Here is a 43076-nt window from a genome sequence, read left to right on the forward strand (position 1 = left end):
GTTGCGCAGCCGCGCGTGACGCATGAGGGCCGCCGTCATGTCGAACGCCCTGGCGGACACCGGCAGCGTGCGGTTGACCAGCTTGCGCAGGAACACCGCCTGCTCGTCGGCCGAGATCTTCAGCGAACTGCCCAGCCAGGCATGGGTCAGCCCGTCGTTCTTGCCCGGGTTGCCGGCGGCGTTGCGGTTGCCGTAGTCGAAGCGGTCGAGGTAGGACTGGAAGCGCCCGGCGCCGAGCCGGGTCGTGACCTGCTGGGAATACCACACTACCGAGTGCTTCATCCACCCGGCCGGGTTGGTCGCGGCGCGCCATTCCGGCAGCCAGTCGACGTAGCCTTCGCGGAAGGGCAGCTGCGGCGTGGCCGCATCGACCAGGATGCCGCTGTCGTAGCCCATCAGGCTGATCGCTACCTTGAAGGTCGAGGCGGGCGTCACGCGCTGCTCGCACTGGCCTTCGCGCACCAGGGCCTTGCCGGTGGCGGCATCGACCAGCAGGGTGCAGCGGATCGCCGCCTGGCCTGCGCCCGGCAGCGCCACACCGGCCAGCAGGGCCAGTGCCATCAGGGATTTCATGTTGCTTGAACCTCCATCAAAGTGGGCAGTATAGCAAGCAGGTACAACTTGAACGGGGGACATTTCTGCAGCGCAGGGCCATCACTGGTATACTGGCGGTCTGTCGTTGAAGCAGCGCTTCCGACTTTCTCCCGGCGCCGTATCTGCAACATCGCGCTACGCCGCCGCCCGAGCCTCCGCAGCTGCCGTGTCATTTTGCAGGCTGCGCGCTTTCCTCTCTCCACCCTGGCCCCGGTCTGGCCAGCATCAGCATCAACGCCGCCGCGCTTCGCCGGGTGGTGCGACCGACGTTTCATCGACCCGCGCGCCGCGTGGGCCGTCAACAGCATAAGGAGCTAGCATGGCAAAAGAAGAACTGATCGAAATGAACGGACTGGTGTCCGAAATCCTGCCCGAAATGCGTTTCCGCGTTGAACTCGACAACGGCCACAAACTCATCGCCTACACCTCGGGCCGCATGAAGAAGAACCACATCCGCATCCTGGCGGGTGACCGCGTCACGCTGGAAATGTCGCCGTACGACCTGAACAAGGCGCGGATCACCTTCCGCCACATCGAGAACCGCGGCCCCTCGGGCCCGCGTCCGGCGCCGCGCCGCCGCTGATCCAGGCGTGCGCTTCCCCGGCACGGGAAGCGCGCATACTTCGCTTCCGTAGCCGACACGGGAGCGCGCGATGGATGGTTTCCTGCATTTCCTGGCCGATGGACTGACGGGGGCATCGCCCCTTGCCATCGTCGCCTATACCCTGCTGGCCACGCACGTCACCATCGTGGCCGTCACCGTCTACCTGCACCGCCACCAGGCGCACCGCGCGCTGTCCCTGCATCCCGCGGTGGCCCATTTCTTCCGCTTCTGGCTGTGGCTGACCACCGGCATGGTCACGCGCGAATGGGTGGCCATCCACCGCCGCCACCATGCGCACTGCGAACGCGAGGGCGACCCGCACAGCCCGCGCCAGGCGGGCCTGCGCACCGTGCTGCTGCGCGGCGCCGAACTCTACCGCACCGCCAGCCGGGACCGCGAGGCCATCGCGCGCTACGCGGCCGGCTGCCCGGACGACGCCATCGAGCGCGGCCTGTACAGCCGTTTCACCTGGCAGGGCGTGGGCCTGCTCTTGGTGCTCGACGTGCTGCTGTTCGGCGTCGTCGGCCTGTCGGTGTGGGGCATCCAGATGCTGTGGATCCCGGTGCTGGCGGCGGGCGTGATCAACGGCGCCGGGCACGCCATCGGCTACCGCAATTTCGACTGCCAGGAGGCGGCGACCAACATCGTCCCGTTCGGCCTGCTGATCGGCGGCGAAGAGCTGCACAACAACCACCACACCTTCGCCACCTCCGCCAAGATGTCGGTGAAATGGTACGAGTTCGACATCGGCTGGATGTACATCCGGCTGCTGGAGTGGCTGCGCCTGGCGAAGGCGCGGCCGCTGCCGGCGCCGCCCGGCATCCGCTACCGCCATGCGCAGGTCGACGCCGCGACCCTGCGCGCCGTGCTGGCCAACCGCGCGCGGGTGATGGCGGCGCTCAATGCCAGGCTCAGGCCGGTGTGGCGGCGCGAATTGCGCCATATCGTTCTCGGCGCCGGGCTGGACCGCAAGACGGCGCTGCGTTTGCTGAGCCGTGACCCGGGCTACCTGGATGGCGACGAGCAGGGCCGGCTGGGCCGGTTGCTGGCGGCTAGCGACTACTTGCGCCGGGTGCAGGCCCTGCGCGAGCAGCTGGCACAGCTGTGGCAGCGCTCGCTGGCGAGCGAGGAGCAGCTGATGGAAGCGCTGAGCAGCTGGTGCGCGAAGGCGGCGGCGGACAGCTGCGCGCAGGTGCGCTCGTTTGCGGCCGAGCTACGCGGGTATTCGTAGGGTGGGCGGGTTTCCCGCCCACGCGGTGATAGTTTGCAGCGAGATCATCCGGCGCGATAACGGAGCCGTTAAAAATCACCGCGTGGGCGGACAAGCCGCCCACCCTACAAGTCAGCGGTAATCCAACGGTGCTGGCAACAAGCATGATCGGCCTTACAATGTTTCTATCTAAAAAACAGGCACCCGACGATCCATGGCCCATATCCATCCTGCCGGCTGGCGCGAGATGTCCGTCACCGGGTCCGCCGCGCGTGAAATCGAAACCCTGACGCTCCTCGAGAAGCGGCTCTCGGACACGCCCTACGAGATCTACCACGGGGTCCACTGGACCAACGTCGAGCACGGCTTCTCGGCCTATGGCGACATCGACTTCATCATCGTCGCGCCCAACGGCAGGCTGCTGCTGATCGAGCAGATCGCCGGCTTCCTGAACGAGAGCAAGGACGGCCTGGTCAAGAACTACCAGGGCAAGCCGCGCAAGATCCGCCACCAGATCCTGCACACCATCGAAGGCTTCGCCAAGCGCTACCAGGGCGAGCTGTCGATCGACTACCTGCTGTACTGCCCCGACTACATCGTGAAGGACCCGCAGCAGGCCGGCATCGATCCCAGCCACATCATCGACGCCACCACCAAGGGCCGCCTGGGCGCCAAGATCCGCGAGATCCTGCCGCTCACCGGCCGCACCGAAGACTTCGACCGGGTCACCCGCTACCTGGGCGACACCCTGAGCCTGCGCCCCGACCCGAGCTCGATGATCGGCTGCGCCACCAGCATGGTCACGCGCCTGTCGGGGGGCCTGGCCACCTGGGCGCGCCGGCTCGAGTTCTCCCCGTTCCGCCTGCGCGTGGTGGGCACCGCCGGCAGCGGCAAGACCCAGCTGGCGCTGGCCGAATACACCGCCGCGATCGATGCCGGCCTGCGCCCGCTCTACGTCTGCTTCAACCGCCCGCTGGCCGACCACATCGAGCGGCTGGTCCCGAGCGGCGGACGGGTCGCCAACTTCCACGAGCTGTGCGACGCCTGGCTGCGCGCCCAGGGCAAGACGCCCGACTACGGCGCGCCCACCGTATGGGCGGAAATCGAGGGTTCGCTGGTGGAGGCGGACCTGCCCGAGACCTGGCAGTACGACGTGCTCATCGTCGACGAGGGCCAGGATTTCTCGATCGCCTGGCGCGACATCGTGCTGCGCATGCTCAGGGAGGGCGGCCGCGCCATCTGGCTGGAAGACCCGGACCAGAACCTGTACGGCAAGGAGATGGTGCCGCTGCCGGGCTGGGTGGTGCTGCACTCGAACACCAACTACCGCAGCCCGCGCGAGGTGGTGCAGATGCTGGGGTCGATCGGCGCCGTCAGCCAGCCGGTGGAGGCGGGCAGCCCCTTCAAGGGCGCCGACATCGAGGAGCTCACCTACCCGGAAGGCGACACCGAAGCGATGCTGTCGCAGACCCGGCGCGCCGTGACCTCGTGCCTGGCCGCGGGCTTCGGGCGCCAGGACATCGCGATCTGCTCCTTCCGCGGGCGGGAGCGCTCAAGCATCCTCAAGCTCGATAAACTGAGCGACGCACACACGCTGCGCTCCTTCACCGGCGCCTACGACCTGTTCGGCAACCCGGTATTCCGCGAGGGCGGGCTGCTGGCGGAATCGGTGTACCGCTTCAAGGGCCAGTCGGCGCCGGCGCTGATCTTCACCGAGATCGACTTCGAGGAGATGGACGCACTCACGCTGCGAAAACTGTTCGTCGGCATGACGCGCGCGCGCCTGAAGCTGGTGCTGGTGATGAGCGAGCGTGCCTCGGTGCAGTTCCTTGATCGCATGAGCGGAGGCACGCCGGACGCTTGATTCATGCGGACGGCATGCACATTCGTCGCGTGCCGGCGCAGGCGCCGTGCTAGCATTTTGCTCATCGAATCCTGGAGAAGACGATGAAGCAACCGGCGGTGGCACAGACTGCGCGCATGCGCGTGAAGGTATTCGGCGCATCGGCACTGATGCTCTTGCTGGCCGCCTGCGGCGACCATCCGCCGAAAGACAAGGACGATGACGAGCAGCCGCCCGCGCAGGCCGCCATCAGCATCGTCGCCGGCAGCGCCACGGAATCCGGCAGTACCAACGCCAGCGGCGCCGCGGCGCGTTTCGACAACCCCACCGGCATCGCCGTCGACGCCGCCGGCAACCTGTACGTGGCCGACACCGGCAACGACGCCATCCGCAAGATCACCCCGGCCGGCGCCGTCACCACCCTGGCCGGCGCCCCGGGCACCAGCCAGTATGTCGACGGCCCCGGCGACCGCGCGCGCTTCCTCCAGCCGCTGGCGCTGGCGATCGACAGCAGCGGCACCCTGTTCGTCACGGACGAGATGCGCATCCGCAGCGTGAGCAGCGCGGGCCAGGTGGCGACGGTGGCAACGATCCCGGTGGGCAGCAACGTCGACTCGCGCAGCTTGCAGGCGCTCGTGCCAAGAGCAATTGCAGCCGATGCGCGCGGACACCTGCTGGTGACGAACGGCCTGAGCACGCGGCGGATCGTGGCCGGGGCAACCGGCATGCTGGAAGGTGCCGAGGTGGCCGAGGACCTGTGGGGCACGCGCATTGCCGACGCACGCGGCGTGACGACCGACAGCAGTAACAACGTCTACGTGTTCGATCTGCAGCGCAGGATCAGCCGCACGTTCAATCCCACCACCGTCAACGCGAACGTCCTGAATCCGCTGGCCGGCGCGCCAAATGCGAGCGGCGCGGCCAACGGCACCGGGGCTGCGGCGACATTCGAACAAGTGGTGGCGCTGACGGTCGACCCGCAAGGCAACGTCTACGCGGCCGACGCGGTCAACAACCTGGTGCGGAGAATCACGCCGGAAGGCGTGGTGAGCACGGTCGCCGGCACCGCGCGCAACGGCACGCTGCAGACGGGAAGCCTGCCGGGCAGCCTGGCACCGATCCGGGGCATCGCCAACGACGGCAAGGGCAACCTGTACCTGACCTCGGGCAACGCCGTCATCAAGATCAGGCTGCCATAAGGAGCGCCGCCGCTGGGCGGCGCCGACAAGCCTCAGCGGCCGATGGCCGCGGTGGCCACGCCCTGCGCCACGCTGTTCTTGCTGGTGGTGGTGGTGAGGGCGAACAGCGGCTTGCGCGGCGACTTGTCCGTGCTCCACTCATAGGCGACAGTGCTCTTGACGCCGTCCGGCCCCTTTTCCGAGGTATTGCGCTTGCGCTCGCTGTGGAAAGGCTCGGGCGCCTTGCCCACCGCTTTTTCGAACATCGCCTGGACGGTCGCTGCCGGCACCGTCTTGGCATACAGCGCGCACAGGTTTTTGTCGTCATGGACGACCATGATGAACTGGCCGTGCTGGCTCGGCACCGACCAGGCATTGCCCTTGGCGCCCTGCAGGAACACGGCCGCCGCTTCGGCAGGCAGCTTGGGGAAGTTCGAGAGCTGCTTGCGCAGGCCGTCGAAGTCGTGCAGGTACTTCAGGCAGTGCGTGGAATAGATATTCATGAAGGCCGCGGCCTGCTGTTCAGGCGCGGCGATGGCGATTGAAGAAAGCAAGGTACCTCCGAGGATGATGGCGGCTTTGGGAAGAAGTCGCATTTGGTCGTGCTCCGGCTGATATTTGATACGTCTTACTATAGCAACTCAGCCCTGAAATGCCGGGTTGCCTCAGGCAAACGTACGCGAGGAGGAGGGCATGGCACGCGCCGCCACGAAGCAGGATGTGCCGCTGGAATAGATCCTCCCTTACCTGGAGCCGGGACTGATCGTGCTGGTCGGCTCCAGCTGGGGGAAGGGTAGTCAGCCGGTGCTCGAAGCAGCCCCTGAACAATTTTTGCCAAGTGAAAATTCCTTTCATTGAATCAATATTCGTTGGTAGGATCACGGGATGAACGCATCCCTTTCCTATGGAGTGACGCCTCCACGCATCCGTCGCCGCCAAACCATTGCCCTGGTGCTGCTGGTGGTCACAGGCGTCATCAACTACCTCGACCGCGCCACGCTCGCCGTCGCCAACGAATTCATCCGTGCCGATCTCGGTCTCTCGCTCGGCCAAATGGGCCTGCTCTTGTCGGCCTTCTCCTGGAGCTATGCGCTGTGCCAGCTGCCAGTCGGTGCATTGGTCGACAAGATCGGCCCGCGCTGGCTGCTCGGTGCCGGCCTGGTGGTATGGTCGCTGGCGCAGGCCGCAGGCGGCCTTGTCTCGACCTTCGGTTGGTTCGTGCTCGCGCGCGTCGTGCTCGGTATCGGCGAGGCGCCGCAATTCCCTGCCGCGGCACGTGTCGTAAGCAATTGGTTTCCCATCCGTGCACGCGGTACACCGACGGGTATCTATAACTCGGCATCCCCCTTGGGCTTTGCGCTCGCGCCCTTGTGCCTGTCACCCCTGATTGCCGCCACCAGTTGGCATTGGGCATTCTTCGTCACCGGCGCACTCGGCATCGTGGCGGCGGTGGTGTGGGTGATGCTGTATCGCGACCCGGTACGCGAGGAGATGACCAAGGAGGAGCTGGCCTATCTCGATGAAGGACAGACGGTCGAACAGGCGCCGAAGGCGGGCTTCGCGTCCTGGCGCGCGCTGTTCAGGCACCGTGCCACCTGGGGCATGCTGCTCGGCTTCTTCGGCTCGGTTTACCTGAACTGGGTCTACCTCACCTGGCTGCCGGGCTACCTGCGTGCGGAGCGCAACATGGACGTCGCCTACGTTGGCGTGGCGGCTACCATTCCCTTCCTGTGCGGCTTCGCCGGCGCCCTGACGGCTGGCTGGGCCTCCGACCAGATTACCAAGCGCGCGGCATCGGTCATTTCGGGCCGCCGCACGGCGGTCGTCATGGCCATGCTGGGCATGGTGGCGTTCACGATTCCAGCGGCGCTGGTCGAGAGCAATACTGTCGCCATCGCCTGTATCTCGGTGGTGATCTTCCTCGCCAATGCCGCCTCGGCCTGCTCCTGGTCGCTGGTCACGGTCGTGGCGCCACGCAGCCGTATTGCATCCCTGGGGGCGATCCAGAACTTTGGCGGCTTCGTCGGTGGCGCGCTGGCGCCGATCTTCACCGGCTACATCGCGCAGGCCTGGTCCTTCGTGCCGGCCTTGCTGACCGGCGCCGGCATTGCCTTCCTGAGCGCGATGGCGTACCAGTTTCTGGTTGTACGACCGATTCCAGAGCAGGACTGAGCGTCGAAGCGCGATTAGACGTCAAACATACCGGTTTTGACATGACATGCTGCTCCCGCGTGGCTGTGTTCTAACGCAACATGTTCAGTACAAGACTCAACTCTAATAGTTTGTCTTGTGCGCAGGAGCCAGCATGTCTAATAACCAAAGAGTTGGGTTAAGAGCTAGGGATACGCCAACAGAGAACTTGGAGCCCAGTGGTCGTAACTGGGTTTCTCAGTATCGTGGATCTGAAAAGCTTGAAGATTTGCGCCTGCCATTTCGTGGCTATGTCGAAGCATTCGTTAGTGCCCTGCATGCCGCCGGCGCAACAGTAATTATCAACGCGACCTATCGCCCCCCGAAGCGTGCGTATTTGATGCATTGATCGTGGAAGATCAACAGGAATCGCATCTCCCCGAGAGACGTCCCTGCAATGGATGGAGTGCCCATATCGTGGGAGCACTACGATGCGGATGGAGAGTACTCGGACGCCCGCTCCGTTGCAGCGGCGCGCGATATGGTCCGTGGATTCGAAATGCAGAGGTTGGGTGTCGCCCCGTCGCTCAGGTCGCGCCACACCGTCGGATGCGGCATTGACATGACCATCGGCTGGTCAGGAGACCTTCTGATACGCGACGCATACGGAGAACTTGTGGAGATCGACAGGCTGCCACGTACAGGCATGAACCATCAGCTGCATCGCGTAGGTGCAAGCTATGGCGTCATCAAATATAACCGTAATGGTCGCGACGATCCGCATTGGTCGGACACGGGAGCATAGAGATGCGTGTGATAACGAAAGCGGTACTTGTCGCTTTTTGCTTCAGTTTTGGTTCGGTGGTCGCAGCAGAAGCCAAGCTTCCTCCAGATGTCGCCAAGTATGTCGAGCAGCGTGACGGCTGTGAGCACTTCCGGGGGGAGATTCCAGATCCACCGGACAAGCGGCGCATGAGGGAAGTAGAGCGTGAAATACGGAAGCTCTGCACTGGGACGGACAAGAAGCTTGCGCAGTTGAAGCGGAAGTATGCGAAGAATCAGACAGTGATGAAGCGTCTAGAGGAGTACGAGGAAAACATCGAGTAGATCGTACTGGTGGAGCATGCAAATAAAAACGGCCTCACGAAGAGGCCGTTCAGTTTGAAACGCAGCGCGCTTAGACGTCGATATTCCCCGCCTGCAGCGCATTGGACTCAATGAAATTACGACGCGGCTCCACCTCATCCCCCATCAGCGTGGTAAAGATCTGGTCCGCCGCAATCGCATCCTCGATCTGTACCTTCAGCAGGCGGCGCACGGTCGGATCCATCGTGGTTTCCCACAGCTGCTCCGGATTCATCTCGCCCAGGCCCTTGTAGCGCTGCTTGGTCACGCCGCGTTCCGCCTCGTCGCGCAGCCACAGCATGGCTTCGTGGAAGCCGCGCACCGCGAATTCCTTCATCTTCTCGCCTTCGCCGCGGCGGATGATGGCGCCTTCGCCGATCAGGCCCTGGAAGGTGGCGGCGGCGTTGGCCAGCACGGCGTAGTCGTTGCTCTGCACGAAGTCGGCGTCGATCGAGGTCACCTGCACGTTACCGTGGCGCATGCGCTCGATGCGCAGCGCGTGCTTCTCGGACAACTCGTCCGAACGCACGACCACCTTCACGGCGGGCTCGTTGATCGCCGTTTCCATCGCCCTGGCCGAGGCTTCCGCCTTCTCCAGCGTGCTCATGTCCAGCGTCACGCCGGCCGTGATCGCGGTCAGCGCCGCGCGGTCGATCACGCGGGTCAGGCGCATCATGATGGCGTTCGACAGGTTGTACTGGCGCACCAGCTCGGCCAGCGCCTCGCCGTTGATCGGATCGGCGCCTTCGCGCGGAATCAGGGAGGCGGTGTTCAGCGCAAAGCTCATCATGTAGCTCGCTTCCTCGACGTCGTCCTTCAGGTAGCGCTCGTCGCGGCCGGCCTTCACCTTGTACAGCGGCGGCTGGGCAATGTAGATGTGGCCGCGCTCCACCAATTGCGGCATTTGGCGGTAGAACAGGGTCAGCAGCAGGGTGCGGATGTGGGCGCCGTCGACGTCCGCGTCGGTCATGATGATGATGCGGTGGTAGCGCAGCTTGTCGACGTTGAATTCGTCCGGACCGATCGAGGTGCCCAGGGTCGCGATCAGGGTGGTGATCTGCTCCGACGACAGCATCTTCTCGAAGCGCGCCTTTTCCACGTTCAGCACCTTGCCGCGCAGCGGCAGGATGGCCTGGAACTTGCGGTCGCGGCCCTGCTTGGCGGAGCCGCCTGCCGAGTCACCCTCGACGATGTACAGCTCGGCCAGCGCCGGGTCGCGTTCCTGGCAGTCGGCCAGTTTGGACGATAAGCCCAGCCCGTCCATCACGCCCTTGCGGCGGGTCAGGTCGCGCGCCTTGCGCGCCGCTTCGCGGGCCCTGGCCGCTTCCACGATCTTGCCGCAGATGATCTTGGCGTCGTTCGGCTTCTCCATCAGGAAGTCGGTCAAGGTCTTGGCCACGATCTCTTCGACCGGACCGCGCACTTCCGACGACACCAGTTTATCTTTGGTCTGCGACGAGAACTTCGGCTCCGGGACCTTCACCGACAGCACGCAGGTCAGGCCTTCGCGCATGTCGTCACCCGAGATCTCGACCTTGGCCTTCTTGGCCAGCTCGTTCTCTTCGATGTACTTGTTGATCACGCGCGTCATCGCCGCGCGCAGGCCGGTCAGGTGGGTGCCGCCGTCGCGCTGCGGGATGTTGTTGGTGAAGCACAGCACCTGCTCGTTGTACGAATCGTTCCACTGCATCGACACGTCCACTGCGATGTTGGTGCCGTTGTCCGAGAGGCGCTCGCCGGTCGCCTGGAACACGGTCGGGTGCAGGACGGTCTTGGCCTTGTTGATGTACTCCACGAAGCCGCGGGTGCCGCCCTCGAAGGCGAACACTTCTTCCTTGCCGGTGCGGTGGTCGGAGAGCTTGATGTTGACGCCGTTGTTCAGGAACGAGAGCTCGCGGATGCGCTTGCTCAGGATCTCGTAGTGGAACTCGACGGTGGTGAAGATGGTCTCGTCGGCCCAGAAGTGCACCTCGGTACCGCGCTTGTCGGTGTCGCCCAGGATTTTCATCGGCGAGACTTCCACGCCGTCGACGGTTTCGATGATGCGGTCGACCGGGACGCCGCGCGAGAATTCCAGCTGGTGGACCTTGCCTTTTTGACGCACGGTCACGCGCAGCAGCTTCGAGAGCGCGTTCACGCACGAGACGCCGACGCCGTGCAGGCCGCCCGACACCTTGTACGAGTTCTGGTTGAACTTGCCGCCGGCGTGCAGCTCGGTCAGGGCGATCTCGGTCGCCGAGCGCTTCGGCTCGTGCTTGTCGTCCATCTTGACGCCGGTCGGGATGCCGCGGCCGTTGTCGGTGATCGAGATCGAGTTGTCCGAGTGGATGGTGACGTGGATCTCGGTGCAGTAGCCGGCCAGGGCTTCGTCGATCGAGTTGTCGAGCACCTCGAACACCAGGTGGTGCAGGCCGGTGCCGTCCGAGGTGTCGCCAATGTACATGCCCGGGCGCTTGCGCACCGCTTCCAGGCCTTCCAGGATCTGGATCGAGGACGCGCCGTATTCGTCCGCCTTGGCGGCGGGAGTCATTTCTGGTTGGGTATTCTCGGACATGGACTGCTTTCTAATAAAACGGGTGATTCAGGGGCTGCTGGTCGCCAGCTTGCTTCAAGCTTGACCTGCAAGCCCTGAACCGTCATCCCGGCGCAGGCCGGGAGCCAAGTTTGCGTGAACGCTTGGGTTCCGGCCTGCGCCGGAACGACGGGTTGAGGCTATTCCTATCTCGGTCGTTTCGGCCTGCTTGCTGATTAAATCCGCATCGGCATGACGACGTACTTGAAGTCGCCATTGTCGGGAATCGAGATCAGCGCCGACGAGTTCGAATCGCCCAGCGCGATGTTCACCTGGTCGCACTTCAGGTTGTTCAGCACGTCGAGCAGGTAGGTCACGTTGAAACCGATGTCGATGGTGTCGCCGCCGTAGTCGATCTCGAGTTCTTCGACCGCTTCTTCCTGGTCGGCGTTGGTCGAGCTGATCTTCATGACGCCCGGCTCGATGATGCAGCGTACGCCCTTGAACTTGTCGCTGGTCATGATCGCGGCGCGCTGCAGCGAACGCAGCAGCTCTTCGCGGCCGATCGTGAAGTCGTTCTTGTAACCCTTCGGGATCACGCGCGTGTAGTCGGGGAATTTGCCCTCGACCAGCTTCGAGACCAGTTCGATGTCGGCGAAGGTCAGCTTGACCTGCGAGGCGGCGATGTCGAGGCGCACCTCTTCGTCGCTTTCTTCCAGCAGGCGCTGCAGTTCGATAATGGTCTTGCGCGGGATGATCACTTCCTGGCGTTCGAAGGACTGCTCGGAAGCCACCTGGCAGAAGGCCAGGCGGTGGCCGTCGGTCGCCACGGCGATGATATTGTTACCGTCCAGCACCAGCAGCAGGCCGTTCAGGTAGTAGCGGATGTCCTGCTGGGCCATCGCGAAGTGCACCATGTTGAACAGGTGCTTCAGCGTCTTTTGCGGCAGGGTGACGCTGGCGTTGTAGCTGTCTGCCACCGAGACGGTCGGGAATTCTTCCGCGGCCAGGGTCTGCAGGGCGAAGCGCGACTTGCCGCTCTGGACGGCCAGGCGCTTGTTCTGCAGGGTCATGGTGACGTCGCCCGACTCCGGCAGGGCGCGCAGGATGTCCAGCAGCTTGCGCGCCGCCACCGTGGTGCCGGTCACGTCGTCGCCCGAGCCGATGTTGGCGAGCGTGGTGATCTGGACTTCGGTGTCGGTCGAGAGGAACGAGACGCTTTCGCCGTCCTTGCGGATGAGGATATTGGCCAGAATCGGCATAGTGTGCCGACGCTCGACAATACCGCTCACGATCTGCAGTGGCCGGAGAAGCGTGTCTCGGGTGGTTTTGACCAGTTGCATAGATATCCTCAGTTAAGTATTAATTATTTATTGCTCTAACACTATTTTGCCAATTGCCCGTGGCAAACACAACGTAGGGTGGACGGCTTCGCCGTCCGCGCGTTCGAGCAGTGCCTGAACAACCAATGCGCGTCAATTCACCAGAGAGTTGAACGCGCGGACGTTCGTAATTCCTCGCACTGCTCGCAATTACCCCGTCCACCCTACAAAATCAACCCTTCAGCGTCTGCTCCAGCACGTGCAGCTCGTGGTTGCACTCGGCATTCTTCTGGCGGTCCTGGGCGATCTTGCGCACCGCGTGCAGCACGGTGGTGTGGTCGCGGCCGCCGAACAGCTCGCCGATCTCCGGCAGGCTCTTTTGCGTCAGTTCCTTGGCCAGGTACATGGCGATCTGGCGCGGGCGGGCGATGTTCGCCGGACGGCGCTTGGAATACATGTCCGCCACCTTGATGTTGAAGAAGTCCGCCACCGTCTTCTGGATGTTCTCCACCGAGATCTGGCGGTTCTGCACCGACAGCAGATCCTTGAGGGCTTCCTTCACCACGTCGATGGTGATGTCCTTGCCGTGGAAGCGCGAGTAGGCCAGGATCTTGCGCAGCGCGCCTTCCAGCTCGCGCACGTTCGAGCGCAGGTGCTTGGCCACGAAGAAGGCGACGTCGTCCGACAGGGTCACGTTCTCGGACTGCGCTTTTTTCAGCAGGATCGCCACGCGCATTTCCAGCTCGGGCGGCTCGATCGCCACCGTCAGGCCGGAGTCGAAGCGCGAGATCAGGCGGTCGTCCATGCCGGTGATCTCCTTCGGATAGGTATCCGAGGTGATGATGATCTGCTTCTTGGCCGCGATCAGGGCCTCGAACGCATAGAAGAACTCTTCCTGCGTGCGGCTTTTCCCACCGAAGAACTGGATATCGTCGATGAGCAGCATGTCGAGCGAGTGGTAATAGTGCTTGAAGTCGTCGAAGCCTTTTCTCTGGTAGGCGGTGACGACGTCGCGCACGTACTGCTCGGCGTGGATATAGCGGATGCGCGCATTCGGGTTGTCGGCCATGACCTGGTTGCCGATCGCGTGGATCAGGTGGGTCTTACCGAGGCCCACGCCGCCGTAGAAGAACAGCGGGTTGTACGACACGCCCGGGTTGTTGGCGACCTGGATCGCGGCGGCGCGCGCCAACTGGTTGGCCTTACCGGTGACGAAGCTCTCGAAGGTCAGGTCGGTGTTGATGCGGCTCTGCTCGCGCTTGGGCGAGTTGGCGATGTTCACGTTGCCCTGGATCGGCGCTTCCGGCTGGCGCGGCGCATCGAAGTTGGTGGCGGCCGCGGCCGCCGTCGCCGCGGGACCCGCCGGCTTCTTGGCCGGGTTGTTCTTCGGGTCGAGCACGAACTGCACTTCCACCGGCGCTTCCCAGTACTGGCAGGCGAGTTCGGTGATGCGCGTCGCGAACTGGGTCTTGACCCAGTCGAGCTTGAACCGGTTCGGCGCGGCCATGCGCAGCTTGCCGTCCTCGTAATCCAGGACGACCAGCGGTTTGATCCACGCACTGTATTGCTGCGGCGTCAGCTCGAGTTCCAGCTGCGCGGAACAGGTCTGCCAAAAGTTTTCCATACTTCGCTAATTGATACGTAACACGCTATTTTACCTGTCTCGGCCGAAGTTATCCACAGGTTGGGCCCACTATTTTCAACCGAAGGTGCGCTTTTCACAGCAGCGCCGGCGCCGCGCCGCGGGCGCACGCCAGCTCATCAGGATACAACAGCTTCCTTGACAGCTGGACTGGAAATCATGTCTAATTCAGGGTTCCCCGTCCGTGCGCCATATCAAGCTGACAATTCAGCAGGCGGCCGCCCGGGCGAAACGAGTATCTGCTGTGGCGTGACGCTGGCTTAACCATCTGCGAACTGTCATTGGCGACGAATCCTGACGCGACGTCAGACCCGATTTTGCACTTACTTTTGCTTTAAGCGAGACCACCATGAAACGTACTTACCAACCTTCCGTCGTCCGTCGCAAGCGCACGCACGGCTTCCGCGCACGTATGGCTACCCGTGGTGGCCGTCAAGTCCTGAACGCACGCCGCGCCAAGGGCCGCAAGCGTCTGGCTGTCTAAGTTTTTCTTAGACCAGATCGACGCGGTCGGTGATGACAGGCGAAGGTTCGCACGACTTCGCGCGCGTTCGGCGTATCGTTAAAACGGATGAGTTTTCATCCGTTTTTCGTTTGCGCCCGGCGCAAAAATCCGCGCATTTCGTGCTCTACACCCGACCCAACAACCTGCCGCATGCGCGGCTGGGCGTCGTTGCGGCCAAGCGTTTCGCGCCGCGCGCCGTGACCCGCAATACGATCAAGCGCGTCACGCGCGAGCTGTTCCGCACCAGCCAGCTGCAGCCCTTCGACTGCATCGTGCGCCTGTCGCGCCCGGTGAACGGCAAGGACGGACCGGCCACCACGCGCGCCCTGAAGGCCGAGCTGCGCGCCGAGCTCACCCGCCTGTTCGCCTCCCAGCGCCCGCGTCGTCCGGCGCCGCCCCCGACACCATGAAGACGCTGCTGGTCTGGTTCCTGCGCGGCTACCAGCTGCTGCTGTCCCCGCTGCTCGGGCAGAAGTGCCGTTTTTACCCGACCTGCTCCAATTACGCGATCGAAGCGCTGCGCGTGCACGGCGCCGCCCGCGGCTCGCTGCTGGCCGCGCGCCGCGTGTGCCGCTGCCACCCATGGCATCCGGGCGGCGTCGACTTCGTGCCGCCGGCGCGCGAGGGCAAGGACCAGCAATCTCCACCAGCCGCTCGCGGTTGTAACCACTCCTGACTAGACTCCAATGGAACTCAATAAACGTACCGTCCTGTGGATCGTGTTCGCCATTTCCCTGATTGTTCTCTGGAACAACTGGATGGTGGCCAACGGTAAACAGTCGCTGTTCTCGCCGGCGCCGCCAGCGCAGGTGGCGCAGCAGCAAACCAAGCCGAGCGACGTGCCGGCCGCCGCCCAGCCGGGCGCCGCCGCCGTGCCGGGCACACCGGGCGCACCCGGCGCCGCTCCCGCCGCAGCTGCTGCTCCGGCGACCCAGCGCATCACCATCACCACCGACGTGGTGAAGGCCGACATCGACACCCTCGGCGGCGTCATCAAGCGCCTCGAGCTGCTCAAGTTCGCCGACGAGATCGACAAGACCAAGAACAAGGTGCTGTTCAACGTGAGCGGCAACAACGTCTACCTCGGCCAGACCGGCCTGGTCGGCTCGACCCCGGCCGGCGTGATGCCGAACCACGCGACCCCGTTCGTGGCCCGTCCGCTCACGCGCGGCGCCGACGGCACCGTGCAGCTGGTGATGGACGCGGAGCAGGGCGGCGTGCGCCTGACCAAGACCTTCACTTTCCGTAAAGGCGACTACGTCATCGGCATCCGCCACGACGTCACCAACCTGACCGCCGCACCGGTAGCGCCGTCGCTGTACCTGCAGCTGCAGCACGACGGCAACCCGCCGCCGAGCGATTCCTGGTTCATGCCGAGCTACACCGGCCCGACCCTGTACACCGCCGAAGACAAGTACCAGAAGCTGACCTTCGAAGACATCGAGAAGGGCAAGGCCGAGCACTCGACCAAGGCCAACAACGGCTGGATCGCGATCTCGCAGCACTTCTTCGTCTCGGCCTTCATCCCGGCTGACAAGGTGCCGCGCGAGATCTTCACCAAGAAGATCGCGACCAACCTGTACGCCATCGGCACCATCCAGCCGCTGGGCACCGTGGCGCCGGGCGCGACCGTGTCGAACGACACCCGCCTGTACTCGGGCCCGCAGGACGAGCAGACCCTGGAAACCATCGCCCCTGGCCTGGAACTGGTCAAGGACTACGGCATGCTGACCATCATCGCCAAGCCGATTTTCTGGGTGATGACCCATCTGCACTCGCTGCTGGGCAACTGGGGCTGGACCATCGTCGCGCTGACCGTCCTGATCAAGCTGCTGTTCTTCCCGCTGTCGGCGGCCGGCTACCGCAGCATGGCCAAGATGCGCGTGGTGACGCCGAAGATGCAGGCGATCCGCGAGCGCTACAAGAACGACCCGCAGAAGATGCAGCAGGCCACCCTGGAGCTGTACAAGACCGAGAAGATCAACCCGCTGGGCGGCTGCCTGCCGATCCTGGTGCAGATGCCGGTGTTCTTCGCCCTGTACTGGGTGCTGCAGGCATCGGTCGAGATGCGCGGCGCGCCGTGGATCCTGTGGATCGACGACCTGACCCGCCCGGACCCGTACTTCATCCTGCCGGTCATCTACGCGGTGTCGATGTACATCACCACCAAGCTGAACCCGCAGCCGACCGATCCGGTGCAGGCGAAGATGATGCTGTTCATGCCGCTGGCGTTCTCGGTGGTGTTCTTCTTCTTCCCGTCGGGACTGGTGCTGTACTGGGTGGTCAACAACATCCTGTCGATCGCGCAGCAGTGGGTGATCACCAAGAAGTTCGAGACCGGCGCGGCGAAGTAAGCGCTGTTCTTCGGATCACGGAAGCCCGCGCTTGCGCGGGCTTTTTCGTTTCTTGGCTGTGCACCGGAATTGGATCCCGGCCTTCGCCGGGATGACGTTGACGGGCAGCGGACCAAGGGTGCCGTTAGCACTCGCTGCTTGAAGACCGTCGTTCCCGCGCAGGCGGGAACCCAATTCCGTAAGCACATCACTCCGCCTCCTTGCACCACATCCCTTACAATCCCCCCATGAAACTCGACACCTCCCCCATCGCCGCCATCGCCACCGCCCCGGGGCGCGGCGGCATCGGCGTCGTGCGCGCCTCCGGCAAGTCGCTCGCCAAGCTGATCGACGCCCTGTTCCCCGGCGTGAAGCTCAGCCCCCGCCACGCCACCTACATTCCCTTCAAGGCCGCCAATGGCGACGTGATCGACGAAGGCCTGGCCCTGTACTTCAAGGGCCCGCATTCCTATACCGGCGAAGACGTGCTCGAACTGCAGGGCCACGGCGGCCCGGTGGTGCTGCAGATGCTGCTCGCCCGGGTGCTGGAAGCGGGCGCCGGAGACGGACTGCGCCTGGCCGAACCGGGCGAATTCACGCGCCGCGCCTTCCTGAACGACAAGCTCGACCTGGCCCAGGCCGAGGCGGTGGCCGACCTGATCGACGCCTCCACCGAAGCGGCGGCGAAGTCGGCCTTGCAGTCGCTGTCCGGCGCTTTCTCCCAGGTGGTGCACCAGCTGGTCGACCAGACCATCAATTTGCGCATGCTGGTCGAGGCCACGCTGGACTTCCCGGAAGAAGAGATCGACTTCCTGGAAAAATCGAACGCGCGCGGCCAGCTGGCCGGCATCGTCGAGGCGCTGGAGAACGTGTTCCGCCAGGCGGCCCAGGGAGCACTGCTGCGCGAAGGCCTCAACGTGGTGCTGGTGGGCCAGCCGAACGTCGGCAAATCCTCGCTGCTGAACGCCCTGGCCGGCGCCGAGGTGGCGATCGTCACCCCGATCGCCGGCACCACGCGCGACAAGGTCACCGAGACCATCCAGATCGAAGGCATCCCGCTCAACATCATCGACACCGCCGGCATCCGCACGGACGAAGGTATCGACGTCGTGGAACGCATCGGCATCGAGCGCACCTGGGGCGAAGTCGGCAAGGCCGACGTGATCCTGCACCTGCTGGACGCCAATCTGGGCCCGAGCGCGGAGGATGAAAAGATCGTGGCCGCCTTCCCGCAGGGCGTGCCGGTGGTACGCATCTGGAACAAGATCGACCTGTCCGGCCACAAGCCCTCGATGGACATGTCGCCCGACGCCACCCACCTGTACCTGTCGGCGCACGAGAAGCTGGGGATCGACCTGCTGCGCGCCGAGCTGCTGCGCATCGCCGGCTGGCAGCAGACCGGCGAGTCGCTGTACCTGGCGCGCGAGCGCCACCTGATCGCGCTGCGCGCCGCCCGCGAGCACCTTGAGCTGGCGCGCCAGCACGCGATGCAGGACGACCAGTCGCTCGACCTGTTCGCCGAAGAGCTGCGCCTGGCCCAGGACCAGCTCTCCAGCATCACGGGGCAGTTCACGCCGGACGACCTACTGGGCGTGATCTTCAGCCGTTTTTGTATTGGAAAATGAGCGGCAAATAAAAAAGCGCCGCGGCCGGAGCCGCAGCGCTTTTCTGCCTTACCGGACCGCGGTCAGTTGGCGGCCACGGTGACCGGCTTCGAGGTCTGCGCCGCCGGCAGCGGATCGGTGGCGTCGACTTCCACCAGGGTCATGCCGCGTACCGTCGTGCCCTGCAGGTAGCGGATCGCGCCCAGGTAGTTCTTGCCCGCTTCCAGGTCCGACCAGCTGGTGCTCACGGTGCCGGTGCCGCCGGTGTAGACGATCGCCGGACCCGATGCCTTGAAGTTGCCGCCGGTGTCGGAGGTAGAGACCACCCACGAATTGAGCACGTAGGTCGAGCTGCCGTTGCGCGGAGCGTAGCCCACCACGCACACGCGGTAGGTGCCGGCCGCCGGCGAGTTCAGGGTCACGGTCTCGTTCGAGCTGACCTGGCCGCTGTTGCCGACCACGGTGCCGGCGCTGTTCAGCACGATCAGGTCGAGGTCGTCGACGCCGCCGCCCTGGTAGCCGCTGGTGTCGACGTCACGGGTGGTGAAGCGCGCCACCAGGGTGTTGGCCGGCACCGTGACGGTGGTGACCTTCACGCCGGCGCTGTTGCCCGCCGCGCATTCGGCGAGGCCGCCGTCGGCCTTGTTGGCCTGGCCGACGGTCTGCGTGCTGCGCAGCGCCGGCTTGAGGCCGCCCTTCTGGACCGTCAGCGGGCCGGTGTAGCCGGTGCCGATGGTGATCGACTGGGCGCCGTTGACGGCTTCGCTGCTGATCGCGCCGCGCACCGCCAGCGCGCTGGCACGTGCGGTCAGCGGGCTGCGCACGACGCGCTTGCCGTCGCTCCAGGTCAGCGAACCGTAGGACCAGGCGCCGATCGGCGCGGTCTTGTTGGTCAGGGTGACCGTGAAGCTGGCCTTGGCGCCCGGCGCCAGCGTCAGCGTGGACGGCGACACCGCCACCTCGTAGCCGTCCAGCGTGGTGCTGGCGGTGTAGGTCGCGGTCGCGTCGCCGACGTTGGTCACGGTGCGGCTCAGGGTCAGCCTGCCCAGCACGTCCGACGCGGTCAGCGACGGCAGGTTCAGGTTGTAGGGCTGGATCGAGCCGAAGTTGACGCAGTTGGCGCTGTTGGCGGCCAGCTTGCCGATGCCGCACAGGTAGCGGATCCAGTCGATCGCGTTGCTGTCGTACACCAGGCCCGGATCGGCGGCCAGGTTCGGCGCGGTGTGGCCGGCGCCCTGTGCCCATGGCAGCAGGCCGTTGCTCATGCCTGCCACGCCGTCGTTCTGGGTGCTGTAGGCGGTGGTCATCAGGGCCGACTTGATGGCGGCTGGCGACCAGCTCGGGCGCAACTGGCGCAGCAGCGCGCCCATGCCGGCCACGTGCGGGCTGGACATCGAAGTGCCCTGCAGCGACTGCCACATCAGGCCGCCCGGGGTGACGTTGTTGGCGATGTCGTCGCGCAGCGCCTGGTTGCCGGGTGCGGAGACGGCGGCCAGGATGTCGACGCCAGGCGCGGTCAGGTCCGGCTTGAGCACGTTCGGATCGCCCTTGTTCGGGCCGCGCGAGGAGAAGCTCGCCATGCGCGGCGCCGGGGTCGGGCCGGCCATGGTCCTCGAGGTGGCGATCGATGCGGCGGCCTCGGGACGGGTGGAGAGCCAGCTGCGGATCGCATTGCCGTCGGCCAGCGAGACGTGGATCGCCGGCAGCACGTGCGGGTCGGCCACCAGGGCGGTGCCGGTATCGGTCAGGATCATGCCGGCGCCGCCGGCTTCCTTCACGGCCGCGCCCTTGTCGACACGGGCGGTGTTGCCGCGTGCGCAGATCACGATCTTGCCCGCCACGACCGATGGGTCGAGTGCGGCGGCCGCGGTCGTGGCGCCGAGGGTGTTGAAGCTCGGATTGGCGCGGTCGGCCGCGGTGTAGCACAGGCGGCGCGCCTGCTTGTCGGCGGCGCTCAGTTGGGCGTAGGGCGTGATGCCGGCGTCTTCCGCCAGGATCATCGGCGTGTTCGGCAGCGCGGTCGCGTTGTACGACTGGCCCTGGTAGGTGGCGCCGCCGGCCAGCGTGACCGAATTGACGCTGATACGGTTATGGGTCGACGCGGCGACCGTGGTCACCCACGGGCTGAGGTGGGCCACGGCGTTGCCCGGGCCCGAGTTGCCGGCCGAGGTGGCCACGAACACGCCCGCGCTGGCGGCATTGAAGAAGGCCACTTCGACCGGGTCCATGACGTCGGTCTGCGAGCCGCTGATCGAGAAGTTGATCACGTCGACGCCGTCCGCGACCGCCTGGTTGATGGCGGCCACCGAGTCCGAACCGTAGCAGCCGTTGCGGGTGCCGCTGAGGTCCGGGTTGGTCGGATCCAGGTAGGTCCAGCAGACCTTGTAGGAGGCGATGCGCGCCTTCGGGGCGATGCCCGAGAAGTCTCCCATGCTGCTGCCGTTGCTGGCGCGGGTCGGCACCATGGCGTTGCCGCCGGCGGTCGACGAGGTGTGGGTGCCGTGGCCGCCCTTGTTGGCCAGGTCGGGGCCGTTCATCGAGTCGCGCGGCGACACGAAATCGCTGTAGTGGGTGGTCTTGCGCTGCGACTTGTAGGTGGTGTCGAAGTAGCGCGCGCCGATCAGCTTGTTGTTGCAGTTGTTGAGCGTGAAGCCTTCGCCGGTCTGGCAGATGCCCTTCCAGTCGCCCGGCACGGACGAATAGGCCAGGGTGCCGGAGACGTCGAAGGTCGGGCGGCCGTCGCCGTCGACGCGGTCGGCATAGGCCAGGTTCTCGGGCCAGATGCCGCCGTCGACCACGCCGATGATCACGTCCTCGCCGGCGGCGCCCTTGCCGCCGAGCTTGTCCCACAGGCCGGTGCCCGGTTGGGTCAGGCCGAGGAAGACCGGAGTGTAGTTGGTCTCGAGATGGCGCTCTTCGTCCACCGAGATGTGGGCGACGGCGCTGTTCTTCTTCAGGTCGCGCACTTCGCTGTCGGTCAGCATGGCGGCGAAGCCGTTGAAGGCGACCGAATAGGTGTGCAGGATCTCGGCGTTGGCGACCGTGGCCTGCACGCTCGCCTGCTTCTGTTCGAGGTAGCTGATGTAGTTCTGGACGTCGGCGGCGTTGACGTTGAGCTTACCGCTGACCGGCTTGGTGGCCGGCAGGCCGGCGATGCCGCCTTCATAGGAGGCGGCCGGCTTGTCGGCCAGCTGCACGATGTAGGGGCGGCGGACTTCCTGTGCCTGCGCGGCGGAGAAGGAAAGGCTGGCGGCCAGGGCCAGCACGGCCAGGGAGACTGGACGGAGTTTCATGTGTTCGGATCCTTGTGGGATGAATGCGGGCGGAGTCTTGGCTGCTTACTTGGCGCGGCGGCGTGCCGTCAGCGCCATGCCGAGTGCGCCCAGCATCAGCAGGGCCGGCAAGGCCGGTTCCGGTACGTCGACCATCAGGTTGTCGATCGCGAACTGCGCCAGGTTCATGGCGGGGGCGTCGATCGAGTTGAAGCAGGCGCCGCTGCCGTCATACACGCAGGCGCTGAGCGTCAGGCTGTTCAGGAAGGCGCTCGAGAAGCTCGCGTCCAGGGTCCAGTTCTTGAACATGAAGTCGCCGCCGGCGTTCTGGCCGGCGAAATCCATGGCGGTCGTGACAGTGCCGCCGTTGACCAGGTAGCCGGTCAGGCGCAGCTGGCCCCAGATGCCGTCGTCCAGGTTGGGCAGCGGCGCCAGGAAGCCGAAATCGAGACCGGAAATGCGGAATTGCGGCAGTTCGGTGTTGACGACCGTGACCGCGCCATCGTTCAGCCCCACGTAGAAATTGCTGGCGTTGCCGGCCGGGCAGGGCGTGTCGCCACAACCCTGGGCGCCGTTGTACACGCCACCGGCCGTGCCGCTGAAGCCGAAGAACTGGGCGATCGGACCGTCTTCGGCCGTGAAACGGTAGCCGCGCGAGACGATCGACTGGTTGCCGTCGATGGTGGTCAGTTGCAGGTCTTCGAAATCGATCGTACGGGCGAGTGCGGCAGGGCTGGAAATGGCGGCGCCCAGCAGGGCGGCAGCAATGGTCGTCTTCAGAAAAGTGCGGTTCCGTTTCATGTGGTTTCCCATCGGTTTTATACGAGCAGAGGCGCTAGATCCTCTACGCTGTTATTGTTCCCCCCGGATATTTCCGAGTTGTAAATAAATATAGCAACGGAAATAACTTATGTAAAAATAATTTCAACAAAGAAAAAATGCTTATATGTACGTTCATGCAAATATTATTTGCATTTCCCTATGAAAATAGAAAAGCGGAAGACTCAACAAAAATCGAAAATTTTTTTGTGGGAGGAGGCGAGTCATGGCAGTCTTGCCACAGCCGGGCATGATTTTTCGCACAGGGGGCGGCAGCCACGCACCGGTGTGCCGTCAGGTCATGTCCGGCGCTGCCGTGTTAGCCTGCGGGAATCCACATACCAAGAGCGTCCTCATGTCACCTGAATTCACTCTGCACCGCAGGCGTGCATGCAGCCTTGCCTTGCTGGGGCTGGCCGGGCTGCTGGCCGGTTGCGCCAGCCTGACCGGCCCGCGCACGGTCGACATTCCCCTGCACAAGCTGCAGGCCGGCCTGGAGCGCCGCTTCCCGCTCAGCCACCCCCTGATGGGCCTGTTCGACGTGCGCCTGCAGCGCCCGGCCCTGTCGCTCCAGCCGGAAGCCGACCGGGTGGCGCTGCGGCTGGACGCCTCGGTCTCGCCGCCCTTCGCGCGCGATACCTGGAGCGGCAGCCTGGCCTTCTCGGGCCGTCTCTACGTCGATCCCGGCCGCCCCGCCGTGATGATGGCCGAACCGCGCGTGGACCGGGTGGCGATCGGCGCCACTCCCGAGGCCGAGCGCCAGATCGCGCGCATCGCCAGCTCCCTCATCGATACCGTCGTGCGCGACACCCCGGTCTATACCTTCGATGCGCAGGACCTGCGCTATGCCGGCGTGCAGTTCATTCCGACCCGGATCGAAACCACACGTTCTGGGCTACGCGTCACGCTCGAACCCGCGAACCGCCGCTAAGTCGCATGCTCGCCACGCACATATATGCGTGCGTGCAAAGACTTAGCAATACGTTATTATTTTTGCGCGCACACGCGCCTGTCCGTAAAGGGTGTTGTTCGCATGCCTAATCGGCACGCGAGGATTGCAGAGCCAGTCCAATCGGCGCACACTGGACGGATTGAATGGCACTGAACTGCCGTGGCGCGACCGCGTTGCGGTCCGCGCTTGAGGTTTCTCATGGGCACGATGTTCCGCTGAAGTAATCTTGCTGGACTTCAGTCTGTCGTGTAGGGGGTGGATCTTGGAAACGACACAGGAAAGTTTTCCGGACAATGGGCTGGCTGCCGAGCCAGTGCTGACTGCGGTCGCCGTCGGTACCCCAGGGATGCCGTCGCGAGCGAGCCTGCCTGCGAAAGGATCGTGCTGGTACTGCGAGAAGCCGCTCGACAGCGTACGCCGTTTCTGCGGCAAGAGCTGTGCCGCTTCCTTCGACGAGGAAGCGGAGTTCACACGCTAGTACTCGACAAGAAATAAATGTGATTTTTGGCGAACAGAACCGGAGGTGCGGCTCGCCGATGCGATGCAAGCCGGCGAGTGCGCCGCAGTGCGAGCACTGCAAGCAGGAGTCAACGCAGCAGCGCGCCGGTTATGGAAGTTAAAAACACATTTATTTCGGGGCGAGTACTTAGGCGCTTGCGGCCGCCCTCACGGGGCGTCCAGCACCGATAACGCCCGTTCGTAATCGAAGGCGGCCAGCGCCGACTCCAGTTGCGCCATGCGCGCCGCGCCCAGGTACGCGCGCAGTGGGCCGCGTTTTTCCGCCATGAGATCCTGGGCGCCGCTGTCGCCGAGATCGAGCAGGCTGCGCAAGTGCGCGAGATCGGCTGGCGCCAGCGTCGCATCGCTCGCCGCCGGACCGACGGCGGACGGCGCAAGCAGCAGCGCCACCTCATCGATCACCCGCGCCAACTCCGCTTCCAGCCGCTCGAGCAGCGGCGCATCCGCCGGCGCGCCGGCGCGCAGCAGCTGTTCGACTTCCAGCGCCAGCGCGCGCAGGCAGCGCGCCTCGACCATCGCGGCCGCGCCTTTCAGCGTATGGGCGATGCGGTGCGCCAGCGTGGCGTCGCCGGCGGCCAGCGCTGTGCGCAGGCGCGCGGCGGTGTCGGCGTAGTCGGAACGGAAACGGGCGAGCACGCGCAGGTACATCGCCTCGTCGCCCATCATCCGGTCGCGCCCGGCGGCGCAGTCGAGCGCCGGCATGGCAACCGGGACGTGCGCCTCCGGGGCGGCCGGGGAAGGGGACAGGCTCACCGTGTGGTAAACGACCAGTCGCGGCTCACCGGGCTGCCGTTCACCGTGCCGGAGAAGCTGACGTCGTAGGTGGTGGCCGCGGCCAGCCGCGCCAGCGGAATGATCGCGATGGCGGTGCGCTGCGTGGCGGTGGGCGAGGAATTCACCACCAGCACCTGCAGGTTGGCGCCGCCGCGCGGACGCACGGTGAAGGTCTGCATCGTCAGCGGGGCGTCGATGTTCGCGTGCACGCTGATCGGGTAGCCCACCTCGTTCTGGTTCGGGACCGGATCCGGTTCTTCGGTGTCGCTCATGAAGTTGGGCACCACGCCGGTCTGGCCGTTGAACGGCCAGGTCACGACGGCGTTGGCGGCGATGCCCGGACCGAAGCCGCCGCGGGTTGCGAAGTCGGCGGTGAAGTAGTTGTAGCGCGCGGCGGTGGCGGCGCCGGTGCCGATCTCGCGGAACTTCGGCTCGAACATCACGAAGCGGTGGTAGATCGCGGTGATCAGCTCCTCGGCCATGAAGAAACCGCTGCCGTTGGTGGCGCCGGAGATCACTTCGCCATACGCGTAGCCACTGGCCGGGATGGTGTAGCCGGCCGCGTTCAGGCGGTCCTTCAGGGTGGCGCCGGTGAAGCCGGGCTTGCCCGGAACCTGGTCGTGGCTCATCACGTTGTTGGTGCGCAGGTACTCGGAGTGGCCCAGGGCCGCATTGTTGATCAGGACGTTCTCGGTCACGACCGGCACGCCCAGCTGGGTGCGGCGGTAGTTGATCCAGTTGCGGCCATCGACGGCGATGCTGCCGGTCGCCGTTGGCGCAGCGGCATCCGGCGCGATGTTGGCCGGCGGGGTGAGCGCGACCGGGGGCGCCCCGGCGCCCGCGCTGTCGCTGCCGCCGCCACCGCACGCGACCAGGGTCGAAGCGGCCACCAGCGCGGTGATGAGGGAACGCCAGCGAGGCATATAGCTCATGTTGCAACTCCTGTCAATACTGTGAGACGACGTCACATTCTAGAGCAAAAACCGGCACACGGCTCCAGCGGTGTTGCGCGCTGGCCGGCATATTTCGCCACCCTGTAGAATAAGCCATCGCTCACCTTGCCGAGTCATCAATTGTCAACCAAGCCTACCAGCCGGCAGCGCCTCGCGCGCGCCAAGTTCGCCCTGCCCAGTTTCGTGACCCTGCTGTCGATCGCCTGCGGCTTCGGCAGCATCGTGATCTCGGTCGACAACGCGCACATCGGCTCGCCCGCCGACTATCGCCTGGCGGCGATCCTGCTGGTGCTGGCCGGCGTCTTCGATGCTCTCGACGGCTTCGTGGCGCGCGTCACCAAGACGCAGTCCAGCTTCGGCGTGCAGCTCGACTCGATCGCCGACGTGATGAACTTCGGCTGCGCCCCGGGCCTCCTGCTGTATTGCTACGGGTTTGCGCAGATGGGCGCCGAGCACCCGACCCTGGTGCGCATGGGCGGCCTGGCCTGCTTCGTGTTCGTCACCTGCGGCGCGCTGCGCCTGGCGCGCTTCAACGTCATGGTCGGCCGCACCGACCCGCGCTACTTCGTCGGCATGCCGATCACCGCCGGCGCGGCCTGCGTGGCCTCGGTGGTGGTCGCCTGGCCCGACCCTGCCACCACCACGGCGCAATGCTTCGGCATCATCGCGCTGATGCTCGCGGTGGGCACGCTGATGGTGTCGACCGTCCGCTTCCCGAGCTCGAAGCACCCGCGCGGCAAGGTGATGCTGGCGCTGCTGGCGGCGTGCGCCGTGCTGCTGGCGGTGCTGCAGACGCGCTTCTTCGTGCTGTTCTTCCTGCTGTACGTGTCCGCGACCCTGCTGCTGAACATCGCCTGGCGCATGGGGTGGAAGGGCATCGCCCCGCCGGTCGTCTACGAGGAGTAATCTGGTCCAGTGGACCAGAGTAATCTGGTCCAGTGGACCAGATTACGCGCCGTCAGGCGAATTTGTCGAGCATCGCCGCCAGGTGGGCTGCGCGTGCCCGCGCCTCGTCGAGGTCGGCCGCATTGCCGGACTGGGTCTGGATCGCCCCAGCGAGCAGCTGCACGAAGGAGCGGTCGAGCGCCTTGCGCGCCGCCGCCATCTGCTGGGCCACGGCGTCGACGTCGGACGGCTGCGCGGCCAGCGCGATCAGCTTCTGCACTCCGCGCAGCTGGCCTTCGATGCGCGCCAGCCGGTTCAGCAGGTCCTTCTTCTGCTGCGCGGTGAGGGCGCTGCCCTCCACGATCTTCAACGGGCTCTCGGCCATGGTCGTGCGCCTCCGGCCTTCAGGCCACTTCGTGCCCGCGCGCCGCGCGCAGGATGCGGAACCAGTCGCCGCGCTCGAGCTGGAAGGAGGTGGCGGCCACCGCTTCGCGGATCGCCTCGAAGCGTCCGGTGCCGGTCAGCGGGATCGGGCGGCTCGGCAGCTGCATGATCCAGGCGAACAGCACGCTGGCGAACGGCTTTTCCATGCGCTCGGCAATCTCCTGGATGACCGAGCGGACCTCGGCCGCGCGCGCGTCGCCTGAGGTGAACAGGCGCCCGCCGCCCAGCGGCGACCAGACCATCGGCGCGATGCGCAGGTCCTGCAGGCCGTCGAAGGTCTGGTCGAACATCGGCGCGACGCACATCGGCGAGAACTCGACCTGGTTGGTGGCCAGCGGCACGCGCCGGTTCAGGCATTCGAACTGGTGGCGCGTGAAGTTCGACACGCCCACGTGGCGCACCTTGCCGGCCTGCTGCAGGCGGGTGAAGGCCTCGGCGACCTCGTCGAAGTCCATCAGCGGGTCGGGGCGGTGGATCAGCAGCAGGTCGAGGTGGCTCGTACCCAGCTGGCGCAGCGATTCCTCGGCGGAGGCGATGATGTGGGCGGCGCTGGTGTCGTAGTGCTGGATGCCGTGCTGCGGGCGTTTGCCGGAGACCAGCTTGATGCCGCACTTGCTCACCAGCTCGATGCGCTCGCGGAGCAGAGGCTGGGCGCGCAGGGCTTCGCCGAACACGCCTTCGACGCCGTAGTCGCCGTAGATGTCTGCGTGGTCGAAGGAGGTGACGCCCAGCTCGATGCACTGCTCGATGAAGGCCACGCGCTGCTGGACCGACATGCCCCACTCGTTCATGCGCCACATGCCGGCCACGATGCGGGACAGTGCGGGGCCGCCTTCACGGGTGGCGATGCGCGGGCAGTGCAGGTCGGCGGGGAGCAGGGCGGTCATCGTACGTAGTCGTGTTGGGGGAATTGCACGATTATAGCGGTGCAAGGACACCTTGTTGGAGCGCACGCAAACTTGGCTTCCCGCCTGCGCGGGAATGACGGTTTTGCGCTTGGCTTAAAGATCAAGCATCCCGGATCCGCAACGTAAGCACGTCGTTCCCGCGCAGGCGGGAACCCAATTGCGCAGCGCAGTAAATCGCTTCCCTGCATCCAGAAGCTGGAAAACAAAAAGCCCGCCCGGCTTGCGCACGGACGGGCTTTGTCGTGAACGATCAGCCGTGAATCATTGCATCCACAGGCGCATCGAATCCCAGGCGCGGCCGAAGATGCTGGCTTCCTGCACTTCATCCAGCGTCACCACCGGCAGCGCGATCAGCGGCTTGCCGTCGACCATCATCTTGAGGGTGCCGACCGACGCATTGCGCGCCAGCGGGGCGACCAGCGGGTCCTTGCGTTCCAGGACCGGCTTCATCTTGCCCGCCACGCCCTTCGGCACGGTCACCAGCACGTCGCGGGTGAAGCCGAGCTTCACGGTCGAATCCGAGCCTTTCCATACCGGCACGGTCGATACGGCCTGGCCCTTCGAGTACAGCTTGACGGTGTCGAAGTTCTGGAAGCCCCAGTTCAGCAGCTTCTGGCTTTCCTGGGTGCGCACCGAATCCGAGGCGGTGCCCAGCACCACCGAGATCAGGCGGCGCTGGCCGGCGTTGCCGTTCGGGCGGCGTGCCGAAGCGATCATGCTGTAGCCCGAGGAATCGGTGTGGCCGGTCTTCATGCCGTCCACGGTCGGGTCCAGCCACAGCAGGCGGTTGCGGTTCTGCTGGGTGATCTTGTTGTAGGTGAACTGCTTGATCGAGTCGATCTTGTAGAACTCGGGGAAGTCGCGGATCACGCTGGCCGCCATGATCGACAGGTCGCGCGCGGTCGAGTAGTTGTTCGCGTCCGGCAGGCCGTGCGGGTTGCCCCAGCGCGTGTTCTTCATGCCCAGGCGCTCGGATTCGCGGTTCATCAGGGCGACGAAGGTGCCTTCGTCGCCGGCCACGGCTTCGGCCAGGGCCACCGCGGCGTCGTTGCCCGACTGGATCATCAGGCCGTGCAGCAGGTCGTTGACCGACACCGGGACCTTCGGGTCGATGAACATCTTCGAGCTGCTGGGGTCCACTTTCCAGGCGCGGACCGAGACGTTCACCATCGTGTCCAGGGTCAGGCGCTTGTCGCGCAGCGCGGCGAAGGTCACGTAGGCCGTCATGACCTTGGTGAGGGAAGCCGGCTCGATGCGGGCGTCGGGGGCTTGCGCTGCGATGACCTGGCCGCTCGTCGCGTCGAGCAGCAGCCACGATTTGGCTGCGACGGTCGGCGCAGGCACGGTCTGTGCGCTGGCCGAGGCCATCAGCAGGCTGGCGGCCACGGCCGCTAACAGTTTTTTCATGGGAGTGTTCGCTGTAAAAAAATGCTAATGCAGAAGTGCGCAAGGCAAGACTCGAAAGTATTGCCTCGAAAGAAGGGACTAATTATTGCACAGCGACAGCGTCAAATGTCACGTCAACGCCACATTTCGACGACAAGATTTTTAATGTGGCCGAGCTTGCGGTGGAAAAAGTGATCGGCGCCGGGGATCACGGTCACCGGAATGTCGAGCGGACGCGCCCAGTCGAAGACTTCCTGCAGCGTGATGGTATCGTCAAGTTCGCCGTGGATCAGGATGGTGTCCGCCGGGACCGGCGGCATCGGCCACTTGCCGGCGGCGGTGCCGACCAGCACCAGGCGCTCGGCCGGGCGGCCTTCAAGCGTCAGGCGCTGCTGGAACTGGGCCTGCACGAAGGTGCCGAAGGAGAAACCGGACAGGGCCACCGGCAGGCCCGGGTACTGCTCGGTCATGTGCCGGTACATGAGGTCCATGTCGTCCACCTCGCCGCGGCCGTCGTCGTGCACGCCTTCCGACTCGCCCACGCCGCGGAAGTTGAAGCGCGCGGTGGCATAGCCAAGGGTGACGAAGGTGCGCGCCAGGGTCTGGGCCACCTTGTTCTCCATGGTGCCGCCGTACAGCGGGTGCGGGTGCGCCACCAGCGCGATGCCGCGCGGCTGGCCTTCCGGCAGGTCGAGGATGCATTGCATCTTGCCGGCGTGGCCGTCGAGGGTAAACTTGTGCGAATACTTGTTCATTACGTCTTCAGTACGGGTTTTGCGTTGCTTGCTGGGGGGATCAGATCTTCAGGCGTTCCACGACCTTGCCGCCGATCAGGTGGGTCTCGATGATGTCGTCGATGTCGGCGTTGTCCACGTAGGTGTACCAGGTACCTTCCGGGTAGACCACGAGCACCGGGCCTTCCTCGCAGCGGTCGAGGCAACCGGACTGGTTGACGCGCACCTTGCCTTGGCCATTGAGGCCGAGTTCCTTGATGCGCTTCTTGGCATGCTTCTGCGCCTTCTCGGCGCCGCACTTGCCGCAGCTCTGGCGGGCGTCCTTGCCGTCGCGCTCGTTCATGCAGAAGAAGACGTGGTGCTTGTAAAAAGGTGCGTCGTTGGTGTCGCTCATGTCGCTCATGTCGCTCTCGTCATAGGTGGTCGCCAGCCCTCATGATACGGCAAATGCTCACTGGGCTCCGTCCGCCCCGCCCGCCGCGCCGGGCCGCGGCTCCGGGCGGTTCAGCTGGTGCGAGGGCAGCAGCAGGAACCACAGGGCCAGGAAAGGCCATGTCAGGGAAAGGAACTGGGCCGCGCCGTTAAAGTTCAGGAATTTGCCTTGCACCCAGCCCTGCAGCGTAGAGACGAAATACGGGTTCACCGGCACCGTATTGACCACGATGAGGCTCAGCACCAGCGTCACCACGGCGAGCCGGCGCTGCGCCACCTGGGGTGCGAACACCAGGCCGGCGAGCATGATGATACCGATGATGAAGCCGCCTTCCGCGCCGGGCGTCACCCACACGAAGGCGTTATCGGGCCGGAACAGCAGCGAGCTGGCCAGCGCCTTCACCAGCAGCGCCGTGGCCAGGAAGACCACCATCAGCAGGAAGCGCGGCGCGCTGCGGCGCACCAGGCACATGAGCGTCAGCACGGCGCCGGTCATGCCGCAGGCCGTGATGATGGTCTCGGACAGCCAGTACTGCTCCACCGTCATCGCCTCGCCCGGGCGCAGCAGGTTGACCAGGTCGATGTCGGTATCGAACCAGCGCGACAGCCAGCTTGAAACGATGGGCAGCACCTGGCCGTGGCCGAACAGGTAGCTTTGCGGGTAGATCTGCGCCAGCGGCCACAGGGCCACCAGCACCAGGCCCTGGCTGGCGTAGGGCGCGAACCAGCGGCGCCGCAGCTGGAACAGGCGGCTGCGGTCGAGCAGGCCGGGCGCCCACCAGGCGCCGAGCAGCGCGCCGACCAGGCAGCCGCCGGCATTGGTGACGAGGTCGAGGTTGGACGGCACGCGGCTGGGCAGGAAGTTCTGCACCGTTTCCATCGTGAGCGTCACCAGGATGCCGCCAAGCGCCGCCAGCAGCACCGCCCAGATGCCGCGCACGCGCGGGTAGACCGACAGCACCAGCAGGACCCCGAGCGGCATGTAGCCGACGATATTGACGCCGACGTCGAAGCCGGTCCAGTAGCGTGGCATGACCGTATTGAGGAAGGTGAATACCGGCACCCCGCTATTGCGCCAGCCCGTGAACGGGTACCAGCTGGCGTAGACGATCAGGAGCAGGTAGGCCAGCAGCGCCGCGCGCGCGATCGGCGAGCCGCGTCCTTCGCGCGGGCGTTCGCGCTGCTCGACGGCGACGGTGGGTTCGGTCATCGCTTGCGGGTATCGACCGTCGCCAGCCAGGCCAGGATGTCGGCGGCCACGGCGTCGGTGCTGGCCGCGAGGGCGCGCGCGCCGCCCGGCGCATCGGCGCTCGGCGCCGGCGTGGTGCGCGTAAACGTGCGCTGGTCGAGCAGGCGGTGGTCGTTGAACAGCGAGGCGCGCAGGGTGATCCGGCCTTCGCTCTGGCTCACGCCACTGAAAGCATGGACGAAGTCGTCCACTTCCACGCGCAGCAACGGCACCCCGGTGGAGGCGTCGGTGGCCGACAGCACCTTCATGCCGGATTGCGCCAGGCGCGCCTTGACGCGCTGGGTGAGCATCTGCAGCGGCTCGTTGGCCCAGCGGCTGTTGGCATAGGTGCGGGCCTGCAGCGCGTCGGCGTAGACCAGGCGGTAGAACATGCGCTCGTTCTCCAGCGCCGAGGGGCCGGTGAAGTCCATCACCACCAGCGCCGGCATCGAGGCCGGCGCCGGCGCCGCTCCCTGCAGCGGCGTGGCCGGGCCGAAATCGTAGGTCATGTTTTCCTGGACCTTGTTGCTGGCGCAGCCTGCGAGGACGAGGCTCGAGACGGCGACGGCAAGCAGGGAGCGGATCGGAAAACGGAGCGGATAAGCGGTCACGGTGGTCCTCATTTGGTCGGTGGCACGAAGCCCGGTTCGCCCGGACCCGGCTGGGCGCTCGGGGCGCCGAACAGGATGCTTTGCGGGCGGTCGGACAGCGAGGTGGCGGTGCGCTTGACGGCGCGCAGCGCGCCGCGCGCTTCGTCGGTCATCTCGACGACGTGCGGCAGGGTTTCGCGTTCGAGTACGCTGGTGGCCGACTGCAGCGAACCGACCGCGCCGTTCAGGCGCTCGAGCGGGCCGTCCGGGGCCTGCAGGCGCGTGGCCAGCTGGCCGTAGTTGTCGGCGGTGGCCTGGATGCTGGCGGCGGTCGCGTCGAAGGAGCTCAGGCTGCGGTCGATTTTCGCGGTGAGCGCCGGCAGGCGGTCGATGGTCGGCTCGAGCTTGCGCGGGATGGCGGCATAGGCGTCGGCCGCCTTGCCGATGCTGTCGAACGCGCCGACGATGGTTTGCCGGTTCTCGTCGGTGACCATTTTGGCCAGGCTGTCGGTGATCTGTTCGGTCTTTTCCAGGATGGCCAGGCCGCGCTTTTCCAGGATGTCGAGCAGGCCCGGACGCAGCGGGATACGGGCCGGCTGGTCCTCGCGCACCGCCAGGCGCGGCGAGCCGGTGCGGTCGTCGTCGAGCTGGATGAAGGCGATGCCGGTCACGCCCTGGTAGCCGAGCGAGGCGAAGGTGGTGGTGGTGATCGGCGAATTCTTGTCGACCGACAGCTTGATCAGGATCTGGCCGGTGACGCGCGGATCGAACACGATCTGGTCGACGCGGCCCACTTCCAGGCCGCGGTAGCGCACCGTGGCTTCCGGGTTCAGGCCCGGGATCGACTGGGTGGTGACGATCTCGTAGGGCACCAGCTCGGTGCGGTCGCGGTTGAACCACAGCCCGGCCAGCACGGCCGCGATCACGAGGCCGATCGTGAATACACCTGTCATCAGGGCATACGACCTGTTTTCCATACTCAGTTCTCCGAATCGTTCTGGGCCTGGCGCTCTTCGAGCACTTCCAGCGCCCGCTGGCCGCGCGGGCCCAGGAAAAAGTGTTTGATGAACGGATGCTGGACCCGCAGCACGTCGCAGGCCGGCCCGACCGCCAGCACGTGCTTCTCGGCCAGCACCGCGATGCGCGACGACAGCGCGAACAGCGTGTCGAGGTCGTGCGTGACCATCACCACGGTGAGCTTCAGTTCGCTGTGCAGGGTCTGGATCAGCGACACGAAGGCATCCGACAGGTCGGGGTCGAGGCCCGCGGTGGGTTCGTCCAGGAACAATAACCGCGGTTCGAGCGCGAGGGCGCGCGCCAGGGCCGCGCGCTTGACCATCCCGCCCGACAGGTCGGAGGGCATCTTGTTGGCGTGCTCGGGACCGAGGCCGACCATGTCCATCTTGAGCAGCACGGCGTCGCGGATCACGTCCTCGGGCAGCGAGCGTAGCTCGCGCATCGGGAAGGCGATGTTGTCGAACACGCTCAGGGCCGAGTACAGCGCGCCCTGCTGGAACAGCATGCCCCAGTGGTTGCGCATGTGCTGCAGCTGTTCCGGTGCGGCCTGGCTGATGTCCTCGCCGAACACCTTGACGCAGCCCTCGGAGGGGCGCTCCAGTCCCAGCATCTGGCGCAGCAGCACGGTCTTGCCGGTGCCGGAGCCGCCGACGATGCTGAGGATCTCGCCCGCATAGATGTCGAGGTTCAGGTCCTGGTGCACCACGGTGCGCCCGAAGCGCTTCCACAAATTGCGGATCTCGACCACCGGCGGCCCGACGTCTTCCTCGGGGCGCTTGTTCAGGCGCTGCGGTTCGCGTGGCTTGGTGTGCTGGTTCGTGTCTGCCATCAGAACCCCACGTCGTTGAAGATGATGGCGAACACCGCGTCCGCCAGGATGACCACGGTGATCGCCGTGACCACCGCGGTGGTGGTGCCGCGGCCCAGGCTCTCGGTGTTCGGCTTGATGCGCAGGCCGAAGTGGCAGGACACCAGCGCGATCAGCATGCCGAACACGCAGCCCTTGAGCAGGCCGATGGTGTAGTTCGCCACCGGCACCGCGTCCGGCAGCTTCTGGATGAAGTAGCGGAAGGACAGGCCCAGCTCGACCTTGGCCGAGACCATGCCGCCGATCAGGGCCATGGCGTCGGTCCAGACCACCAGCAAAGGCATCGAGATGGCGAGCGCGATCACCTTGGGCATGATCAGGCGCTGGCCGTGCGAGATGCCCATCACCAGCATGGCGTCGAGCTCCTCGGTCACGCGCATCACGCCCAGCTGCGCGGTGATCGAGGAACCGGAGCGGCCGGCCACCAGGATCGCCGCCAGCAGCGGGCCCAGTTCGCGGATCACGGCCATGCCCAGGATGTCGACGATGTAGATGTCGCCGCCGAACATGCGCAGCTGCTGCGACGACAGGAAGGAGAGCACCACCCCGATCAGGAAGCCGACCATCGCCGTGATGCCGAGCGCCTGGAAGCCGGAATGGTAGATGTTGGCGGAGATCTCGCGCCAGGGCCCGGCCTGCGGGCGGCGCAGGAAGCGGCCGATGTCGAGGATCAACTGGCCGATCAGGCCCACGAAGGCGCGCAGGTGTTCGAAGAAGGACAGCATGCCGCCGCCCAGCACGATCAGCCAGTTCAGCGGGCTCAGCTTGTGGCGCGGCAGCTTGATGGCGCTGGCCTTCTCGATGCGGCCGAACAGTTCTTCGTGCTGCGGGTCGAGCTTGAGGCTCGGAGGACGTTGCTTGCCCCAGGCGTTCCAGAACATCTGGGCGCCGACGTGGTCGAGGCGTTCGATGCCGGACAGGTCCCAGGCGAGGGTGTGCTTGTCTTTCTTGAGCGTGGCCAGGGTGCGGGTGATCCCCTTGAGCACGCCGCGCCGCGTCAGTGTATGTACCTGCCAGACGCCGCTTGCCATGACAGATGGGGCCGCGCCGGTGCCCGAGGCCTGGTCTGGATGCTGGATGGTTAATATTGGCGCATTTTCAATCTGCATTGCGCCAGTGTAAAAGAGAATCGTTATCGCTGCTACACGGTTTCTAACGTAGCGCGCTACGCCGCCAAGTGGCGAACCTGGCGCTCGGGCGCCGCCGCCGCCGGCTTGTGCACGGGGGCCGTATCGAGCTTGCCGGCGTAGTCACGCGCCAGCAGGGCGGCCGCTTCCTCGCGCGTCATGCCGCGCAGCTGCAGCCATTCCTGCACCAGTTTCGCCAGCTTCTCGAGCGCGATGCGGTGGGTCGCGTCGGTCCTGGTGTACATCCAGTCGGAGAATGCCATGAAATTCTCGAACGGGGCCTCGCCCAGCAAGGCGCGCGTGGTGTTGGCGAAGCGGCCGGAGTTGGCGACCAGGTCCCAGTAGCGGGCGAAGCGCACCAGGCGCTGCATGGTGGGGAAGTCGATCCGGTCGGTGGCCAGCACGGTATACGGCGGGTAGGGATCGTAGACCATGCCGAAGGGCTCGGTGTGGCGGATGATCGGGGTGCCGCGCAGGCGCTTGAGGATGCCGAACTGGATCTCCTGGGCTCCCAGCCCGACCAACTGGTCGAAACCGCGGGCGAAGCTGGCCACGTCCTCGCCCGGCAGGCCGGCGATCAGGTCCACGTGTAGGTGGGTCTGCGCGTGTTCGGTCAGCCAGCGGATGTTGTCGGCCGCCTTGGCATTGTCCTGGCGCCGGCTCACCAGGGCCTGTACCTCGGGGTTGAAGCTCTGGATGCCGATCTCGAACTGCAGCGCGCCCGGCGGGAACTTCGCGATCGTCTCCTTCAGGGCTTCCGGCAGATGGTCGGGGACCAGCTCGAAGTGCGCATAGACCGGGTCGTCCGGGTTCTGCGCCAGCTTGTCGAGGAAGAACTGCATGATGCGCAGGCTGGTCTTGACGTTCAGGTTGAAGGTGCGGTCGACGAACTTGAACAGGCGCGCCCCGCGCGCATACAGCGATTCCATCTCGGCCAGAAAAGCGTCGAGCGGGAAGGGCCAGGCGGTCTTGTCCAGCGAGGACAGGCAGAACTCGCACTTGAACGGGCAGCCGCGCGAAGCTTCCACGTACAGGGTGCGGTGGGCGATGTCTTCAATGCCATATAAAGAATAGGGCAGGGCGATCTCCGCCATCGGCGGCTGTACGCCGGCGTGCACCTTCATCAGCGGCTTCGGGCCGTTCAGGATCTCGCCGCACAGCTTGGGGAAGGTGACGTCGCCCCAGCCGGTGACGACGTAGTCGGCCAGGCGCACGATTTCCTGCTCGCCGGTTTCATGCGAGACCTCCGGGCCGCCCAGCACGATGACCAGCTGCGGCGCGACGCGCTTGAGCAGCGCCACCAGCCGGGTGGTTTCCTCGACGTTCCAGATGTAGACGCCCAGCCCGAGGACGCGTGGCCCGTGCGCCAGGATGCGCTCGACCAGGTCGCTGGTCTTGGCGCCGATGACGAATTCCTGGATCCGGGTCTGTTCCTGCAGCGGTCCCATGTTCGCCAGCAGGTAGCGCAGGCCGAGCGAGGCGTGCGTGTAGCGGGCGTTGAGCGTGGAAAGCAGGATGGACATGGCGGCGGACAGGCGGAGTGGAGAACGAGGGCGTCATTTTACTGCGCCCGCGCGTTGTGCCGGCGCCGATATGCATAATGAGTTGCTTTCAAAAAAGATTGGTATCTACAATCAGACACTTCTTTTGAATGGGACTGCCATGCTTCTTACCAATATCGAAACCATCCCCGGCAGGGAGATCGTCGTGTGCCACGGCGTCGTCTCGGGCAGCTCGGTGCGCTCCAAGCACGTCGGGCGCGACATCATGGCCGGCCTGAAGAACATGGTCGGCGGCGAGCTGCGCGGCTATACCGAGTTGCTGGAGGAGTCGCGCGAACAGGCGACCGAGCGCATGAAGGCGCAGGCCGCGCAGCTGGGCGCGAACGCGATCGTCAACGTGCGCTTCTCGACCTCCTCGGTGGCGGCAGGCGCCGCCGAGATCTATGTATACGGCACCGCGGTGACCGTCAGCTGAGATGGAATACCTCATCCTGCTGGCTTTCTGGTCGGTGCCGGTGGTGCTGGGCTACGTGTTCGGCCGCGCCGCCGAGTCGCGCCACTACCGCTCGATCATCGCCAGGGAAAAAGAGCAGCTGCGCCTTCCCGCCACCTCGCTGAAAACCCTGGTGCGCGGCGGGGAGGTGGCGCGCAGCGAACTGGTGACGGGCAGCGTCGTCATTTCGATCGACTATTTCAAGAAGGCGGCGTCGGCACTGCGTTCGCTGGTGGGCGGTCCGGTCAAGTCCTATGAAACCCTGCTCGACCGCGCCAAGCGCGAGGCGGTCCTGCGCCTGAAGGAAAGCTGCCCGGAAGCCGACGAGATCGTCAACCTGCGCCTCGAAACCCTGCCGCTGACCGGCAGCCAGCGCAACCAGGTGATGGGCGTCGAAGTGCTGGCCTACGGTACCGCCATCTATTACGCGGCCGGCGCCGGCGAGGCATGAAGTACCGAGGCGCGCTGCCCCAGCATAACGACAATATCTCGCACGAACACCCGCTGAAGGATTTCCTGCTGATCCTGCTGGCGTTGTCGCTGGCGGTGCTGGCGGGAATCTGGGCCGCGGGCCTGCTGGTGGACCGGGTGGTCGACGGAATGGGACCGGAGACGGAAGCGCGCCTCATCGGGCTGCTCGCGCCGCCGCTGCCGCCTACCCGGGCCGAGGCCGCCCCGCGCGAAGTATGGCTGCAGTCGCAGGTCGATGCGCTGCGCCGCTGCGCCGGCATCTCCAGCCCGGTAACGGTACGCCTGGTGGCGTCCGATCAAGCCAACGCCGTGGTCCTGCCGGGCGGCGCCGTGATGGTCTACGCAGGCCTGCTCGAGCGGCTCGAGTCGGAAAACGGCCTGGCTTTCGTGCTTGCCCATGAACTTTCCCACCTCGTCCACCGCGACCACCTGCGCGCCGTCGGGCGCAGCCTGGTCGTGATCGCCGCGGCGACCGTGCTGACCGGGGACGGCTCGTGGGCCGCAGGGGTGCTGGCGCCGGCCCAGCACCTGGGCGAAACCAGTCATTCGCGCGAGCGCGAGTCGCAGGCCGATGCAAAAGCGCTGCAGATCCTCCAGTGCCGTTATGGGCACGTCGGGGGCGCCACCGAATTCTTCGAGGCCATCCGCAAGCGCGACGGCGACGCGCCGGCCTTGGCCCACTACCTGGCCTCGCATCCCTCGATGGCGGCCCGCATCGCGTCGCTGCGGCACGCGATGCGCCAGGCCGGCCTGCGGTCCGGCCCGGTCCTGCCCCTGCCGCGCTGAGCGAAGGCCGGGCCCTCAAAAACAAAAAGCCGCCGCGGCTTGCGCCGGGCGGCTCCTTGTCGAGGTACCGGAATTACTTGGTGACGGTACGGGTGCCGACCACTTCGATGGTCACGCGGCGGTTCTTGGCGCGGCCTTCGGCGGTGCTGTTGTCGGCGACCGGCTGGGTCTCGCCCTTGCCTTCGGTGTACAGGCGGGCAGGATCCAGGCCTTTCGAGACCATGTAGGCCTTGACGGCTTCGGCGCGGCGCAGCGACAGCTTCTCGTTGTAGGCGTCGGTGCCGACCGAGTCGGTGTGGCCGACGGCGATCATGACTTCGGTGTTCAGGCCTTCCAGCTTCGACATGAACTCGTCCAGGGCCGCCTTGCCTTCCGGCTTGACGATCGCCTTGTCGAAGTCGAACAGGGCTTCAGCCGCGATCGAGACCTTTTCCGAGGTCGGGACCGGTTCCGGTGCCGGTGCCGGTGCGACGACCGGTGCCGGTGCCGGCGCCGGTTCCGGTGCCGCGACCGGGGCCGGAGCGACGTAGGCTGCCTTGACCGGGCGGCCGAACTTCCAGACCAGGCTCACGGTGGCGGTGTCGATGTCGCCGCGGTTCTGGACCGCGTCGGTCACGCGATAGCGTTCCACTTCGCCGCGCAGTGCCATGTTTTCGTTCAGCGCGTACTCCAGGCCCACGCCGTATTTGCCGTGGCGACGGCCTTCGTTCGGCGGGTTGGCGACGGTCACGGCATCCAGGCGGCTGCCGTTGAAGCGGGTGGTGGCGCGGGTGTACTGGACACCGCCGCGTGCCAGGAAGGTCAGGCGCTCGGTCAGCGGCAGGCGGCCGACCAGGTCGAGGTTCACGCCGCGGAACTTGGTTTCGCCGTTCAGGTTGCCACGGTTGGTCCAGGCTTCGAAGTCGAAGTTTTCCAGTTCGAAGTAACCGGCTTCGATGGCGAAGTAGCGGTTCAGTTGCTTACCGACGAACAGCTTCCAGGTGACGTCGCGGTCATCGGTGTTGAAGCTGCTCAGGGTCGAGCCGTTCGAGTTCAGGGTGCGCTGCAGCGCGCTCTGGTCGATGTCGGCGCGCGAGCGTCCAGCGCCCACGCCTGCGTACCAGGCGCTGTTGGCCCAGTCCGGATTCACGTAAGCCGTTTCGGCTTGTGCGGTCTGCTGGGGGGCTGCGTCCTGCGGTGCCGCGTGGGCGTTCACCATGGTTGCGCAGGCCAGTGCGATCAGTGCGGCGAGTTTGTTGGATGCTTTCATTGTTCTGTTTTCTTCAATAAATACATTGGTCTGTTACCGGGGCCTCAAAGGCTCGGCTCTCGGGGAAATGCAGTCCGAAGTATTACCTTTTGGCATCTTGCGTACTGTTCGCTATCTCGCATAAGAAAAATATTCTCGAAATAACAACACTTCGGATATGCCTCACGCTTAATAGCTCATTTACTGCTGAACCCATCACTTTCACCAGTATGCATAGCGCAAGGAATTGTTTAGAGTTCAACTGTGCGATTTTAACATTTACTGTCGCGTGCCGCCGGCCGCAGAAAGCGCCTGACCATGCCAAGCCCGAGTTCCCCCGTCTTTTCCCGCGCCTGCCTATGGGGCGCGGCGTTCGCCGCCACGCTGGCGCTGGGCGCCTGCAGCAGCGACAAGGACGAGGGCGCAGCCCCGGCCCCGCCGCCGGTACAGACCGCCGCGCGCATCCAGGTCGAGGTCGCGCGCACCACCCACGGCATACCGCACGTGCGCGCCGAGGACTACCGCAGCCTGGCCTACGGGCTGGCCTATGCCTATGCCCAGGACAACGTCTGCATGTTCGCCGACTCGGTGCTGACCGTGCGCGGCGAGCGTTCGTTGTTCTTCGGCGCCGAGGCACGGCCGCGCCAGCGCACCGGCGACGAGTACGGCGGCGGCAGCGGGTTCATGGACCTGAACAACGAAGAAAGCGATTTCTTCTTCAAGGGCTATCTCGACATCGAGCAGCTGCGCGCCAACTACGCCGCCGGCACGGCCGAACCACGCCAGCTGCTCGAGGGCTTCGTCGAGGGCTACAACCGCTACCTGAAGGACTACGCCGGCAAGCTGCCGGCCGCCTGCGCCGACGACAAGTGGGTGCGTCCGCTCACGCTCGACGACATGTACCTGGTGGTGGCGGAAAAGGCGCTGCACGCGTCCGGCCAGGCCTTCGCCAGGGACTTCGTCGCCGCCGGCCGCGTCCCGGGCGCCACGGTGAGCCTGGCCAGGGCGGCGCCGCGCAAGATCGATGCGTCCACGCTGGTGGCGCAGCTCGACAAGCTCAATCGCCAGGGCTTTGGCAGCAATGCCCTGGCGGTCGGCAAGGACCTGTCGGCCAACGGGCGCGGCCTGCTGCTCGGGAATCCGCACTATCCGTGGACCACCGCCGACCGCTTCTACCAGGCCCACCTGACCGTGCCGGGGCGCTACGATGCGATGGGCGTGATCATCGGCGGCGTGCCGGCGGTCGTCATCGGCTTCAACAAGGATGTCGCCTGGAGCCATACCGTTACCTTCGCCTACCACTTCACCACCTTCCGGCTGGCGCTCGACCCCACCGACCCGACCGGCACCACCTATTTATATGACGGCGAGCGCCGCAAGATGACCTCCAAGACGGTCACCGTCGACGCGCTGCTGCCGGACGGCCTGGTGGGCCGGCGTAGCAAGACCTTCTACTTCAGCCACCAGGGCGCCGTCATCAATCGGGCGGCCGCGGGCATGACCTGGACCGCCAGCGCCGCCTACGTGCTGGGCGACCCGAACCGCTACAACACCCGCATGCTCGAGCAGTGGCTGGGCATCGGCACGGCTGGCAGCGTGCGCGCGCTGAAGGATTCGCTCGACAAGGTGGTGGGCCTGCCGTGGGTGAACACGGTCGCGGCCGATCGCGAGGGCAATGCGCTGTATGCGGACGCCAGCGTGGTGCCGCATATGAATGCCGACAAGTTCGTGAACGGCTGCCTGCTGGTGCAGGCGGCGCTCATGTTCGACGGCTCGCGCAGCAGCTGCGCCTGGGGGCAGGATGCAGGCGCGCCGCCGGGCATCTACGCGCCGGCGAAGGCGCCGTGGATGCTGCGCACCGACTACGTCGGCAATTCGAACGACAGCTATTGGCTGACCAATCCGAAGGCCTTGCTCACCGGTCCGGCGCCGCTGGGCTTCTCGCCACTGTATGGACGCACCGGCGTCGAGCAAAGCCTGCGCACCCGCATCAGCTTTCGCCAGCTGGAAGACCTGCTGGCGCAGCGCAGCAAGCTGAACCTGGCCGACATGCAGGCGCTGGCCTATTCGAACCGCGTGTATGCGGCCGAGCTGGTGCTGCCGGAACTGCTGCCTGCGTGCGCGGCGCTGAGCAACGAGCTTTCAAACAAGGCCTGCAACGTGCTGCAGGCCTGGGACCGCCGCGCCAACGTCGACAGCCGCGGCGCGGTGCTGTTCCGCGAATTCTGGAGCGTGGCGTCAAGCATTCCGAACAAGTGGGCGAACCCCTTCAATCCAGCCGATCCGGTGAATACGCCCAATGGCGTGGCGCCGGCGGCGATGCCGGCGATGCTGGCAGCCCTGCGGGGCGCGGCCGAAAAACTGCAATCGCTCGGCATTCCGCTCGATGCGCGGCTGGGCGACTACCAGGTGGAGCCCCGCAACGGCGTGCGCATCGCGCTGCACGGCGGGAACGGCAACCAGGAAGGCACCTACAGCTCCCTGACGATGCGCACCGGCCTGACCGCCAACGGCTACGTCGGCGCCCACTGGGGGCAAAGCTACATCCAGACCGTCGGCTTCGACGAGCAGGGGCCGGTGGCGCAAGGGGTGCTGACCTATGGGCAATCGACCGATCCCAAGTCGCCCTGGTATGCGGACCAGACCCAGGTGTACTCGCGCAAGGAGTGGCCGACGCTACCGTTCACGCAGGAGAGGATCAGGGCCGATCCGAATTACGCGACGATGAGCCTGCGCGAGTAGGTTAACTTAAGCCAGCCTGAAATTCTCTCAAAAACTCACGCCTGGCCCTTGCGCATCGGGGGCCGGCTTTGCTATAGTTTGTGTCTTCCAACGCTGCTTCGGTTCGCAAGAACGAAGACCAGCGAAAGAAAAAGAGGGGCTTGACGATAAACGCAGAACACCGCATAATCTCGCTTCTCTGCTGCTGACGAACACAACGCTTCGCACGGTGCAGCAAGGTAGTACAGAACACTGGTTCTTTAACAATCAACAGTCGATAAGTGTGGGCGTTTGATGAAGGTGCCGCTGGCTTCGGTCAGTGATTACTTAAATTATCAAATGTTCACAAAAAAGAAATACGTTGC

The 43076-nt window shown here is 65.4% G+C and carries 39 protein-coding genes (1 of these 39 only partly in view); 18 read left to right on the forward strand and 21 right to left on the reverse strand.

Features of this window, described 5'->3' with window-relative positions; all coding sequences use genetic code 11:
• Nucleotides 1-573, reverse strand: the 5' portion of a protein-coding gene (gene blaOXA / locus ACK4S9_RS05470) for a class D beta-lactamase (RefSeq protein ID WP_409722556.1). It extends 210 nt beyond the left edge of the window; the window shows 573 of its 783 coding nt (coding positions 1-573); it begins with the start codon at nucleotides 571-573; its stop codon lies beyond the left edge, outside the window.
• Between the two features lie 340 nt (nucleotides 574-913).
• On the opposite strand from blaOXA, the gene infA reads away from it, so the two are divergent.
• The 4 genes from infA to ACK4S9_RS05490 all read left to right on the forward strand — a co-directional run bounded on the left by infA (nucleotide 914) and on the right by ACK4S9_RS05490 (nucleotide 5450).
• Nucleotides 914-1177 (forward strand): translation initiation factor IF-1, encoded by a 264-nt coding sequence (gene infA / locus ACK4S9_RS05475; protein WP_027867080.1) that lies wholly within the window; start codon nucleotides 914-916, stop codon nucleotides 1175-1177.
• Between the two features lie 70 nt (nucleotides 1178-1247).
• The gene (locus ACK4S9_RS05480) at nucleotides 1248-2429 is read left to right on the forward strand and encodes a fatty acid desaturase (protein WP_409722560.1); all 1182 of its coding nucleotides are present in this window, start codon (nucleotides 1248-1250) and stop codon (nucleotides 2427-2429) included.
• 193 nt (nucleotides 2430-2622) lie between these two features.
• Nucleotides 2623-4272 carry an ATP-binding domain-containing protein gene (locus tag ACK4S9_RS05485; protein WP_409722563.1) on the forward strand — a complete coding sequence of 550 codons (1650 nt, stop codon included), beginning with the start codon at nucleotides 2623-2625 and terminating at the stop codon, nucleotides 4270-4272.
• An 83-nt stretch (nucleotides 4273-4355) separates the two neighbouring features.
• Nucleotides 4356-5450, forward strand: a complete 1095-nt coding sequence (locus ACK4S9_RS05490; protein WP_409722565.1) for a hypothetical protein — start codon at nucleotides 4356-4358, stop codon at nucleotides 5448-5450.
• 32 nt (nucleotides 5451-5482) lie between these two features.
• Here ACK4S9_RS05490 and ACK4S9_RS05495 read toward each other — a convergent pair whose 3' ends face one another.
• Nucleotides 5483-5983 (reverse strand): NMCC_0638 family (lipo)protein, encoded by a 501-nt coding sequence (locus ACK4S9_RS05495; protein WP_409722568.1) that lies wholly within the window; start codon nucleotides 5981-5983, stop codon nucleotides 5483-5485.
• Nucleotides 5984-6314: 331 nt separating this feature from the next.
• Here ACK4S9_RS05495 and ACK4S9_RS05500 point away from each other — a divergent pair, with 331 nt between their 5' ends.
• From ACK4S9_RS05500 to ACK4S9_RS05510, 3 genes are all read left to right on the forward strand, one after another.
• Nucleotides 6315-7601 (forward strand): MFS transporter, encoded by a 1287-nt coding sequence (locus tag ACK4S9_RS05500; protein WP_409722571.1) that lies wholly within the window; start codon nucleotides 6315-6317, stop codon nucleotides 7599-7601.
• A gap of 133 nt (nucleotides 7602-7734) precedes the next feature.
• A complete protein-coding gene (locus ACK4S9_RS05505; protein WP_409722574.1) occupies nucleotides 7735-7968 on the forward strand; it encodes a hypothetical protein in 234 nt (77 codons plus the stop codon).
• A 398-nt stretch (nucleotides 7969-8366) separates the two neighbouring features.
• Entirely contained in the window at nucleotides 8367-8666 is a 300-nt protein-coding gene (locus ACK4S9_RS05510) for a hypothetical protein (RefSeq protein WP_409722576.1), read from the forward strand.
• A 70-nt stretch (nucleotides 8667-8736) separates the two neighbouring features.
• Here ACK4S9_RS05510 and gyrB read toward each other — a convergent pair whose 3' ends face one another.
• From gyrB to dnaA, 3 genes are all read right to left on the reverse strand, one after another.
• The gene (gene gyrB, locus ACK4S9_RS05515; RefSeq protein ID WP_409722579.1) at nucleotides 8737-11238 is read right to left on the reverse strand and encodes a DNA topoisomerase (ATP-hydrolyzing) subunit B; all 2502 of its coding nucleotides are present in this window, start codon (nucleotides 11236-11238) and stop codon (nucleotides 8737-8739) included.
• 194 nt (nucleotides 11239-11432) lie between these two features.
• Nucleotides 11433-12539, reverse strand: coding sequence for a DNA polymerase III subunit beta (gene dnaN, locus ACK4S9_RS05520; RefSeq protein ID WP_409722582.1), 1107 nt, complete (start codon nucleotides 12537-12539; stop codon nucleotides 11433-11435).
• Between the two features lie 211 nt (nucleotides 12540-12750).
• Entirely contained in the window at nucleotides 12751-14142 is a 1392-nt protein-coding gene (dnaA, locus tag ACK4S9_RS05525) for a chromosomal replication initiator protein DnaA (RefSeq protein WP_409722584.1), read from the reverse strand.
• A gap of 367 nt (nucleotides 14143-14509) precedes the next feature.
• On the opposite strand from dnaA, the gene rpmH reads away from it, so the two are divergent.
• From rpmH to mnmE, 5 genes are all read left to right on the forward strand, one after another.
• Nucleotides 14510-14644: a 50S ribosomal protein L34 gene (gene rpmH, locus ACK4S9_RS05530; protein WP_040378179.1), complete on the forward strand. Its 135-nt coding sequence runs from the start codon at nucleotides 14510-14512 to the stop codon at nucleotides 14642-14644.
• 32 nt (nucleotides 14645-14676) lie between these two features.
• On the forward strand, nucleotides 14677-15075 hold the full coding sequence (gene rnpA, locus ACK4S9_RS05535; RefSeq protein ID WP_409722588.1) for a ribonuclease P protein component: 399 nt from the start codon (nucleotides 14677-14679) through the stop codon (nucleotides 15073-15075).
• Nucleotides 15072-15341, forward strand: coding sequence for a membrane protein insertion efficiency factor YidD (gene yidD, locus ACK4S9_RS05540; protein ID WP_409722590.1), 270 nt, complete (start codon nucleotides 15072-15074; stop codon nucleotides 15339-15341). Before rnpA ends, yidD begins: the two co-directional genes overlap by 4 nt.
• Before the next feature lie 10 nt (nucleotides 15342-15351).
• A complete protein-coding gene (gene yidC / locus ACK4S9_RS05545) occupies nucleotides 15352-17019 on the forward strand; it encodes a membrane protein insertase YidC (protein ID WP_409722593.1) in 1668 nt (555 codons plus the stop codon).
• A 227-nt stretch (nucleotides 17020-17246) separates the two neighbouring features.
• On the forward strand, nucleotides 17247-18623 hold the full coding sequence (mnmE, locus tag ACK4S9_RS05550; protein ID WP_409722594.1) for a tRNA uridine-5-carboxymethylaminomethyl(34) synthesis GTPase MnmE: 1377 nt from the start codon (nucleotides 17247-17249) through the stop codon (nucleotides 18621-18623).
• A gap of 62 nt (nucleotides 18624-18685) precedes the next feature.
• Here mnmE and ACK4S9_RS05555 read toward each other — a convergent pair whose 3' ends face one another.
• Both ACK4S9_RS05555 and ACK4S9_RS05560 read right to left on the reverse strand, forming a co-directional pair.
• The gene (locus tag ACK4S9_RS05555; protein WP_409722597.1) at nucleotides 18686-21895 is read right to left on the reverse strand and encodes a S8 family serine peptidase; all 3210 of its coding nucleotides are present in this window, start codon (nucleotides 21893-21895) and stop codon (nucleotides 18686-18688) included.
• A gap of 45 nt (nucleotides 21896-21940) precedes the next feature.
• Nucleotides 21941-22675, reverse strand: coding sequence for an NF038120 family PEP-CTERM protein (locus ACK4S9_RS05560; protein ID WP_409722600.1), 735 nt, complete (start codon nucleotides 22673-22675; stop codon nucleotides 21941-21943).
• Between the two features lie 373 nt (nucleotides 22676-23048).
• Here ACK4S9_RS05560 and ACK4S9_RS05565 point away from each other — a divergent pair, with 373 nt between their 5' ends.
• Nucleotides 23049-23624: a DUF1439 domain-containing protein gene (locus ACK4S9_RS05565; protein ID WP_409722603.1), complete on the forward strand. Its 576-nt coding sequence runs from the start codon at nucleotides 23049-23051 to the stop codon at nucleotides 23622-23624.
• Nucleotides 23625-24311: 687 nt separating this feature from the next.
• On the opposite strand, the gene ACK4S9_RS05570 is transcribed toward ACK4S9_RS05565, so the two are convergent.
• Both ACK4S9_RS05570 and ACK4S9_RS05575 read right to left on the reverse strand, forming a co-directional pair.
• Nucleotides 24312-24917, reverse strand: a complete 606-nt coding sequence (locus ACK4S9_RS05570) for an Hpt domain-containing protein (protein ID WP_409722606.1) — start codon at nucleotides 24915-24917, stop codon at nucleotides 24312-24314.
• The gene (locus tag ACK4S9_RS05575; protein ID WP_409722608.1) at nucleotides 24914-25870 is read right to left on the reverse strand and encodes a CAP domain-containing protein; all 957 of its coding nucleotides are present in this window, start codon (nucleotides 25868-25870) and stop codon (nucleotides 24914-24916) included. Before ACK4S9_RS05575 ends, ACK4S9_RS05570 begins: the two co-directional genes overlap by 4 nt.
• A 141-nt stretch (nucleotides 25871-26011) precedes the next feature.
• Here ACK4S9_RS05575 and pssA point away from each other — a divergent pair, with 141 nt between their 5' ends.
• Entirely contained in the window at nucleotides 26012-26797 is a 786-nt protein-coding gene (gene pssA / locus ACK4S9_RS05580; protein ID WP_409722611.1) for a CDP-diacylglycerol--serine O-phosphatidyltransferase, read from the forward strand.
• Nucleotides 26798-26849: 52 nt separating this feature from the next.
• On the opposite strand, the gene ACK4S9_RS05585 is transcribed toward pssA, so the two are convergent.
• From ACK4S9_RS05585 to ACK4S9_RS05635, 11 genes are all read right to left on the reverse strand, one after another.
• Entirely contained in the window at nucleotides 26850-27161 is a 312-nt protein-coding gene (locus tag ACK4S9_RS05585; RefSeq protein WP_409722614.1) for a metal-sensitive transcriptional regulator, read from the reverse strand.
• A 19-nt stretch (nucleotides 27162-27180) separates the two neighbouring features.
• Complete coding sequence (locus ACK4S9_RS05590; protein WP_409722617.1) at nucleotides 27181-28107, reverse strand: aldo/keto reductase family oxidoreductase; 927 nt, start codon at nucleotides 28105-28107, stop codon at nucleotides 27181-27183.
• A gap of 282 nt (nucleotides 28108-28389) precedes the next feature.
• On the reverse strand, nucleotides 28390-29535 hold the full coding sequence (locus ACK4S9_RS05595; RefSeq protein WP_409722619.1) for a D-alanyl-D-alanine carboxypeptidase family protein: 1146 nt from the start codon (nucleotides 29533-29535) through the stop codon (nucleotides 28390-28392).
• A 113-nt stretch (nucleotides 29536-29648) separates the two neighbouring features.
• Nucleotides 29649-30269: an alpha/beta hydrolase gene (locus ACK4S9_RS05600; RefSeq protein ID WP_409722622.1), complete on the reverse strand. Its 621-nt coding sequence runs from the start codon at nucleotides 30267-30269 to the stop codon at nucleotides 29649-29651.
• A 40-nt stretch (nucleotides 30270-30309) separates the two neighbouring features.
• Nucleotides 30310-30651 (reverse strand): (2Fe-2S) ferredoxin domain-containing protein, encoded by a 342-nt coding sequence (locus ACK4S9_RS05605; protein ID WP_409722625.1) that lies wholly within the window; start codon nucleotides 30649-30651, stop codon nucleotides 30310-30312.
• 48 nt (nucleotides 30652-30699) lie between these two features.
• Nucleotides 30700-31890, reverse strand: a complete 1191-nt coding sequence (locus ACK4S9_RS05610; protein ID WP_409722628.1) for a VanZ family protein — start codon at nucleotides 31888-31890, stop codon at nucleotides 30700-30702.
• The gene (locus tag ACK4S9_RS05615) at nucleotides 31887-32519 is read right to left on the reverse strand and encodes an ABC-type transport auxiliary lipoprotein family protein (RefSeq protein WP_409722631.1); all 633 of its coding nucleotides are present in this window, start codon (nucleotides 32517-32519) and stop codon (nucleotides 31887-31889) included. The genes ACK4S9_RS05610 and ACK4S9_RS05615 overlap by 4 nt, the downstream gene beginning before the upstream one ends.
• 8 nt (nucleotides 32520-32527) lie before the next feature.
• On the reverse strand, nucleotides 32528-33475 hold the full coding sequence (locus ACK4S9_RS05620; protein ID WP_409722634.1) for an MlaD family protein: 948 nt from the start codon (nucleotides 33473-33475) through the stop codon (nucleotides 32528-32530).
• A gap of 2 nt (nucleotides 33476-33477) precedes the next feature.
• Nucleotides 33478-34344, reverse strand: coding sequence for an ABC transporter ATP-binding protein (locus tag ACK4S9_RS05625; protein ID WP_409722637.1), 867 nt, complete (start codon nucleotides 34342-34344; stop codon nucleotides 33478-33480).
• The gene (locus ACK4S9_RS05630; RefSeq protein WP_409722640.1) at nucleotides 34344-35492 is read right to left on the reverse strand and encodes an MlaE family ABC transporter permease; all 1149 of its coding nucleotides are present in this window, start codon (nucleotides 35490-35492) and stop codon (nucleotides 34344-34346) included. The genes ACK4S9_RS05625 and ACK4S9_RS05630 overlap by 1 nt, the downstream gene beginning before the upstream one ends.
• 56 nt (nucleotides 35493-35548) lie before the next feature.
• Nucleotides 35549-37033: a DUF4080 domain-containing protein gene (locus ACK4S9_RS05635; protein ID WP_409722643.1), complete on the reverse strand. Its 1485-nt coding sequence runs from the start codon at nucleotides 37031-37033 to the stop codon at nucleotides 35549-35551.
• Between the two features lie 139 nt (nucleotides 37034-37172).
• Here ACK4S9_RS05635 and ACK4S9_RS05640 point away from each other — a divergent pair, with 139 nt between their 5' ends.
• Genes ACK4S9_RS05640 through ACK4S9_RS05650 form a run of 3 tightly spaced genes read left to right on the forward strand, consistent with a single transcriptional unit; the run spans nucleotide 37173 to nucleotide 38762 of the window.
• Nucleotides 37173-37487 carry a YbjQ family protein gene (locus ACK4S9_RS05640; protein ID WP_409722646.1) on the forward strand — a complete coding sequence of 105 codons (315 nt, stop codon included), beginning with the start codon at nucleotides 37173-37175 and terminating at the stop codon, nucleotides 37485-37487.
• A 1-nt stretch (nucleotide 37488) separates the two neighbouring features.
• On the forward strand, nucleotides 37489-37956 hold the full coding sequence (locus ACK4S9_RS05645; RefSeq protein ID WP_409722650.1) for a YbjQ family protein: 468 nt from the start codon (nucleotides 37489-37491) through the stop codon (nucleotides 37954-37956).
• Nucleotides 37953-38762 (forward strand): M48 family metallopeptidase, encoded by an 810-nt coding sequence (locus tag ACK4S9_RS05650; protein ID WP_409722653.1) that lies wholly within the window; start codon nucleotides 37953-37955, stop codon nucleotides 38760-38762. The genes ACK4S9_RS05645 and ACK4S9_RS05650 overlap by 4 nt, the downstream gene beginning before the upstream one ends.
• Nucleotides 38763-38835: 73 nt before the next feature.
• Here the strand turns inward: ACK4S9_RS05650 and ACK4S9_RS05655 are convergent, their stop codons facing one another.
• Entirely contained in the window at nucleotides 38836-40011 is a 1176-nt protein-coding gene (locus ACK4S9_RS05655) for an OmpA family protein (RefSeq protein WP_409722656.1), read from the reverse strand.
• A 297-nt stretch (nucleotides 40012-40308) separates the two neighbouring features.
• Here ACK4S9_RS05655 and ACK4S9_RS05660 point away from each other — a divergent pair, with 297 nt between their 5' ends.
• The gene (locus ACK4S9_RS05660; RefSeq protein WP_409722659.1) at nucleotides 40309-42732 is read left to right on the forward strand and encodes a penicillin acylase family protein; all 2424 of its coding nucleotides are present in this window, start codon (nucleotides 40309-40311) and stop codon (nucleotides 42730-42732) included.
• Nucleotides 42733-43076 lie beyond the last annotated feature (344 nt).

This window comes from Massilia sp., from assembly GCF_046293535.1.
Lineage (GTDB): Bacteria > Pseudomonadota > Gammaproteobacteria > Burkholderiales > Burkholderiaceae_D > Telluria.

Coding starts and splice junctions, on each gene's coding strand:
- infA (WP_027867080.1), top strand. CDS start 914: ATGGCAAAAGAAGAACTGATCGAAATGAACGGACTGGTGTCCGAAATC.
- ACK4S9_RS05480 (WP_409722560.1), top strand. CDS start 1,248: ATGGATGGTTTCCTGCATTTCCTGGCCGATGGACTGACGGGGGCATCG.
- ACK4S9_RS05485 (WP_409722563.1), top strand. CDS start 2,623: ATGGCCCATATCCATCCTGCCGGCTGGCGCGAGATGTCCGTCACCGGG.
- ACK4S9_RS05490 (WP_409722565.1), top strand. CDS start 4,356: ATGAAGCAACCGGCGGTGGCACAGACTGCGCGCATGCGCGTGAAGGTA.
- ACK4S9_RS05500 (WP_409722571.1), top strand. CDS start 6,315: ATGAACGCATCCCTTTCCTATGGAGTGACGCCTCCACGCATCCGTCGC.
- ACK4S9_RS05505 (WP_409722574.1), top strand. CDS start 7,735: ATGTCTAATAACCAAAGAGTTGGGTTAAGAGCTAGGGATACGCCAACA.
- ACK4S9_RS05510 (WP_409722576.1), top strand. CDS start 8,367: ATGCGTGTGATAACGAAAGCGGTACTTGTCGCTTTTTGCTTCAGTTTT.
- gyrB (WP_409722579.1), bottom strand. CDS start 11,238: ATGTCCGAGAATACCCAACCAGAAATGACTCCCGCCGCCAAGGCGGAC.
- dnaN (WP_409722582.1), bottom strand. CDS start 12,539: ATGCAACTGGTCAAAACCACCCGAGACACGCTTCTCCGGCCACTGCAG.
- dnaA (WP_409722584.1), bottom strand. CDS start 14,142: ATGGAAAACTTTTGGCAGACCTGTTCCGCGCAGCTGGAACTCGAGCTG.
- rpmH (WP_040378179.1), top strand. CDS start 14,510: ATGAAACGTACTTACCAACCTTCCGTCGTCCGTCGCAAGCGCACGCAC.
- rnpA (WP_409722588.1), top strand. CDS start 14,677: ATGACAGGCGAAGGTTCGCACGACTTCGCGCGCGTTCGGCGTATCGTT.
- yidD (WP_409722590.1), top strand. CDS start 15,072: ATGAAGACGCTGCTGGTCTGGTTCCTGCGCGGCTACCAGCTGCTGCTG.
- yidC (WP_409722593.1), top strand. CDS start 15,352: ATGGAACTCAATAAACGTACCGTCCTGTGGATCGTGTTCGCCATTTCC.
- mnmE (WP_409722594.1), top strand. CDS start 17,247: ATGAAACTCGACACCTCCCCCATCGCCGCCATCGCCACCGCCCCGGGG.
- ACK4S9_RS05555 (WP_409722597.1), bottom strand. CDS start 21,895: ATGAAACTCCGTCCAGTCTCCCTGGCCGTGCTGGCCCTGGCCGCCAGC.
- ACK4S9_RS05560 (WP_409722600.1), bottom strand. CDS start 22,675: ATGAAACGGAACCGCACTTTTCTGAAGACGACCATTGCTGCCGCCCTG.
- ACK4S9_RS05565 (WP_409722603.1), top strand. CDS start 23,049: ATGTCACCTGAATTCACTCTGCACCGCAGGCGTGCATGCAGCCTTGCC.
- ACK4S9_RS05575 (WP_409722608.1), bottom strand. CDS start 25,870: ATGAGCTATATGCCTCGCTGGCGTTCCCTCATCACCGCGCTGGTGGCC.
- ACK4S9_RS05585 (WP_409722614.1), bottom strand. CDS start 27,161: ATGGCCGAGAGCCCGTTGAAGATCGTGGAGGGCAGCGCCCTCACCGCG.
- ACK4S9_RS05590 (WP_409722617.1), bottom strand. CDS start 28,107: ATGACCGCCCTGCTCCCCGCCGACCTGCACTGCCCGCGCATCGCCACC.
- ACK4S9_RS05595 (WP_409722619.1), bottom strand. CDS start 29,535: ATGAAAAAACTGTTAGCGGCCGTGGCCGCCAGCCTGCTGATGGCCTCG.
- ACK4S9_RS05600 (WP_409722622.1), bottom strand. CDS start 30,269: ATGAACAAGTATTCGCACAAGTTTACCCTCGACGGCCACGCCGGCAAG.
- ACK4S9_RS05605 (WP_409722625.1), bottom strand. CDS start 30,651: ATGAGCGACATGAGCGACACCAACGACGCACCTTTTTACAAGCACCAC.
- ACK4S9_RS05610 (WP_409722628.1), bottom strand. CDS start 31,890: ATGACCGAACCCACCGTCGCCGTCGAGCAGCGCGAACGCCCGCGCGAA.
- ACK4S9_RS05620 (WP_409722634.1), bottom strand. CDS start 33,475: ATGGAAAACAGGTCGTATGCCCTGATGACAGGTGTATTCACGATCGGC.
- ACK4S9_RS05625 (WP_409722637.1), bottom strand. CDS start 34,344: ATGGCAGACACGAACCAGCACACCAAGCCACGCGAACCGCAGCGCCTG.
- ACK4S9_RS05630 (WP_409722640.1), bottom strand. CDS start 35,492: ATGCAGATTGAAAATGCGCCAATATTAACCATCCAGCATCCAGACCAG.
- ACK4S9_RS05635 (WP_409722643.1), bottom strand. CDS start 37,033: ATGTCCATCCTGCTTTCCACGCTCAACGCCCGCTACACGCACGCCTCG.
- ACK4S9_RS05640 (WP_409722646.1), top strand. CDS start 37,173: ATGCTTCTTACCAATATCGAAACCATCCCCGGCAGGGAGATCGTCGTG.
- ACK4S9_RS05645 (WP_409722650.1), top strand. CDS start 37,489: ATGGAATACCTCATCCTGCTGGCTTTCTGGTCGGTGCCGGTGGTGCTG.
- ACK4S9_RS05650 (WP_409722653.1), top strand. CDS start 37,953: ATGAAGTACCGAGGCGCGCTGCCCCAGCATAACGACAATATCTCGCAC.
- ACK4S9_RS05655 (WP_409722656.1), bottom strand. CDS start 40,011: ATGAAAGCATCCAACAAACTCGCCGCACTGATCGCACTGGCCTGCGCA.
- ACK4S9_RS05660 (WP_409722659.1), top strand. CDS start 40,309: ATGCCAAGCCCGAGTTCCCCCGTCTTTTCCCGCGCCTGCCTATGGGGC.